This window comes from Curtobacterium sp. MCPF17_050 (assembly GCF_003224435.2).
In the GTDB taxonomy this organism is placed as follows: Bacteria; Actinomycetota; Actinomycetes; order Actinomycetales; family Microbacteriaceae; genus Curtobacterium.
In genome coordinates, this window is the sequence record NZ_CP126250.1 from 169,677 (window position 1) to 225,166 (window position 55,490).

The 55,490-nt window shown below is 71.3% G+C and carries 58 protein-coding genes and 1 tRNA gene (2 of these 59 cut by a window edge); 32 read left to right on the forward strand and 27 right to left on the reverse strand.

The features are described from left to right. Both radA and DEJ34_RS00825 read right to left on the reverse strand, forming a co-directional pair. Positions 1-515, reverse strand: partial view of a DNA repair protein RadA gene (gene radA / locus DEJ34_RS00820; protein ID WP_110910710.1) — the beginning only. 847 nt of this gene lie to the left of the window's left edge; the window shows 515 of its 1,362 coding nt (coding positions 1-515); the start codon lies at positions 513-515; its stop codon lies beyond the left edge, outside the window. 9 nt (positions 516-524) lie between these two features. Beyond that, a complete protein-coding gene (locus DEJ34_RS00825; RefSeq protein ID WP_181422184.1) occupies positions 525-1,541 on the reverse strand; it encodes an SGNH/GDSL hydrolase family protein in 1,017 nt (338 codons plus the stop codon). 141 nt (positions 1,542-1,682) lie between these two features. Here DEJ34_RS00825 and DEJ34_RS00830 point away from each other — a divergent pair. Further along, positions 1,683-1,772, forward strand: a tRNA-Ser gene (locus tag DEJ34_RS00830). Positions 1,773-2,189: 417 nt separating this feature from the next. Next, the gene (locus DEJ34_RS00835; RefSeq protein WP_146236873.1) at positions 2,190-4,004 is read left to right on the forward strand and encodes an AIPR family protein; all 1,815 of its coding nucleotides are present in this window, start codon (positions 2,190-2,192) and stop codon (positions 4,002-4,004) included. A 462-nt stretch (positions 4,005-4,466) separates the two neighbouring features. Here DEJ34_RS00835 and DEJ34_RS00840 read toward each other — a convergent pair whose 3' ends face one another. Both DEJ34_RS00840 and mtnN read right to left on the reverse strand, forming a co-directional pair. Then, entirely contained in the window at positions 4,467-4,700 is a 234-nt protein-coding gene (locus DEJ34_RS00840) for a hypothetical protein (protein WP_110910707.1), read from the reverse strand. 327 nt (positions 4,701-5,027) lie between these two features. Beyond that, entirely contained in the window at positions 5,028-5,762 is a 735-nt protein-coding gene (gene mtnN / locus DEJ34_RS00845) for a 5'-methylthioadenosine/S-adenosylhomocysteine nucleosidase (RefSeq protein WP_181422183.1), read from the reverse strand. Between the two features lie 116 nt (positions 5,763-5,878). On the opposite strand from mtnN, the gene DEJ34_RS00850 reads away from it, so the two are divergent. Further along, positions 5,879-6,385, forward strand: coding sequence for an ATP-binding protein (locus DEJ34_RS00850; RefSeq protein WP_110825643.1), 507 nt, complete (start codon positions 5,879-5,881; stop codon positions 6,383-6,385). Positions 6,386-6,489: 104 nt separating this feature from the next. Here DEJ34_RS00850 and msrA read toward each other — a convergent pair whose 3' ends face one another. Continuing rightward, positions 6,490-7,011 carry a peptide-methionine (S)-S-oxide reductase MsrA gene (msrA, locus tag DEJ34_RS00855; RefSeq protein WP_110825642.1) on the reverse strand — a complete coding sequence of 174 codons (522 nt, stop codon included), beginning with the start codon at positions 7,009-7,011 and terminating at the stop codon, positions 6,490-6,492. 158 nt (positions 7,012-7,169) lie between these two features. On the opposite strand from msrA, the gene DEJ34_RS00860 reads away from it, so the two are divergent. After that, positions 7,170-7,505, forward strand: coding sequence for a hypothetical protein (locus DEJ34_RS00860; RefSeq protein WP_110825641.1), 336 nt, complete (start codon positions 7,170-7,172; stop codon positions 7,503-7,505). A 22-nt stretch (positions 7,506-7,527) separates the two neighbouring features. On the opposite strand, the gene DEJ34_RS00865 is transcribed toward DEJ34_RS00860, so the two are convergent. Further along, positions 7,528-8,517 carry a helix-turn-helix transcriptional regulator gene (locus tag DEJ34_RS00865; protein ID WP_146236376.1) on the reverse strand — a complete coding sequence of 330 codons (990 nt, stop codon included), beginning with the start codon at positions 8,515-8,517 and terminating at the stop codon, positions 7,528-7,530. Positions 8,518-8,716: 199 nt separating this feature from the next. Between DEJ34_RS00865 and DEJ34_RS00870 the strand changes: the two genes are divergently transcribed. Further along, positions 8,717-10,444: an AMP-binding protein gene (locus DEJ34_RS00870; RefSeq protein WP_110910706.1), complete on the forward strand. Its 1,728-nt coding sequence runs from the start codon at positions 8,717-8,719 to the stop codon at positions 10,442-10,444. Positions 10,445-10,469: 25 nt separating this feature from the next. On the opposite strand, the gene DEJ34_RS00875 is transcribed toward DEJ34_RS00870, so the two are convergent. Then, positions 10,470-10,979, reverse strand: coding sequence for a MarR family winged helix-turn-helix transcriptional regulator (locus DEJ34_RS00875; RefSeq protein ID WP_110910705.1), 510 nt, complete (start codon positions 10,977-10,979; stop codon positions 10,470-10,472). An 85-nt stretch (positions 10,980-11,064) separates the two neighbouring features. Here DEJ34_RS00875 and DEJ34_RS00880 point away from each other — a divergent pair, with 85 nt between their 5' ends. From DEJ34_RS00880 to DEJ34_RS00900, 5 genes are all read left to right on the forward strand, one after another. Continuing rightward, positions 11,065-12,174, forward strand: coding sequence for an LLM class flavin-dependent oxidoreductase (locus DEJ34_RS00880; RefSeq protein WP_110910704.1), 1,110 nt, complete (start codon positions 11,065-11,067; stop codon positions 12,172-12,174). Then, positions 12,171-12,887 carry an NADPH-dependent F420 reductase gene (locus DEJ34_RS00885; RefSeq protein WP_110901663.1) on the forward strand — a complete coding sequence of 239 codons (717 nt, stop codon included), beginning with the start codon at positions 12,171-12,173 and terminating at the stop codon, positions 12,885-12,887. The genes DEJ34_RS00880 and DEJ34_RS00885 overlap by 4 nt, the downstream gene beginning before the upstream one ends. A 35-nt stretch (positions 12,888-12,922) precedes the next feature. Beyond that, on the forward strand, positions 12,923-13,090 hold the full coding sequence (locus DEJ34_RS00890) for a hypothetical protein (RefSeq protein WP_181420462.1): 168 nt from the start codon (positions 12,923-12,925) through the stop codon (positions 13,088-13,090). Between the two features lie 3 nt (positions 13,091-13,093). After that, on the forward strand, positions 13,094-13,825 hold the full coding sequence (locus DEJ34_RS00895; RefSeq protein WP_110825635.1) for an OBAP family protein: 732 nt from the start codon (positions 13,094-13,096) through the stop codon (positions 13,823-13,825). Between the two features lie 134 nt (positions 13,826-13,959). Next, complete coding sequence (locus tag DEJ34_RS00900; protein ID WP_110901662.1) at positions 13,960-14,418, forward strand: BLUF domain-containing protein; 459 nt, start codon at positions 13,960-13,962, stop codon at positions 14,416-14,418. Between the two features lie 74 nt (positions 14,419-14,492). On the opposite strand, the gene DEJ34_RS00905 is transcribed toward DEJ34_RS00900, so the two are convergent. Then, positions 14,493-14,792, reverse strand: a complete 300-nt coding sequence (locus DEJ34_RS00905; RefSeq protein ID WP_110901674.1) for a Dabb family protein — start codon at positions 14,790-14,792, stop codon at positions 14,493-14,495. Positions 14,793-14,949: 157 nt separating this feature from the next. Here DEJ34_RS00905 and DEJ34_RS00910 point away from each other — a divergent pair, with 157 nt between their 5' ends. Further along, positions 14,950-15,306, forward strand: coding sequence for a VOC family protein (locus DEJ34_RS00910; RefSeq protein ID WP_110891187.1), 357 nt, complete (start codon positions 14,950-14,952; stop codon positions 15,304-15,306). Positions 15,307-15,387: 81 nt separating this feature from the next. On the opposite strand, the gene DEJ34_RS00915 is transcribed toward DEJ34_RS00910, so the two are convergent. Then, a complete protein-coding gene (locus tag DEJ34_RS00915; RefSeq protein WP_110825632.1) occupies positions 15,388-15,852 on the reverse strand; it encodes a DUF4383 domain-containing protein in 465 nt (154 codons plus the stop codon). Positions 15,853-15,968: 116 nt separating this feature from the next. Beyond that, entirely contained in the window at positions 15,969-16,289 is a 321-nt protein-coding gene (locus tag DEJ34_RS00920; RefSeq protein ID WP_110901661.1) for a metal-sensitive transcriptional regulator, read from the reverse strand. Positions 16,290-16,377: 88 nt separating this feature from the next. Here DEJ34_RS00920 and DEJ34_RS00925 point away from each other — a divergent pair, with 88 nt between their 5' ends. From DEJ34_RS00925 to DEJ34_RS00935, 3 genes are read left to right on the forward strand one after another with little or no spacing between them, the layout of a single operon-like run. Next, positions 16,378-16,605, forward strand: a complete 228-nt coding sequence (locus DEJ34_RS00925) for a heavy-metal-associated domain-containing protein (protein WP_110901660.1) — start codon at positions 16,378-16,380, stop codon at positions 16,603-16,605. After that, complete coding sequence (locus DEJ34_RS00930; protein ID WP_110901659.1) at positions 16,605-18,824, forward strand: heavy metal translocating P-type ATPase; 2,220 nt, start codon at positions 16,605-16,607, stop codon at positions 18,822-18,824. The genes DEJ34_RS00925 and DEJ34_RS00930 overlap by 1 nt, the downstream gene beginning before the upstream one ends. Then, the gene (locus DEJ34_RS00935) at positions 18,821-19,276 is read left to right on the forward strand and encodes a DUF4396 domain-containing protein (RefSeq protein WP_110901658.1); all 456 of its coding nucleotides are present in this window, start codon (positions 18,821-18,823) and stop codon (positions 19,274-19,276) included. Before DEJ34_RS00930 ends, DEJ34_RS00935 begins: the two co-directional genes overlap by 4 nt. A 107-nt stretch (positions 19,277-19,383) precedes the next feature. Here the strand turns inward: DEJ34_RS00935 and DEJ34_RS00940 are convergent, their stop codons facing one another. Genes DEJ34_RS00940 through glgX form a run of 3 tightly spaced genes read right to left on the reverse strand, consistent with a single transcriptional unit; the run spans position 19,384 to position 22,537 of the window. Continuing rightward, on the reverse strand, positions 19,384-19,557 hold the full coding sequence (locus DEJ34_RS00940; protein WP_181419503.1) for a hypothetical protein: 174 nt from the start codon (positions 19,555-19,557) through the stop codon (positions 19,384-19,386). A gap of 39 nt (positions 19,558-19,596) precedes the next feature. Then, positions 19,597-20,484: an SDR family oxidoreductase gene (locus DEJ34_RS00945; RefSeq protein WP_110825628.1), complete on the reverse strand. Its 888-nt coding sequence runs from the start codon at positions 20,482-20,484 to the stop codon at positions 19,597-19,599. A gap of 34 nt (positions 20,485-20,518) precedes the next feature. After that, the gene (glgX, locus tag DEJ34_RS00950; protein ID WP_110901657.1) at positions 20,519-22,537 is read right to left on the reverse strand and encodes a glycogen debranching protein GlgX; all 2,019 of its coding nucleotides are present in this window, start codon (positions 22,535-22,537) and stop codon (positions 20,519-20,521) included. A 137-nt stretch (positions 22,538-22,674) separates the two neighbouring features. Between glgX and DEJ34_RS00955 the strand changes: the two genes are divergently transcribed. Further along, positions 22,675-23,688 (forward strand): helix-turn-helix transcriptional regulator, encoded by a 1,014-nt coding sequence (locus DEJ34_RS00955; protein ID WP_220032790.1) that lies wholly within the window; start codon positions 22,675-22,677, stop codon positions 23,686-23,688. Between the two features lie 83 nt (positions 23,689-23,771). Here the strand turns inward: DEJ34_RS00955 and DEJ34_RS00960 are convergent, their stop codons facing one another. Genes DEJ34_RS00960 through DEJ34_RS00970 form a run of 3 tightly spaced genes read right to left on the reverse strand, consistent with a single transcriptional unit; the run spans position 23,772 to position 27,257 of the window. Next, a complete protein-coding gene (locus DEJ34_RS00960; protein ID WP_258368187.1) occupies positions 23,772-24,545 on the reverse strand; it encodes a copper homeostasis protein CutC in 774 nt (257 codons plus the stop codon). Then, complete coding sequence (locus DEJ34_RS00965) at positions 24,542-26,080, reverse strand: M81 family metallopeptidase (RefSeq protein WP_110910703.1); 1,539 nt, start codon at positions 26,078-26,080, stop codon at positions 24,542-24,544. Before DEJ34_RS00965 ends, DEJ34_RS00960 begins: the two co-directional genes overlap by 4 nt. Beyond that, on the reverse strand, positions 26,073-27,257 hold the full coding sequence (locus tag DEJ34_RS00970) for an ROK family transcriptional regulator (RefSeq protein WP_110910702.1): 1,185 nt from the start codon (positions 27,255-27,257) through the stop codon (positions 26,073-26,075). The genes DEJ34_RS00965 and DEJ34_RS00970 overlap by 8 nt, the downstream gene beginning before the upstream one ends. Before the next feature lie 188 nt (positions 27,258-27,445). Here DEJ34_RS00970 and DEJ34_RS00975 point away from each other — a divergent pair, with 188 nt between their 5' ends. The 5 genes from DEJ34_RS00975 (at position 27,446) to DEJ34_RS00995 (ending at position 33,845) form a co-directional block, all read left to right on the forward strand. Further along, positions 27,446-29,242 (forward strand): peptide ABC transporter substrate-binding protein, encoded by a 1,797-nt coding sequence (locus DEJ34_RS00975; protein WP_110891196.1) that lies wholly within the window; start codon positions 27,446-27,448, stop codon positions 29,240-29,242. A gap of 94 nt (positions 29,243-29,336) precedes the next feature. Beyond that, the gene (locus tag DEJ34_RS00980; RefSeq protein ID WP_110910701.1) at positions 29,337-30,296 is read left to right on the forward strand and encodes an ABC transporter permease; all 960 of its coding nucleotides are present in this window, start codon (positions 29,337-29,339) and stop codon (positions 30,294-30,296) included. Continuing rightward, the gene (locus tag DEJ34_RS00985) at positions 30,293-31,189 is read left to right on the forward strand and encodes an ABC transporter permease (protein WP_110825621.1); all 897 of its coding nucleotides are present in this window, start codon (positions 30,293-30,295) and stop codon (positions 31,187-31,189) included. The genes DEJ34_RS00980 and DEJ34_RS00985 overlap by 4 nt, the downstream gene beginning before the upstream one ends. Then, positions 31,186-32,931, forward strand: coding sequence for a dipeptide ABC transporter ATP-binding protein (locus tag DEJ34_RS00990; protein WP_110910700.1), 1,746 nt, complete (start codon positions 31,186-31,188; stop codon positions 32,929-32,931). Before DEJ34_RS00985 ends, DEJ34_RS00990 begins: the two co-directional genes overlap by 4 nt. After that, the gene (locus DEJ34_RS00995; protein ID WP_110910699.1) at positions 32,928-33,845 is read left to right on the forward strand and encodes an ROK family protein; all 918 of its coding nucleotides are present in this window, start codon (positions 32,928-32,930) and stop codon (positions 33,843-33,845) included. The genes DEJ34_RS00990 and DEJ34_RS00995 overlap by 4 nt, the downstream gene beginning before the upstream one ends. A 15-nt stretch (positions 33,846-33,860) precedes the next feature. Here DEJ34_RS00995 and DEJ34_RS01000 read toward each other — a convergent pair whose 3' ends face one another. Further along, positions 33,861-35,063, reverse strand: a complete 1,203-nt coding sequence (locus DEJ34_RS01000) for an ATP-binding protein (RefSeq protein ID WP_110891200.1) — start codon at positions 35,061-35,063, stop codon at positions 33,861-33,863. A 146-nt stretch (positions 35,064-35,209) separates the two neighbouring features. Here DEJ34_RS01000 and DEJ34_RS01005 point away from each other — a divergent pair, with 146 nt between their 5' ends. Further along, entirely contained in the window at positions 35,210-35,935 is a 726-nt protein-coding gene (locus tag DEJ34_RS01005; RefSeq protein WP_110901649.1) for a phosphatase PAP2 family protein, read from the forward strand. Here the strand turns inward: DEJ34_RS01005 and DEJ34_RS01010 are convergent. Then, entirely contained in the window at positions 35,916-36,374 is a 459-nt protein-coding gene (locus DEJ34_RS01010; RefSeq protein WP_110910698.1) for an iron chaperone, read from the reverse strand. The two genes, DEJ34_RS01005 and DEJ34_RS01010, sit on opposite strands and share 20 nt — an antisense overlap. 54 nt (positions 36,375-36,428) lie before the next feature. On the opposite strand from DEJ34_RS01010, the gene mgrA reads away from it, so the two are divergent. From mgrA to DEJ34_RS01040, 6 genes are all read left to right on the forward strand, one after another. Beyond that, positions 36,429-37,472, forward strand: a complete 1,044-nt coding sequence (gene mgrA / locus DEJ34_RS01015) for an L-glyceraldehyde 3-phosphate reductase (protein ID WP_110825616.1) — start codon at positions 36,429-36,431, stop codon at positions 37,470-37,472. Between the two features lie 283 nt (positions 37,473-37,755). Further along, positions 37,756-38,979 carry an MFS transporter gene (locus DEJ34_RS01020; RefSeq protein WP_220032789.1) on the forward strand — a complete coding sequence of 408 codons (1,224 nt, stop codon included), beginning with the start codon at positions 37,756-37,758 and terminating at the stop codon, positions 38,977-38,979. A gap of 80 nt (positions 38,980-39,059) precedes the next feature. Next, positions 39,060-39,500 carry a hypothetical protein gene (locus tag DEJ34_RS01025; protein WP_110910696.1) on the forward strand — a complete coding sequence of 147 codons (441 nt, stop codon included), beginning with the start codon at positions 39,060-39,062 and terminating at the stop codon, positions 39,498-39,500. Positions 39,501-39,553: 53 nt separating this feature from the next. Next, positions 39,554-40,159, forward strand: coding sequence for a TetR/AcrR family transcriptional regulator (locus tag DEJ34_RS01030; RefSeq protein WP_181422182.1), 606 nt, complete (start codon positions 39,554-39,556; stop codon positions 40,157-40,159). Between the two features lie 38 nt (positions 40,160-40,197). Next, the gene (locus tag DEJ34_RS01035; RefSeq protein WP_110901646.1) at positions 40,198-41,754 is read left to right on the forward strand and encodes an FAD-dependent monooxygenase; all 1,557 of its coding nucleotides are present in this window, start codon (positions 40,198-40,200) and stop codon (positions 41,752-41,754) included. Positions 41,755-41,757: 3 nt separating this feature from the next. After that, positions 41,758-42,114 carry a hypothetical protein gene (locus DEJ34_RS01040; protein WP_110891208.1) on the forward strand — a complete coding sequence of 119 codons (357 nt, stop codon included), beginning with the start codon at positions 41,758-41,760 and terminating at the stop codon, positions 42,112-42,114. 22 nt (positions 42,115-42,136) lie between these two features. Here DEJ34_RS01040 and mnhG read toward each other — a convergent pair whose 3' ends face one another. The 6 genes from mnhG to DEJ34_RS01070 are packed head-to-tail and all read right to left on the reverse strand — an operon-like array spanning position 42,137 to position 48,572. After that, a complete protein-coding gene (gene mnhG, locus DEJ34_RS01045; protein ID WP_110901645.1) occupies positions 42,137-42,502 on the reverse strand; it encodes a monovalent cation/H(+) antiporter subunit G in 366 nt (121 codons plus the stop codon). Continuing rightward, positions 42,499-42,912, reverse strand: coding sequence for an MrpF/PhaF family protein (locus tag DEJ34_RS01050; protein ID WP_110901644.1), 414 nt, complete (start codon positions 42,910-42,912; stop codon positions 42,499-42,501). The genes mnhG and DEJ34_RS01050 overlap by 4 nt, the downstream gene beginning before the upstream one ends. Next, positions 42,909-43,490: a Na+/H+ antiporter subunit E gene (locus DEJ34_RS01055; RefSeq protein ID WP_110825608.1), complete on the reverse strand. Its 582-nt coding sequence runs from the start codon at positions 43,488-43,490 to the stop codon at positions 42,909-42,911. The genes DEJ34_RS01050 and DEJ34_RS01055 overlap by 4 nt, the downstream gene beginning before the upstream one ends. After that, on the reverse strand, positions 43,487-45,220 hold the full coding sequence (locus DEJ34_RS01060) for a Na+/H+ antiporter subunit D (protein WP_110910694.1): 1,734 nt from the start codon (positions 45,218-45,220) through the stop codon (positions 43,487-43,489). Before DEJ34_RS01060 ends, DEJ34_RS01055 begins: the two co-directional genes overlap by 4 nt. After that, entirely contained in the window at positions 45,217-45,702 is a 486-nt protein-coding gene (locus DEJ34_RS01065) for a Na(+)/H(+) antiporter subunit C (protein ID WP_110901642.1), read from the reverse strand. Before DEJ34_RS01065 ends, DEJ34_RS01060 begins: the two co-directional genes overlap by 4 nt. After that, positions 45,699-48,572: a Na+/H+ antiporter subunit A gene (locus DEJ34_RS01070; protein WP_110901641.1), complete on the reverse strand. Its 2,874-nt coding sequence runs from the start codon at positions 48,570-48,572 to the stop codon at positions 45,699-45,701. The genes DEJ34_RS01065 and DEJ34_RS01070 overlap by 4 nt, the downstream gene beginning before the upstream one ends. 215 nt (positions 48,573-48,787) lie before the next feature. Here DEJ34_RS01070 and DEJ34_RS01075 point away from each other — a divergent pair, with 215 nt between their 5' ends. From DEJ34_RS01075 to DEJ34_RS01090, 4 genes are all read left to right on the forward strand, one after another. Further along, positions 48,788-49,408, forward strand: coding sequence for a DedA family protein (locus DEJ34_RS01075; RefSeq protein ID WP_181420680.1), 621 nt, complete (start codon positions 48,788-48,790; stop codon positions 49,406-49,408). Between the two features lie 94 nt (positions 49,409-49,502). Next, complete coding sequence (locus DEJ34_RS01080) at positions 49,503-50,408, forward strand: SMP-30/gluconolactonase/LRE family protein (RefSeq protein WP_309146432.1); 906 nt, start codon at positions 49,503-49,505, stop codon at positions 50,406-50,408. Positions 50,409-50,425: 17 nt separating this feature from the next. Beyond that, positions 50,426-51,577, forward strand: a complete 1,152-nt coding sequence (gene rlmC / locus DEJ34_RS01085; RefSeq protein ID WP_110825603.1) for a 23S rRNA (uracil(747)-C(5))-methyltransferase RlmC — start codon at positions 50,426-50,428, stop codon at positions 51,575-51,577. Between the two features lie 338 nt (positions 51,578-51,915). Next, complete coding sequence (locus DEJ34_RS01090; protein WP_110910776.1) at positions 51,916-52,611, forward strand: LysM peptidoglycan-binding domain-containing protein; 696 nt, start codon at positions 51,916-51,918, stop codon at positions 52,609-52,611. Positions 52,612-52,707: 96 nt separating this feature from the next. Here the strand turns inward: DEJ34_RS01090 and DEJ34_RS01095 are convergent, their stop codons facing one another. Further along, a complete protein-coding gene (locus DEJ34_RS01095) occupies positions 52,708-53,736 on the reverse strand; it encodes an LCP family protein (protein ID WP_110910693.1) in 1,029 nt (342 codons plus the stop codon). An 81-nt stretch (positions 53,737-53,817) separates the two neighbouring features. After that, positions 53,818-54,231 (reverse strand): MarR family winged helix-turn-helix transcriptional regulator, encoded by a 414-nt coding sequence (locus tag DEJ34_RS01100; RefSeq protein ID WP_110891219.1) that lies wholly within the window; start codon positions 54,229-54,231, stop codon positions 53,818-53,820. A 92-nt stretch (positions 54,232-54,323) separates the two neighbouring features. Here DEJ34_RS01100 and DEJ34_RS01105 point away from each other — a divergent pair, with 92 nt between their 5' ends. After that, positions 54,324-54,974, forward strand: a complete 651-nt coding sequence (locus DEJ34_RS01105) for a GntR family transcriptional regulator (RefSeq protein WP_110910692.1) — start codon at positions 54,324-54,326, stop codon at positions 54,972-54,974. A gap of 12 nt (positions 54,975-54,986) precedes the next feature. Here the strand turns inward: DEJ34_RS01105 and DEJ34_RS01110 are convergent, their stop codons facing one another. Then, positions 54,987-55,490: the 3' portion of a YdcF family protein gene (locus DEJ34_RS01110; protein ID WP_181422181.1), read on the reverse strand. Its footprint extends 333 nt past the window's final position; the window shows 504 of its 837 coding nt (coding positions 334-837); its start codon lies beyond the right edge, outside the window; it ends in the stop codon at positions 54,987-54,989.

The window sequence follows — 55,490 nt, forward strand, 5'->3', positions numbered from 1 at the left end:
TCGGCGATGAGCAGGTCCGGCTGCACCTGTTCGATCTGGCCGAGGATGACGCCGAGGTCGACCTCGCTCGCGAGGAACAGTTCGTCGTGCATGGCGCCGGTGCGCTGGGCCCGGAGCCGCACCTGGTCGACGGACTCCTCGGCGCTGACGTAGAGGACGCGCTTGCCCATCGAGGCCGCACGGGACGCGACCTCGAGCAGGAGCGTCGACTTGCCGACCCCGGGTTCACCGCTCAGCAGGACCGCGGAGCCGGGGACGATCCCGCCGCCGAGCACGCGGTCGAACTCACCGATGCCGGTCTGCCACCGTTCCACGGTCCCGCCACGGGCCTCCGTGATCGGTCGGGCGACGCGGTTGCCGGTGACGGCGATCGACGCCGTGCCGCGGGTGCTGGCGGTCGCCGCCGAGGCGTCCTCGACCGTTCCCCACGACTGGCACTCGCCGCAGCGACCGACCCACTTGATGCTGGTCCACCCGCACTCCGTGCAGCGGAACGAGGACTGGGGGCGGGCCATGAGACGAGGTTAGGCGGCTCCGCCGACATCGGTCGGCTCGTCGGCACGGCCGTCGACGGACGTGTCGGTGCCGGTGTCGACGTGGTCACCGTTGCCGTGGCGGACTGGGAGCGGGACCGATCCGGTCACCCGCTGGCGCAGGCGGTCGAGCGAGTTCGGCCGGTTCGCGGTGTCGAGCGCCGCGGCGTCGTCGGTGTCCTGCTCGGCCCGTGCCTGTGCGACGTCGCCGGCCTGGCTCCCGAGCTCCTCGGCTTCCCGCGCGGAGAGGTACCGGCGGATGGCGGCCACCGTGTCCACCCGGGTGTCGATGGCCGGTTCGAAGGCGCTCGCCCAGATCTCGTACCCGCGGTCGTTCGGGTGGAACAGGTCGCCGTACGTGTTGAAGAACGTCCGTCGGACCCCGACACGCTTGGTGATCGCGTGCAGCGGTGCCACGGTCAAACCGAGCTCGCCCGCGACTCGGTGAATGATCTCGTTGGCGACCGCCACCTTGCGCTCCCGGTCCGGCACGAACATGCACGGGAGTTCGCCGACGATCGCGTGCGACGGCACCGCTCCGTAGATCGCCCGGATGTTGCGCTCGAACTTGTCCGGGTGGAAGTCCGCGATGTCGTTGGCGCCGATCGACACCGTGCAGACGTCCGGGCTGTACTGGTGCAGCTTCGGGAGCTGGTGCTGCTTCGCCCCCCACGTCGTCGCGCCCGACACGCTGAGGTTCACGACCCGCACGGTCATCCGGGAACGGTGTCGGATGCGACGAGCGAGCAGGCCGACGTACCCGCGACCCGGAGCCGTCGCGCCGACCCCCTGCGCCGCGGAGTCGCCGATCGCCACGTAGGTGAGCTGGCCGTCGTGGTGCAGGCGTTCGCGCCACCAGTCGGCGTGCACGGGGAGCATGTCGACCACCCGCTGGGAAGCCGCCCGCTGACCGCGGATGCCCGCTCGTGCACCGATGCCGGCGGCTCCGCTGACGACGGCTGCGCCGACGACGGAGGACAGCAGGGCGACGAGGGTGCGCGTTCTCATGGCGGAGACGGTACGCGCGGCGCCTCGGTCTGCGGTCACGGTCGTGGCGGCCTGGGGAGGAGGCGGCGGACCCAGCCGCGTGTGGATGGAAGGAGCGCGGGGTGTCGCCAGGGGCCTCCCGGATCGTGTAAACTCTCTCCCGGTACCGTGTCCGAGCGGCCTAAGGAGCATGTCTCGAAAACATGTGTGGGGGCGACTCCACCGTGGGTTCAAATCCCACCGGTACCGCCACAGAAAACCCCCGGTCTTCCGGGGGTTTTCTCTTTTCAAGGAGCTTCCTTGACGCAACTCCGGACCACTCTCCTGCGCGCACCGCTCCGCACTGCGGCTGCCTCCTCATCGCCAGCGTTGTCAGCTATGGCTCGTCGGACCCAATGTCTCAGGCACCCTCTCCTGTCCCTCGCGTGGGCGCAAGGAAGCGCAGGGCGCTACCTCAGTCTCCACTGGTGGGTCGGATCAGACCTCGCCACTGCTTCGTGCTGCTGAAGGTTCAATCCAGCGCATGGATGTGCGTGAGCCCCGAGGCGGCCGCTGGTTGGTACCACGGTGCTGGGTATGCCCCATTACAGCGTTACTCGATGTCCCGCGCGCCTCCAGAAATGCGCGGCTCGTCGATGAGGCATACTGGACTCGGCCAAGGAGGGCACAGTGAGTTCAACGAGCAGCGAGGCGAACAGCGAGCATGAGGATGGGGGGCGTCCGGGCTTCAATGCATTCAAGTCGCGCGATGACCTGATTCGGTACGGGTCAAACGCGCTACTGCTTTTTCTGGCTCAAATCCGACTTAACGTCGATGACATTGAGGCATTTGCGACAAACGCTCTGACGGATCACAGCAACGACAAAAAAGCGGATCTCGTTGCGGTTGTCCGCGACGGCGCGAAAGTGGTAATCGGCCAGGGCTACTTTAGAGAAAAGGAAGATAAGCCAGCTGCGCCTGAGGACAAAGCCGCTGATGCTAATACCGCGGTGAGCTGGCTTATTGCTGGCCCGCTGGATTCCGTCCCAGCAACGCTTCGTGGTGCTGCCCAGGAAGTACGTGCTGCGCTAGAAGCGGGCACAGTTACTGAGTTCGAGATCTGGTACTCGCACAACCTCCCTGAATCGAAGAATGTTCAGCGCGAACTCGATCAAGCTGCACTAACGGCCGACGCTCTAATTAAGCGGGAATTTCCGTCTGCAAACGTCGACGTTACTGCGACAGAGTTCGGCATTGCGACACTCGAAACAGAGTATGCACGCACCCAAGCTCCGATCTTCGTGTCCCAAGCCTTTGATTTCGACATTCCTGGCGGTTTCGAGCTGAAGGCTGACGGCTGGAGCGCGTTCTCGACTGCGATCAATGGCGGTGCTCTGCGTGCCCTTTGGTCGGCGCATACAACAGACCTCATGTCTCCGAATATCCGCGACTATCTTGGCATGGTGCGGTCCACTGGGAATATCAACTTCGGAATCAAGCAGACGGCTAAGACCCAGCCTGAAAACTTCGCTATTTTCAACAATGGCATCACCATTCTGGTGAATGATTACCAGCTGGGAAGCGACAATGCATCGCTTCGAGTTGATGGAGTGGGTATTGTCAACGGCGGCCAGACCACCGGTGCCATCGGCGAGTTGTCAGGTACTGAGGCTGCGCGTCTCGGCGAAGCTATGGTGATGGCGCGTTTCGTCAAGTGCACTGACCCAGGTGTCCTGCAAGACATCGTCCGGTATAACAACACGCAGAATAAGGTTGAGGCGACCGACTTCCGCAGTAAGGATGCTATCCAGGAGCGGCTGCGTGGGGAGTTTGAGAAAATTCCGGAGGCCGACTACCGAGGTGGCCGACGCGGAGGGACCAGTGATGCGATCGTTCGACGACGCGGCCTCCTTCCCGATTCGTCAGTCGCGCAGGCTCTCGCGGCATTCCATGGGCGCCCCAATCTCGCGTATAACGAGACTCGCGCTATCTGGGACAATGACGCAGTTTACGCAAGCGTGTTCCGCGATACGGTATCTGCGCGCCACATAGTCTTCGTGTTCGGGCTGCTCCGAGCAATCGATAACGCGAAGCAGAACATAACGGCGATTCCGGAAGCCGAGCGCACCGATGCTCAGAGAAAGCACGCCGAGTTCTTTCGAGGACGCGGTTCGAATTTGCTGATGCTGGCGGCTATCGGTTCCTGCTTCGAGACTGTCATTGGTCGTCCGATCGCAGATCGAACTGAGCTCAAATTCAAAAAAAATGTCTCGCCGGCCGGGGCGGCGGAAGCATGGCAACCGCTGGTTGACTCGCTTCTGTCGTTTTCCGCTCAGCTGATGCCCGCGACCAACCAAGGCCTCAAGTCTAGTGAACGGGTTGCTCGTGCAGTTGAGGGCTTTTCTGCGATGGTCGAGGCCACTCGTGCTGCCAATCCCGCGCCGTTCGAGAACTTGGCCGAGTCGACCTTGCCTGCCGCAAGCACACCGAAGGTTACGACATGATCGGTGGTCGCGAAACGCCGAAGTAAGGAAATGCTCTCGGCGCAACGATGACCGCCAGCACCTGACATTCGGGCCTTGCAGAAGGAGTCGTGCTTGCTGTCCGTGATACCAGCCCAGGGCGGATTCTCCTGGTCCCGCAGGACCGGCGAGGGCATACCAGGAGGGGCGATGTCCGACAGCAGCCACTGCCGTCAAATACGCCGCGGGCTGTCGTACGGCTGGTCGGCCAAAAGGCGAGGACGTCAGCGGTAGTGCCGGAGATGTCCTTCGAGCCTGCTGCGGTCACCGGCGGGTTGGAGGTCGGTGGCCAGGGGCGTCAGCTAGTTCTGCATAGTCGTGATGTCCGCGAGCTGCTGCTGGAGCCGGCTGAAGAGCACGGGTGCGTCCCGAAGGTGCGGCTTGGTCCGGACCGAGCGTGAGCCCTGCGTTGGCCAAGCCTTGAGCACCCGCGAGGAGTGATGCTTACGCGGCGCAGACCGCTTTCATCCCAGCGGTGAGGTCTGCCATGTTCTCGGCGCTCAGCCCGGCGCCGTCCGTCTTGGCTGCTCGGCCGTCGAAGGTGGCTTCTGTGTCATTGAGTGCCTTGCTGACCTCGGCGACGTCCGCGTCGAGCTTGCCGACTCCGGTCGTGCTCGCTTCGTAGCGGGCCGCCACGTTCGCCGCGTTGATGGTGTTGGCGGTGTATGTGGTCTGCAAATCGGACTGGGCACTTAGGTACGCGTTCTGCGCAGACGGTCCCGGACGGCTTGCTCGTGGAGCGACTCCATGCCGGGGTCGAGGTGACCAGATGCCTTCTCGTCGACGCGCACAGGGCTGGTCGCGGCAGCGGGCATCGTGCCAGCAGGGACTGTCATGCAACTCGGTGCGCCGTCGTCTGGCGGGGACGGCTCTGCCCGGTCGGGTCTGTCGGCAACTACCCCGAGACCGCAGCGATCGGACGTTTGATCGTGCCGGTGCTAACGCACGGCGAGGAGCTCAGGCCCCCGGCGCAGCGTCGGCGGTCTGCTCCCGGCGTCAACGGCCTCAGCCCCTCGGCAGCACCGCACCCCGCGCCAGCCCCACGACGACCCCGTGCGCAACCCGCGCCGCCCGCGCAGCCGCGTCGTCGAGGTGCTCCCGGAACTCGTCGCCGTCCGGGGCGCACAGGTCGCTGATGCCGCGGATCGACACGAACGGCACGGCGTGCACGGAGGCGAACTGCGCGATCGCAGCCGACTCCATGTCGACCGCTGCGACCGTCGGGAAGGTGCGGCGGAGGTCCCGGGCCCGGCCGTCGGTGACGAAGACCTCGCTCGAGCCGATCGACGCCGTGCGGACGACGTCGTCGGTCGGGACCTCGCGGGCGCGACGGATGAGATCGGCGTCGGCGCCGTACTCGGGAGGCATGCCCGGCACCTGACCGAGCACGTACCCGAAGGCGGTGGCATCGGCGTTGAGGTTGACGTACGAGTCCCCGACGACGACGTCGCCGAGCTGGACCTCGCGGGCGAGGCCGCCGGCGGTGCCCACGCTGATGACGGGGACGCCGGGGCCGAAGTCGTGGAAGGCGTGCGCGACGGCAGCGGTCGCGTTCGTGAAGCCGATGCCGCTCCGGCGGACGGCGACCGTGGCGCCGTCGACATCGAGGAGGTGGTGTTCGTCGTGGCCGCCGGTCGGGCCGCGGAGGACCGGGCCGCCGCCGAACAGGTCCGTGAACGCCGAGACCTCTTCGCTCATCGCGGCGATGACGACGGCCGCGGGGCGTCGAGTGGCGTCCACCCAGCGATCTTCCCACACGGACGGCACGGCCCCGGCGAGCGAGCGAGCTTGCGAGGAGAGGGGCAGGACGTTCGGGGTACTGCCGCAGACGCCCGTCGAGGTGTGAGGATGTGCGCATGGTGACTGACGGCACTGCTGACGGTTCGGCGATCTCCGGCCCGGCATGGGAGCGCACCGTGCTGCTCGTCGTGCCGCCGAACGACGTGGACGAGGTGCACGACTCGGTGGACGACCTCTGGCACCGCAACGCCGACCTCGGCCCGGGTGAGCGGATGCGGTTCGAGACCGCGCTGCTCGAACTCGCGGGGAACGTCATCGAGCATGCCGAGGGGAACGAACGGCTGGTGTGCCAGCTGACGCTGCGGCGGACGTCGACCACGCTCGAGGCGGTGCTCAGCGACAGCGGCGCCGAGGTGCAGGTGCCGTTCCGCACGGAGATGCCGGACCCCGAGGAGATGGCCGAGTCCGGCCGCGGGATCGCGATGATCGAGCTCCTGATGGACGACTTCTCCTACGAGCGGGACCCCGAGGGCAACCGGTGGCGCCTCGTGATGGGACTCCCGGAGTCGCTCCAGCGCGAACACGACGTCGCGGAGGACACCGGCGGCGACGCCCCGCGCTGACGCGCCTGGTCGCCGGGCCGACGGCGACGACCCGACGACGGACGGGAGGCCCGGTACCAGCTGGTACCGGGCCTCCCGTCCGTGGGCTGTGACGGCGCGACCGGTCAGGCCGTGGCGGCCGCCTCGCTGCGCTTCGGCAGGACCCAGCCCGGGCGCACGAAGTGGCACGTGTACCCGTTCGGGATCTTCTCGAGGTAGTCCTGGTGCTCCTCCTCGGCCTCCCAGAAGGGGCCGGCGGGGGTGACCTCGGTGACGACCTTGCCCGGCCACAGACCGGAGGCGTCGACGTCGGCGATGGTGTCGAGGGCGACGTCGCGCTGCTCGTCCGAGGTGAAGAAGACGGCGGAGCGGTAGCTCATGCCGACGTCGTTGCCCTGGCGGTTCTTCGTCGACGGGTCGTGGATCTGGAAGAAGAACTCGAGGAGCTCACGGTAGGAGATCACCGACGGGTCGAAGACGATCTCGACCGCCTCGGCGTGCGTGCCGTGGTTGCGGTAGGTGGCGTTCGGCACGTCGCCGCCCGAGTAGCCGACGCGGGTGCTGAGGACTCCCGGTCGGCGGCGGAGGAGCTGCTGCGCTCCCCAGAAACACCCGCCGGCGAGGATCGCGGTCTCGGTGGTGGTCATCGGTACCTCCGTGGTTCGTGACGCTGGCTGCGACAGTACCCGGTGCAACAGAGGGACGGCTCCGTCTGTTCCATCCGAGCGGATGCCGCGTCGGCCGGGCGGTTGCGTCTCGTGGAGGACCTGAGCCCCGCCGCACGCGTCGCGGGTTGACTGGGCGGATGAAGGACATCCAGTACGCAGGTCGGGCGATCCGGACGAGCGACGACGCAGCCGACGCCGTCATCCACTACGCGGCGGTGCTCGGGGCGAACCGGAAGACCGACACCCTGGACGTCCCGACGGTCGACGAGCAGGGACTGCCGGTCGTCGAGACCCTGCTGATCGGTCCGTCGAGCCAGATCACCCTGAGCCCGGCACCCGACGACGGACGGGGTGTCGACGTCGACGACTCCGCGTTCGTGGAGCACGTGCACCGGTTGGCGGACATCGCCGGGCCGGTGCGCCCGGTCCACGAGGACCCGGACGTCCGCCCGGAGGACTACGACTTCGACTGACCGCGCCCCGTCCGGACCGACGTCAGCGGCGCAGCGTGTTCCGCGGGTACTCGCCGTAGGCGTTCCGGTACGCGGCGGAGAAGCGACCGAGGTGCGCGAACCCCCACCGTCGGGCGATCGTCTGCACGGCCGCGGTGGTCGGGTCGGCCTGCAGCAGCTCGCGGCGGACCTGCTCGAGGCGCACCTGCAGCAGGTACTGCATGGGCGTCACCCCCAGGTGGCGCTGGAACGCCTCCTGGGTCGCCCGGACGCTGAGGCCGGCGGCACCGGCGACGTCCGAGACGCTCATCGGCTCGGCGACGTGCTCGTGGACGTACTCGACGGCGGCGCGGAGGCGTGCGCGTCGGGGCAGGAGCACGGCCGGCGGCAACGTGGTCACGGTCGGCGGGTACATCCGGAGGAACGCACCTGCGGTCCCGCGGACGAGGGTGTGCCAGAGGAGGGAGTCGACGCCGCCCGTCCGCAGCTCGCGGGAGAGCAGCGCCAGGCTGTTCTTCCACTGCGCCACGGCGGCCGGGTCGAGGGTGCGCAGGTGGTCGAGGCCGAGGTCCGCGACCTGCCCGGTGTGGAACTGCTCGTCAGCGACCTCGTGCACGACCCGTCGGGACAGGTGCACGACGCGCTGGTCGTAGTCCTGGTACTCGAACACGAAGTCCCGACAGGTCGGGAAGAGCATCGGCACGTCACCGGTCATCGGCACGCGGTCCTGCAGGACGTCGGGGACGCCCTGCCCCGCGGTGAGCCACTGGACGATGTACTCGTCGGACGCCGGAATGGCTCCGCGGAGGAACCCGGAGACCTGCGCCCGACGGAGCGTCAGGTCGGCGTCGCCGACCGCGGTGTAGCGGTAGCGGAAGGGCTGCTCGGTCGCTCGGGCGGACCACTGCCGCCCGGCGTAGAACCCGCTGAGGTCGAGGACCGCTGCGTCGGGTGCATGCCCCATGGCCTCGATGCGGACGGTGCTGCGAGGGGCGGTGCCCGTCAGGCCGGGCCGTTCGTCGATCAGTGTCATCGTCGGTCCGATCCTCTCGCTCATGGTGTCGTGCTGGCCCGGGCGGCCCCGCATCGGAAGCGAGCAGCACACGTTCGGTGCCTCCATGAGCACGTTACGGACCGGGAATCATCCCCGCGAGGGGTTGATCGCTTCTCCATGCTGTGGTACTTGGGCGTCGGCCGTGCGCGGACCCACCTCGATGGGGCAAGGTCGGTACATGCGCACCGAACCCGCCGCCGCCCTCCGCGCCGCCCGAGACGCCCTCATCGCCGCCCGCACCGACAGCGCTGCGGCGCGCGAGACGTTCCGGTGGCCGGACGTCGGTGCCACGTTCAACTGGGCGATCGACTGGTTCGACGTCATCGCGGCGGGCAACGACCGGGACGCCCTGGTCATCGTCGAGGAGGACGGGCGCGAGTCGCACACCACCTACGCGGAGATGTCCGCCCGTTCCGACCGGCTCGCGGCACGGTTCCACGACCTCGGCGTCGCGAAGGGCGACCACGTGCTGCTCATGCTCGACAACCAGCTCGAGCTCTGGGAGTCGATGCTCGCCGTCATGAAGGTCGGCGCCGTGATCCTCCCGACGTCGACGATGCTCGGCGCCGCGGACCTGCAGGACCGCATCGACCGCGGCCAGGTCGCGCACGTCGTCACCACGCTGCGCGAGACGCCGAAGTACGCGGACCTGACGGGGGACTTCACCCGCATCGTGGTCGGCGGCACCGTGGACGGCTGGACGACGTACCCGAGCGACCTCGGCGAACCCGCACCCGCGGGGGAGTGGAAGCCCGAGGTGGTGACCGCGGCCACGGACCCGTGCCTGGTGTACTTCACCTCCGGGACCACGGACAAGCCGAAGATGGTCGTGCACACGCAGACGTCCTACCCCGTGGGGCACCTGACGACCATGTACTGGATCGGGCTCGAGCCCGGCGACGTCCACCTGGCGATCAGTTCGCCAGGATGGGGCAAGCACGCGTGGAGCTGCTTCTTCGCGCCGTGGATCGCCGAGGCCACGGTGTTCGTGTACAACCAGGAGCGCTTCGACCCGGTGGGCCTGCTGCACCAGCTCGAGCGGTCCCGGGTCACGTCCTTCTGCGCCCCGCCGACCGTGTGGCGCCTGCTCATCCAGGCCGACCTCGGCAGTCGGCCGACCGCCCTCCGCGAGGTCGTCTCGGCCGGCGAGCCCCTCAACCCCGAGGTCATCCGGCTCGTCGAGGAGTCCTGGGGCCGCACGATCCGCGACGGCTACGGCCAGACCGAGACCACCGCGATCGTCGGCAACGCCCCGGGCGACACCGTGCGGCCCGGCGCGATGGGCCACGGGCTGCCGGGGGTCGCGATCACGCTCCTCGACCCGGTGACGGGTGAAGCGGGCGCCGCCGAGGGCGAGGTCTGCCTCGACCTGACGACGACACCGGTGAACCTCATGGCCGGGTACCTCGGAGCGCCCGAGCGGACCGACGACGCGCTCCGCGACGGCTTCTTCCACACCGGTGACGTCGCCACCCGGCACGAGGACGGTTCGCTGACCTTCGTCGGCCGTACCGACGACGTGTTCAAGTCCTCGGACTACAAGGTCTCGCCGTTCGAGGTGGAGAGCGCGCTGCTCCAGCACCCCGCGGTCGCCGAGTCCGCGGTCGTCCCGGCGCCGCACGAGGAACGCCTGACCGTGGTGAAGGCGTACGTCACGCTCGCGTCCGGGTGGGAGCCCACCGCCGAGACCGCGCGGGACATCCTGGCGCACGCCCGCTCCGCGATGCCCGCCTGGCAGCGCGTCCGACGCGTGGAGTTCGGTGCGCTGCCGAAGACCGTGTCGGGCAAGATCCGCCGCGTCGAACTGCGCGCCCGCGAACAGGAGGCGTTCGGCGGCCCGCAGCTCGAGGGGGAGTGGCGCGACGAGCAGTTCCCGGGCCTCCGCACCGGGCGTCGCGACGCCTGACCCGCGGCGAGTGTGACCGGACGGGTCAGGTCCGGTCGGCCCGGCCTCGGTCCGGGAGGCCCGCGGCCTGGTGGCGGCGGAGGGCCCCGGACACGACGCGGACCGCGGCGAGCTCCTCGGGCGTGAAGGCGTCGACGAAGACCTGTCGGACCGCGCGGAGGTGGGCGGCCGAGGAGCTCCGGTAGAGCCGGACGCCCTCGGCGCTCAAGGTCACGGCCGTGCCGCGGGCGTCCGGTCCGACCCGGTCGCGCGTGATGAGGCCACGTTCCTCCATCCGCCGGAGGTGGTGGGAGAGCCGGCTGCGTTCCCACCCGACCTCGTCGGCGAGCTCCGCGGAGCGGCGCGTGCGCTCCGGCGCCTCGCTCAGCGCGAGCATCACGCGGTAGTCGCCGTCGGAGATCCCGGACGCGGACTGGAGCGCCGCGGCGAGCGCACGGCGGACCGCTTCCGACGTCTCGACGTAGTCGCGCCAGGTCGCCAGTTCGTCGACGGTCGGCGATCGCCGGCCCCGCGTCTGCTGTCCGTCGTCACCCATGCGGCCTCCTCTTGACTCCCCGACGGTAGCGGCACATGATTGACGCGTCAATCACTTGGTTGAAGCGACAACGAAATGAGGCACCATGCCCGACATCACCTTCGGCCTCGACACGTTCGGCGACGTCCCCACGGACGACGACGGCGCGTTCGTCAGCCACGCCCGGTCGATCCGGCAGCTCGTCGACGAGGCCGTCATCGCCGACGAACTCGGCGTCGACGTCTTCACGGTCGGGGAGCACCACCGGCCCGAGTACTCCGTGTCCTCCCCCGAGACCGTGCTCGCCGGTCTCGCCACGGTGACGAAGCGCATCCGCCTCGGGTCGGGCGTCACGGTCCTGTCCTCCGACGACCCCGTCCGCGTGTTCCAACGCTTCGCGACGGTCGACGCGCTGTCCCGTGGTCGGGCCGAGGTGATCCTCGGCCGCGGGTCCTTCACCGAGTCCTTCCCGTTGTTCGGCCACGACCTGGCCGACTACGACGTCCTGTTCGAGGAGAAGATCGAGCTGTTCGCGCAGCTCCTGCGCGAGGAGCCCGTCACCTGGAGCGGGACGACCCGCGCGCCGCTCGTCGACGCCGACGTCTTCCCGAAGACCGAGCACGGCCTGCGCACCTGGGTCGGCGTCGGCGGGTCCCCGCAGTCGGTCGTCCGGACCGCGCAGTACGGGTTCCCGCTCATGCTCGCGATCATCGGCGGGCAGCCCGAGCGCTTCGCGCCGTACCTCGACCTGTACCGCCGGGCCGCCGAGCAGTTCGGCACGACGGCGCACCCGGTCGGTATGCACTCGCCCGGCTTCGTCGCCGACACGGACGAGGAGGCCACGGAGCTGTTCTGGCCGCACTACCGGGTCGTCCGCGACCGGATCGGCGCCCTGCGCGGATGGCCGCCGGTGACGCGCGCCGAGTTCGACCGCGAGGTCGCCACCGGCTCGATGTACATCGGCTCGCCGGAGACCGTCGCGCAGCGGATCGCGCGCGCCGTCGACACGATGGGTGTCGGCCGCTTCGACATGATCTACACCTCCGGCGGCCAGTCGATGCGGGCCCGCACCCGCGCCGTCGAGCTGTACGGCGGCGTCGTCGTCCCGCGGGTGCGCGAACTGCTCGCCGACCGCGGCGACACTGACCGCGGCGACACCGACCGCGGCGACACCGCCCGGACCGAGGACACCGATCGCCAGGAGGCCGCAGCATGACCGGCACGGACACCACCGGTACCTCCCCGTTCCGGACCGTCGCGGTCCTCGGCGCCGGGAAGCTCGGGACGGTCCTCGGCCGCCTGCTCGTCGGCACCGGCCACCGCGTCCTCGTCGCGGGTTCGGGCGACCCGGACCGCATCCGCCTGATCCTGTCCGTCGTGGCGCCCGGGACCGAGGCGGTGCGCGCCGCCGACGCCGTCGACCAGGCCGACGTCGTCGTGCTCGCCCTGCCGCTCGGACGCCTCGACACGATCGCCGCGGAGCGGCTCCGCGGCAAGGTCGTCATCGACGCGATGAACCACTGGTGGGAGGTCGACGGGCACCGCCCCGACCTCGAGGACGGCCGCGTGTCGACGAGTGCGCTCGTGCAGCAGCACCTGTCGGGAGCCACCGTCGTCAAGGCGTTCAACCACATGGGGTACCACGACCTCGACGCCGGCGCGCGTCCCGCGGGCGACCCCGAGCGGAAGGCGATCGCCGTCGCGGGCGACGACGAGGCGGCCGTGGCGGCCGTCGCGGCGCTCGTCGACGAGCTCGGCTTCGACGCCGTCGCCGCGGGCTCGCTCAGCGACAGCGTGGCGCTCGAACCGCACGCCGAGGCCTTCGGGGCGAACGTCCCGGCTCCGGAACTCGTGGCGCTCATCGAGCGCTTCCCGACCACGGACCGGGGGCGGGCCGTCGCGGCCGCGCGGGCGGGCCTCCCGGCCTGAGCCGGCGAGGACGGCCACCGCGTACGGTCGCGTCCATGAGCGACACGACGAACGGAACCGGCCCGGACGACATCTCCGACGCGGAGGCCCGGCACACCGAGGAGTTGCCCGACGGCTCCGCCTCGGGGAACGCCACGCAGGACCCGCAGCAGGACAGTGACGTGGACTCCGGCGGGGAGCCAGCCGAGCCCGAGGAGGGCTGACCCGTGCCGCGGAACCCCGCGGTCCCGGCCCGTGCCACCGGCGTCACCCCACCGGGCGCGGACCGGGGGTTCCGCCTGGCCCTGCTCGACCGTGGCGCCGACCTGCTGCAGCCGACGGACCCGCTCAAGGGGTTCGACGTCTACGTCGTCGGCTTCCACTGCGTCAAGGGCGAGCCCGACGTGCAGATGGAGGCCCACCACTACTGCAAGGTCGTGAACGCCGAGATGCTCCAGTGCGTGCTGTTCGACGGCAACACCGCGGACGCGAACCTGATCGGCGTCGAGTACATCGTCTCCGAGCGGCTGTTCGACGGGCTGCCCGAGGACGAGAAGCCGTCGTGGCACCCGCACAACCACGAGGTCTTCTCCGGCGAGCTCGTCGCCCCGGGGCTGCCGATCGCGGTCGAGACCGAGCTGATGGGGCACCTCGTCAACTCGTACGGCAAGACCTGGCACACCTGGCACAGCGCCCCGATGGGCGGGCACGAGGCGGACCCGCTGCCCGTCGGCGACCCGATGCTCATGTGGTCGTTCAACCGCGAGGGCGAGGTGCAGTCCGCGCTGCAGGACGACCGGAACACCGCGATGCACACCGACCCCGAGCCGCGGAAGGCCTCGCGGGCGAAGCACCTCGACCGGGCGCACCCGCAGCGCGGCGTCGGCACGATGCGCGACGACTTCACCGGCACGACCCCGACCCCGGGCGTCGTGGACGCGGAGGACGGCCGACCCTGACGCCGGCGCCGGCCCGACCGTCCCTGAGCGGACAGCGGGACGGTCCTCCCAGCCGTGCCGGAGTTCGCTGGCATCCGGTTCCTCGCCCGTCCACCACGGGTGTGCCGGGCCGGTCGACCGGAAGCGGTGCCCAGATGCTGTCGTTGATCTACTCGAGCGTCGCGACGGACACGTTTAATGACGATGCCCTCGCGGACCTGCTCACGCAGAGCCGGGACGCGAACGAGCGGAACGACGTCACCGGCATGCTGCTGTTCCGGAACGGCTACTTCCTGCAGCTGCTCGAGGGTCCCGACGCAGCCGTCCGCGGGAAGATGGCGACGATCAAGACCGACCCGCGGCACACGAAGGTCACCATGCTGGTCGAGGAGCTCATCGAGGAGCGACAGTTCCCCGGGTGGACGATGGCGTTCGCGCCGACGTCCGAGGCCGACCTCGACGACGTGCCCGGGTACCGTTCGACCTTCGAGGACGTCGAGGCCGTCTCGACCGAGTCGCCTGCGCCGGGCACCGTCCCGTCGGTGGCCTCGCCGGCGCTCCGCGAGCTCATCCGCTGGTTCGAGGCACGACCGGACCGCTTCCGAACCGCCTGACCGTTCCGAACCGCCTGACCGGGCGTGCGCCGGACGGGAGGCCCGTGGTGAGCGTGCCACGGGCCTCCCGTCCGTCAGGCAGCCACGTCGAACACGACCACTCGCGCGTTGTGCGCGCCGATGTGGTCGGCGACCGGCTGGTGCGCCGGGTGCGGCAGGTAGGCGTCCCGCGCAGCGGCGTCCCGGAACCTGACGACGAGCATCCAGTCGAAGCCGCCCTCGAGCCCCTCGGGGCTGACGCTCGGGCCGGTCTCGACGGACACCACGCCGTCGATGCCGGGCAGGTGCTCGTGTGCGAGCGCCGTCGCCCGTTCCGGCACGGCAGTGTCCTCCGTGTCCCACTCCACCAGCACGACGTGCACGATCTCGGTCATCGGCGACCCCTCCTCCACTGCACCACCGGCCGTCCGACGGTGTCCCGACCGAGCCTGCGCCGCGGGGCCTGGACGTACCCCGGAGCGCCGCCGGACTGGGTGTCCTCGGCACGGCGCGGCCTACCGTCCAGGGCACACCACGACGAGAGGAAACACCATGGCAAGTGGAGTCGCAGCAGTCTGGGTCCCGGTCAGCGACATGGCGCGCGCGGTCGCGTTCTACCGTGACACCCTCGGTCTCACCGTGCAGGACCAGTCGGAGGACTGGAGCGAGATCGATGCCGGTGGGCTCATGATCGGCCTCAACGGGCGCGAGTCGGCCGGCGGGTCGAGTTCCGGCGGCGCGGTCGTCTCGTTCCAGCCCGACGGCAGCATCGAGGACGAGGTCGCCGCGCTGCGGAGCCGCGGCGCGGACATCCAGGGCGAGATCAGCGAGCACCCGTGGGGCAAGATCATCCCGTTCAAGGACAGCGAGGGCAACGACCTGCAGCTGTACACGCCGCCGCAGGGCTGAGCGGCCGCGGACACGACAGAGCCCCCGGGGTGACCCGGGGGCTCTGTCGATGCTGCTGGTGGGGTGCGTCCGACGCTGGGGTCAGCGGGCGGTGCGGGCCCCGGAGCGCGGGAGGACGATGCCGAGGATGATCATCGCGACGGCGAGGATCAGGTGCAGCACGTTGTCGGCGCTGTTCAGCGGCACGAAGTTCGCGGCGCTGGACATGCCGGCGGTGAAGAGGCCGTAGATGAAGAGCACGGCGTAGATGATGCCGCCGACGAGCAGGTACTGGCGCGAGAAGCCGAACGAGCGCGCGGCGATCAGGCCGACGATGCCGAACAGCAGGTGGACGATGTTGTGCAGGACGGACACCTGGAACAGGCCCAGGAGCTGCGCGTTCGAGTCATTGCCGGCGGCCATCATGCTGCCCATGTCCATGGTCAGGCCGGGGATGAAGCCGGCGATGCCGACGATGAGGAAGACGACGCCGAAGACCAGCGCGCCCTTCTGCGTGAGCGTCCGGCCGTAGCCGTGGTCGGTGCGGGTCGATGCGTTGGTGGTCATGAAGGAACCTTTCGTCAGGAGTCGACGCGGTCGGTTGCCATGCGCCTCGCAGGACATTCGGAGTGGACCAGCAGTCGGTTTGGTGGGAGAACCCAGCAGTACACGGAAAGTGGTCGTCATGACCGGAGGAGGCGCTTGATGGCCAGGGTCGCCTCCTGGATCTTCTCCTCCGCAGCCGGTCCGCCATGGGCGACCGCGTCCGTGACGCAGTGGCGCAGGTGGTCCTCGAGCAGGCCCATCGACACCGCCTGCAGTGCCTTCGTCATCGCGGACACCTGCGTGAGGATGTCGATGCAGTACCCCTCGCCCTCGACCATCCGCTGGAGTCCGCGCGCCTGGCCCTCGATCCGCCGCAGCCGCGTGAGGTAGTCGTCCTTCGCGGAGATGTAGCCGTGGTGCTGGTGCTCGGTCGTGTCGGATGCGGTGGGTTCGGGCATCGGGAACAGATCCTCCTCGTCGGCGTTACGGTAGTGGTACCCCCCTAGGGTATCCGCCCGGTCCGGGGCGCACGACGAGGAGGACCGCATGACCGACCAGCAGACCGCCACCTACGGCATCGACGGCATGACCTGCGACCACTGCGTGATGAGCGTCGACGAGGCGTTCCGCGAGCTCCCAGGGGTCACCGACGTCCGGGTCGACCTGGTGGCCGGCGGCCGGTCCACCGCCACCGTGACGAGCACCGGACCCCTCGACCACGACGCCGTCGACGCCGCGATCGACGAGGCGGGCTACACCCTGGTCGCGCGCTGATGGCGGGCACGACCACGGGCACCCCGGTCGAGCTCGCGATCGAGGGCATGACCTGTGCCTCGTGTGCGAACCGCATCGAGCGGAAGCTCAACAGGATGCCGGGTGTCTCGGCCACCGTGAACTACGCCACCGAGACCGCCACGGTCTCGCTGCCGGACGGCACCGCGGTCGACGACGCCATCACGACGGTCGAGCAGGCCGGGTACGGCGCGCGGCTGCCGGAGCCCGAGCAGCCCGACGGCGACGCGCTCGCCCCGCTCCGGCGTCGCCTGGTCGTCTCCACCGTGCTCGCGGTCCCGGTCGTCGCGCTGTCGATGGTGCCCGCGCTGCAGTTCCCCTGGTGGCAGTGGGTCGCACTCGTGCTCGCCGCCCCGGTCGCGACCTGGGGCGCCTGGCCGTTCCACCGTGCGGCTGCGCTGAACGCCCGGCACGGTTCGGCGACGATGGACACGCTCGTCAGCCTCGGCGTCGTCGCCGCCGGGCTTTGGTCGGTCTGGGCGCTGGTGTTCGGCGGCGCCGGTGGACCCGACATGCACATGGCCTTCGCGTTCACGGCGCCCCGGGGTGCCGCCCCGGAGCCGTACCTCGAGGTCGCCGCCGCCGTGACGGTGTTCCTGCTCGCCGGCCGGTACGCCGAGGGCCGCGCGAAGACCCGGTCCAGCGCGGCGCTCCGTGCGCTCCTGGCACTCGGCGCGAGCACCGCACGGGTGCTCCGCGACGGCCGGGAGGTCGAGGTGCCGGTCGGGTCGCTCCGTGTCGGCGACCGGTTCGTCGTCCGCCCGGGGGAGCGCATCGCCACCGACGGCACCGTCGTCGCGGGCACGAGCGCCGTCGACACGAGCGTCATGACCGGGGAGAGCGTCCCCGTCGAGGTCGGACCCGGTGCCCCCGTCACCGGCGCGACCGTGAACGTCGGCGGCATGCTCACCGTGCAGACCGTCCGCGTCGGTGCCGACACCGAGCTCGCGCGGATCGGCAAGCTCGTGACCGAGGCGCAGACCGGCAAGGCCGACGTCCAACGGCTCGCCGACCGCGTCTCCGGCGTGTTCGTCCCCGTCGTGCTCGGGCTCGCCGCGCTCACCCTCGTCGGCTGGCTCCTGCTCACCGGCGACGTCGAGGCCGCCCTCACCGCCGCCGTCGCCACGCTCGTCATCGCCTGCCCGTGCGCGCTCGGCCTCGCGACCCCGACCGCGCTGCTCGTCGGCACCGGTCGCGGCTCGCAGCTCGGCATCCTCATCCGCGGGCCGCAGGTCCTCGAGGCCACGCGGCGGATCGACACCGTGCTGCTCGACAAGACCGGAACCGTCACCACCGGCACCATGCGGGTCACCGAGGTGTTGCCGGCCGACGGCGAGGACCCCGACGCGGTCCTCCGCGCCGGAGCCGCCGCCGAGTCCGGGTCCGAGCACCCCATCGCCCGGGCCCTGGTCGCCGCGGTCCCCGACGTGGGCAGGCCGGAGGCGTTCACGTCCACCGCGGGTCTGGGCGTGCAGGCCGTCGTCGACGGCGTCCTCGTGCTCGTCGGGCGGCCGACCTGGCTGCGTGACGCGTGGTCCGTCCCGATGCCCGGCGCGCTCGCCACCGCGGCCGCCGATGCCGAGCGGTCCGGTCGGACGTCGGTCGCCGTCGCCTGGGACGGTCGGGTCCGCGGCCTCGTCGTCGTCGCCGACACGGTCGCGCCCGGTGCCGCCGAAGCCGTCGGGCACCTGCACGACCTCGGTCTCGAGACCATGCTCCTCACCGGTGACGCCGACGGGGTCGCCCGGAGCGTCGCCGCACAGGTCGGCATCACCCGCGTCACCGCCGGCGTCCGACCGGAGGACAAGTACCGCATCGTCACCGAGCTGCAGGCCGCGGGCCGGACGGTCGCGATGGTCGGCGACGGGGTGAACGACGCGGCGGCGCTCGCCGCTGCCGACCTCGGCATCGCCATGGGCACCGGGACCGACGCCGCGGTCGAGGCCGCGGACATCACCCTCGTGCGCGCCGACCTCCGGGCAGCGGTCGACGCCGTCCGGCTCGCCCGCCGGACCCTCCGGACGATCCGCACGAACCTGTTCTGGGCCTTCGCCTACAACGTCGCCGCGATCCCGCTCGCGATGGCCGGCCTGATGAACCCCGTCATCGCGGGAGCCGCCATGGCACTGTCATCGGTCTTCGTGCTGACGAACAGCCTGCGCCTCCGCCGCTTCCGGTCCGTCGACGGGAGCGCACGGTGAGCGGGCACGCGCACGCCACGACCACGTGGTCCACGGCCGCCCAGGCGACGCTGCACTGCCTGACCGGGTGTGCGATCGGCGAGGTCCTCGGCATGGTGATGGGCAGCGCGACCGGTCTGCACAACGCCGGCACGGTGGTGCTGTCGATCGTGCTGGCCTTCGTCTTCGGGTACGCGCTCACCATGCGCGGTGTGCTCCGGTCCGGGCTGTCGCTCGGCGCGGCGCTCCGGGTGGCGCTCGCCGCGGACACGGTGTCCATCGCCGTCATGGAGGTCGTCGACAACACCGTGGTCGTCGCGATCCCGGGGGCGCTCGACGCGGGGCTCGACCAGTGGCTGTTCTGGGGCGCCCTGGCGCTGTCGCTCGCGATCGCCTTCGTGGTCACGACGCCGGTGAACCGGGCGCTGATGCGCCGCGGGCTGGGGCACGCGAAGGTGCACGCGCACCACTGAGCGGTGGACGTCGCCGACGCGACGGACCACGGAACGGACGGGAGGCCCGGTACCAGCTGGTACCGGGCCTCCCGTCCGTCGCATGGTCGGCGCGTGCGCCGCGTCGCTCAGGCCTCGGAGTCACCCTCGGCGGCGTCGTCCTCTTCGGGGTTGAAGTGCGACGCGTCGCCGACGAACCCGGCCGCGAGGCCCTCGGGCTCGTTGGGGACCGTGCCGTCGTCGCCCAGGCCGTCCGCCTTCGGCGTGCCCTCGGGGTCGTGCGCCGTGCTGTCGTTGCTCATCGTGTGCTCCTTCGCAGTGCTGGCCGGGTGCGACGACCGTCAGAAGGCGGGGGTGCCGCCGGCGATCGTGATCGTCGACCCGGACTGGTAGCTCGATTCTGGACTGACGAGGTGGACGTACGCCGCACCGAGCTCGGCCGGCTGACCCGGTCGGCCGAAGGGCGACTGCTGCCCGAAGGTCGAGACGGTCTCGGCGTCGTCGGAGCCCGGCTGCAGCGGGGTCCACACCGGACCGGGCGCGACCGAGTTGACCCGGATGCCCTTCGGTGCGAGTTGCTGGGCGACGGCCTCGGTGAAGAGCTTGATCGCGCCCTTCGACACCGCGTAGTCGATCTTGTCCGGCGACGGGGTCGATGCCTGGATCGAGCCCGTCGTGACGATCGTCGAGCCGGGCTCGAGGTGCGGCACGGCGGCCTTCGTCAGCCAGAACAGCGAGTAGATGTTCGTCTTGAAGGTCGAGTCGAACATCGACGTCTCGAGGGTGAGGATGTCGTCGTTGCTGTCCATCCGGCCCGCGACCATCACGAGCGTGTCGAGGCCGCCGAGCTCGTCGACGCCCTTCTGCACGAGGTCGATGCAGTACTGCTCGTCGGAGATGTCACCCGGGAACAGCACGGCCTTGCGGCCCTCGCCCTCGAGCAGGTCACGGACCTCCTCGGCGTCCTCCTGCTCGTCCGGCAGGTAGGACAGGACGAGGTCGGCGCCCTCGCGGGACAGCGCGATCGCGGCGGCGCGGCCGATGCCGGAGTCCGCCCCGGTCACGATGCCGCGGAAGCCCTCGAGCCGACCCTTGCCGACGTAGCTCTCCTCGCCGTGGTCCGGCTTCGGGTCCATCTTCCACGCGGCCCCCGGCAGCGACTGTTCCTGCTTCGGGAACGGCGGCACCGGGTAGAGGGTGGTCGGGTCCTTCTTCTCGTACTGGCTCATGGGGCCACTGTCCTCTCGGTCGGCTGACGGGGCTCTAGTGCAGTGCGGTGAACGAGGCGTCGCGGACGAGCAGGGTCGTCGCGTCGCCGTTCACGGCCTGGTCGGGGTCGCTCGACAGCCCGAGGGTCCAGGTGCCGCCGCCCGGACGTTCCGGCAGCGTGAACTCGACGGTCGTCTCCGAGGCGTTCAGCAGCACCGCGACCGAGTCGTCGCCCTCGCTGAGGACGAGGATCACGGCACGGTTGCCGCCGTCGGTCCAGTCGCCCTCCTCGAAGTCGTTCGCGTCGGCGCGGAGCACCTGCACGGTCGAGGGGGAGATGCCGGGCGCGGTGCGGTACCACTGCGGGCGCAGTGCGACGTGCTCCTTGCGGAACGCGATCGCGGCGGTGGTGAAGGCGAGCAGGTCCTGGTCCGCGGCCGCCCAGTCGAACCACGAGATCTCGTCGTCCTGGCAGTACGCGTTGTTGTTGCCGCCCTGCGAGCGGGCGATCTCGTCACCGCCCAGGATCATCGGCACGCCGGCCGAGAGCAGCAGGGTGCCGAGGAAGTTCCGGCGCTGGCGGTTGCGGTAGTCGTTCACGCTCTCGTCGTCGGTGGGGCCTTCGATGCCGCCGTTGAAGGAGGTGTTGTTGCTCTCGCCGTCGTTGTTGTCCTCGCCGTTCGCCTCGTTGTGCTTCTCGGCGTACATCGTGAGGTCGGCGAGCGTGAAGCCGTCGTGTGCGGTGACGAAGTCCACCGAGCAGAGCGGCGAGCGGCGCGACCCCTCGTACACGTCCGGGCTGCCGAGGACGCGCTGCACGGCGTCGCCGAGCGTGCCCTCGTCGCCGCGCCAGTAGCCGCGCAGGTCGTCGCGGTACTTCCCGTTCCACTCGGACCAGTCGGCCGGGAACCCGCCGACCTGGTAGCCCGCCGTGTCCCACGGCTCGGCGATCATCTTCACCTCGCGCAGGACCGGGTCCTGGTGGATGATGTCGAGGAACGCGGAGTGCTTCTCGGCCGCGCCGTCCTGGCGGGTGAGCGTCGTCGCGAGGTCGAACCGGAAGCCGTCGACGTGCATCTCCTCGACCCAGTACCGGAGCGAGTCGGTGATGAGCTGCAGCGCGGACGGGTGCGACACGTTGAGGCTGTTGCCCGTGCCGGTGGTGTCGAAGTAATTCGCCTCGTCGCCCTCGACCAGGCGGTAGTACGACTGGTTGTCGATGCCCTTGAAGGACAGCGTCGGGCCCATGTGGTTGCCCTCGGCGGTGTGGTTGTAGACGACGTCGAGGATGACCTCGAGGCCCGCGGCGTGCAGGGCCTTCACCATCTCCTTGAACTCCGCGACCTGCTGGCCGGCGGTGCCGGAGGCGGCGTACTCGTTGTGCGGGGCGAAGAAGCCGATGCTGTTGTAGCCCCAGTAGTTCCGGAGGCCCTTGTCCTGCAGGGTGGAGTCCTGCACGAACTGGTGGATCGGCAGCAGTTCGACGGCGGTGACGCCGAGGTCGGTCAGGTGCTTGATCGCGGCCGGGTGCGCGAGGCCCGCGTACGTGCCGCGGATCTCCTCGGGCACGTCGGGGTGCTGCTTCGTGAAGCCCTTGACGTGCACCTCGTAGACGATCGTGTCCGCGAACGGGGTGTCGAGGCGGGTGTCGCCCTCCCAGTCGAACGAGCGGTCGGCCACGACGGAGCGGGGCATGGCGGCGGCGGAGTCGGACTCGTCGATCTGGTCCGGCTCGTTCATGTCGTGGCCGAACAGCTCCTGGCCCCAGGCGTAGTCGCCGTCGATCGCCGTGGCGTACGGATCGAGGAGGAGCTTGGCCGGGTTGTGGCGCAGGCCGTTCGCCGGGTCCCAGGGGCCGTGCACGCGGAAGCCGTACTTCGTCCCGACGGTCACGTCCGGCACGACGTCGTGGAAGGTGTAGCCGGTGCGGTTCGTCAGCTCGGTCCGGTGCTCGGTGCCGTCGTCGTCGAAGCGGCAGAACTCGACGCGTTCGGCGGTGCTGGAGAAGACGGCGACGTTGGCGCCGCCCTCGACGAGGGTGACGCCGAGCGGGTTCCGTGTGGAAGAGGTCATGATCCGTTCTACCGGTCGCCGACTGAGCCCGCCGCCGATCCGCGTACCCCGGGCCCGGGCGTACCGCCCCGTGGCGACGGGCCTGGTCCGGCTCGGGGCCGCTCGCGATCGGTGCACGGGCATGGGAAGATCAGATCGTGACCCATCTCCACCCGGTACCGGGGAGCCCTGACGGGTTCCGTGCCGTGCGCCTCGAGGGCACCAGTGCGACCCGCCCCGCGGTCCTCGACGAGGCCTACGGCACCGGTGCCGGCATCGGGGACGAGCGGTCCGCGTTCCGGTACACCGGTGCGGGCGACGCCGACCTCACGCTGAGCGGCTCCGCGGTCGAGGGCCGGCGCTCCGGCACGATGGAGCCGCGACCGACGCACATCCTGTTCTGGATCGGCGACGGCACCGCGACGATCACGGACGAGGACGGCACCCGTGACGTGGTCCGGCCCGGCCGACCGTTCCTCCTCGCCGCCACCGTCCGCTACCGGTTCGAGGCCGCGACGAGCCGCGTCTCGATGATGCACCTGTCCGACCGGCTGCTCCGGGCGGCGCTCACCGCGGAGGGCACGCAGGTCGTCGGGCCGCTGCGGTTCCGCCGGACCACCGCGGACGCCGACCTGGCGGAGCTCCGGACCGTGCTGCAGTCCCTCGGGCGGACGATCACCGACCCGGACGTGGCCGGCAGGCAGCGGGCGGAGTTGAACGCCCGGGTCGCCCGGGTCGTCGTCGGCACCTTCCCGGTCGACGTGCCGGCGACCACGAGCAGCGAACGTCTGCGGGACGCCCTGACGTACATCCAGGAGCACGCGCACACCGTGGTCACGCTGGCGGACATCGCCGCCGCCGCGGGGATGAGCGCACGCGGACTCCAGCAGTCCTTCAACCGGTCGGTGGGCGTCTCCCCGCTCTCGCACCTGCGGAACGTCCGGCTCGACGCCGTGCACGACGAACTCGTGCGCTCGGAGCCGCTCACGGCGTCGGTCGCCGAGGTCGCACGGCGGTGGGGGTTCGCGCACCTGGGCCGGTTCTCCGGCGCGTACCGCGACCGCTTCGGCGAGCTGCCGAGTGCGTCCCTCCGTGCCGACCGCGGCGGCAGCGCGGACACCGACGGGGTGGTCGGTACCGGCACCGGCACCGGCACCGGCGCCGGCTCCTGAACCGGCTCCTGGCTGCACCGGAGGCCGGGCGCGGTTCGTGTCGACCGGTCCCGGTCAGGGCACGCCGCCCGTCGCCAGCCCGGTCAGGTCCGGTACGCGTCCACCGCCGCCCGCGCTGCCCGGACGACCTCGGCGTCGGTCTCGAAGTGCCCGGTCCCGGTGTCCCCGGCGCCCATCGGGACGCCGCCGTGCGCGGTGTCGGCGAGGCGCTTGGCGGACAGGTGCACGGCCGCCGCCCCCGTGCCGAGCAGGACCGGGACGTCAGCGGGTGTGACCCCGGCGCCCGCCATCACCTGCACGTCCCCCGCCACGGCGACCATCCGCGTGATGGTGTCCGCGCCGACGAGTGCGGTCGCGGCGCCGCCCGAGGTGAGGACACGCGCGAAGCCGAGGTCGCCGAGGCACGCAGCCGCGGCCACGGGGTCGGCCGCGTGGTCGATCGCCCGGTGCAGGGTGACCTCCGCACCGGGCACTTCCGACCGGGCGACGTCGATGAACCGGGCGAGCGTGTCCGTGTCGAGCGTCCGGTCCCGACGGAGCGCGCCGACGACGACCCCGGCGGCACCGGAGCGGAGGACGGCGACGAGCTCCCGCGCCATGAGGTCGACCTCGTCGGGGTCGTGCACGAACCCGCCCGGGCGGCAGCGCACCAGGACGTGCGCCGGCGGTCCGACGGCGACGGCGGCCTCGACGAGCCCCTGCGAGGGCGTCAAGCCGCCGAGCTCGAGCGCACTGCACAGCTCGACCCGGTCGGCTCCGGCAGCGCGCGCGATCGTGGCGCCGGTCGGTGAGGTGACGGCGATCTCGAGTGTCCGCGGCCTGGTGGGCACCTGGGCCCGGCGGTCGTCGGTGCTCACGCGTGCACGAGCGGTCGGTCCGACGCGGGGATGATCCGGGCGTGCAGGTCCGGCGGCTCCGGGAACGTCCGGTCGAAGGGGAACACCGGCCGTTCGATCCGGTGGTGGCCCAGGCGTTCCAGGTCCTGGTCGACGCCACCGGGCGTGAGCGCGAGCATCCAGTCCGCGGCCATGTCGTACAGCTCGGGTTCGAGGTAGCCGATCTTCACGACGACCAGGTCGGCGCTCCGCGGGTCGAGGTCCAGGTCGGTGAAGTCGTGCTCGTGGTGGTACGGCTTCCGCAGCTCGGTGAGGACGGCGAAGACGCTGCCGACCTGCAGCACGACCTCGGTCCGGGCGTCCCGGTCGCCGTGCTTGACCGCGTGCACGCGTCCGGTCATCGTGAGCGGCCCGGCGTGCAGGTCGTCGACCTCGGCGCCGGCGGTCACGGTGACGGTCGCCCCGACGCCGGCCTCGACGCAGGCGGCGACCGCGGCGGGGCCGGGGACGCTGGCGTAGAGGACGACCGGGCCGTCGGCGCTCCGGAACTCCTCGCGGGCGAGCAGCTGCGTCAGCCCCCACGTCATGTCGCCCGAGCCGCCGGCGGTCGGGTTGTCGCCGGAGTCGGACACGAAGTACGGACGTGCGGCACCGGGGGCGAGGGCGGCGGCCAGGCACTCGTCGAACGTCCCGGTCGGGGCGACGAACGCGAAGTCATCGCGGGCGTCCCAGAACGCCCGGGCCAGGCGTTCGGCACCGGCGGTGACGGCGGCCTCGTCCCACCCGGTGACGACGGTGACGGCACGGTTCCGCGGCTGGTCCGCCCAGGCGTACCCGACCCAGATCGCTGCGTCGAGCACGCCGTCGGTCGCCTCGACGTCGGCCACCTGTGCGTAGACGGACGCCGCGGGCTCGATGCGGGTGGAGGTCTTCTCGCCCGGCAGCAGGACCGGGACCGGGATCCACGCCTTCACCGGGCGCCGTGCTCCGGCCGGGCGGGTGGTGAGCACGTCGACCAGGTTGCGGACCGCGCGCTCCTTCGTCTCGAGGGCGTCCTCGTGCGGGGCCATCCGGTAGCAGGTGACGAGGTCGCACTGGTGGGCGAGCTCCCGCGAGACGTTGCCGTGCAGGTCCATCGACGCGGAGACGACGACGTCCGGTCCGACGACGGCGCGGATGCGCTCGAGCAGTGTCGCCTCGGCGTCGTCGAGCCCCTCGACCACCATGGCGCCGTGGATGTCGAACCACAGGCCGTCGATCGCGGTCTCGGCGATGATCGCGGACAGCCGGTCGGTGATCTCGGTGCTGAGCTCCTCGAAGGACTCGCGGAGGACCACGCCACCGGGCAGCGCGTGCCCGATCAGTGCACCACGGAAGTCGGCCCGCTCGGACAGTGGCGCGAGGAAGTCGTAGCGCGCGACCACCTCGTCGCCGCGGTCCGGGTGGAAGGCGGCCGCCGGTGTGCGGGTGGGGGTGAACGTCGACGTCTCGATGGCCAGGCCGGCGATCGCGATGACCGGACGAAGGGCGCCGGGGGTGGTTCCGGTGTCAGACACGGGTGCTCCTGTTCCTGGTGGTGCGCAGCGGGACGGGGGTGGACAGTTCCTCGAGCGACGCCGCCAGGCCGCGCTGCAGGGCGAACTGGCCGGCGCCGACGAGCCCGGCGTCGGCCCCGAGCGAGGCGCGCTCGATGACGAGGTGCTGTGTGACGAGCGGGTGGCAGCTCTCGTACAGCTGGCTCCGCACGGCGGCGACGAAGGGGTCGAGAGTGGAGAGGATGCCGCCGAGGGAGACGGCGTCCGGGTTGAAGAAGTTCACGTTCGCGGCGAGGACCTCGCCGAGGTACCGGCCCGCGAGACGGACGGCACGGGTCGTCTCCGGGTGTGCCTCGGACGCCAGGCGGACGACGTCCTGGGTGGTCGTGACGTCGACCCCGGCCTCGCGGAGGATCCGCACGAGCGCGGCCCCGGATGCGACCGTCTCGAGGCACCCGGTGTTGCCGCACGAGCACGGGGTGTCACCGGCGGCGTCGATCCGCACGTGGGTGATGTCCCCGGCGGCACCGGTCGAGCCGCGGTACAGGTGCCCGTCGATGATGATCCCGGCACCGATCGCCGACCCGGCCTTCACCGTGATCGCCTGGCGACGGGTGGCCGGCTGCACGGTCTGCTCGCCCGCGGCCATGCAGTTCGCGTCGTTGTCGATCGCGGCGGGTACCCCGAAGTGCTCGGTGAGCCACGCGGCGACGGGGAACCCGTTCCACCCCGGCATCCGGCTCGGCAGGTCGACGACCCCCGCCTCGACGTCGACGGGACCCGGGAGGCTCAACCCGACCCCGCGCAGGCCGTCGCGTCCGCGCGCCGCCACCAGGTCGTCGAGGAGCGCCGCGAGCGCTGCCAGGCCGGCGGACGGACCGTCGGCGAGGGCGAACGGGACGGTCGAGACGGACTCGAGCGCGCCTCCCGGCAGGACGATGCCGATCCGGACGTGCCCGCCACCGACGTCCGCGGCGACCGCGTACTCGTCCGTCCCGCCGATCCGGAGGACCTTGCGCGGGCGGCCGCCCGTGGAGACGTCGGTGCCCTCCTCGGCGAGGATGCCGTGCCCGAGGAGCTGACCGACCACGTGGGACACGGTCGACGGGGCGGCGCCGAGGAGTTGCGCGATCTCGGTGCGACTCGACGCCTGGCCGCTGGCGATGAGTTCGAGGACGCGGGAGCTGAGGTCCGGCACGACTTTCTCCAATCCGCGGCGACGGACGCGCTGACCGCCCGACCCGCCCGAGCCTACGGGGCGGACGGGTCGATCGACGCTTTCCGTCGATCCGCAGAAACACACTATTTACACGGGAACGTTTGTTTTTCCAACGACTTCGGCCATTGACTGTGCGGACCACGCCGACCCTCGCTCAAGGAGTCCACATGACCAAGCCCCGTCGCTGGGCCCTCTTCACCGGAGCCGCGCTCGCGGTGAGCGCACTGCTCGCCGGGTGTTCTGGAGGCGGTTCCGCCACCACCGGCACGAAGTCCGACGAGATCAACTACGCGTTGCCGGCGAACTTCACGCCGAACTGGATCCTGCCGATCGGCACCGCGGCGCACCTCAACACGAACAACGGCTCGATCGCGCAGTCGCTGTACGAGCGCTTGATCGCCTACGACGGGTCCACGGGCAAGATCGCGTGGAACAAGGCCGGGTCCGTCGCGACCGATGCCGACTTCGCCGACGACGGCAAGAGCGTCACGATCACGCTGGGGGACCGGCACTGGTCCGACGGCGAGGCGATCACGAGCCGCGACGTCGAGTTCTGGTTCAACCTCATCAAGGCGAACGCGCAGGACTGGGGCTCCTACTCCGAGGGCAAGGCCCCGGACAACTGGAGCTCGTTCACGACGGTCGACGACACGCACTTCACCATCGCGTTCGACCAGGCGTACAACCAGGACTGGATGCTCGCAAACCAGCTGAGCTACATCATCCCGCTGCCGCAGCACGCCTGGGACAAGACGAGCGCCTCGGCCGAGGTGACCGACGCCGACCGCACCCCGGCCGGCGCCAAGCAGGTGTGGAAGTACCTCAACACCGCCGCCGGCAAGATCGCCGACTACGACTCCGACCCACTGTGGAAGACGATCTCCGGCCCGTACGGCTTGTCGTCCTTCACGACCGCGGGGAAAGTACAGCTCACCGCGAACGGCAAGTACGACGGTGGCGAGAAGGCGTCCATCACGACGGTCAACCTGCTGCCGTTCACCACCGCCGACGCCGAGACGAACGCGCTGCGCTCCGGAGCGGTCGACTACGGCTACATCAACGCCACCGACCTCGACCAGGAGGACTCCTTCACGGCGAAGGGCTACGAGGTCGACCCGTGGACCGGTTGGGCGATCACGTACATGCCGTACAACTTCAACAACCCGGACATGGGCGCCGTCTTCAAGCAGCTGTACGCCCGCCAGGCCGTGCAGATGTCGATCGACCAGGAAGCGCTGTCGAAGGTCGTCTTCAACGGCACCGCCACCTCGACGTACGGTCCGATCCCGCAGGCACAGGAGTCGGACTACGTCTCCGACGTGCAGGAGGACAACCCGTACCCGTTCAGCACGAAGAAGGCCAAGGCCTTGCTCACCAGCCACGGGTGGACCGCGAAGGGCGGCACCATGGTGTGCACCGACGCCGGCAGCGGCGCGGACCAGTGCGGCGAGGGCGTGGCCGAGGGCACGGAATTCACGATGCAGGTGCTGTCGCAGTCCGGCTCCACCGTCACCGACAACATGATGAGCGCCGTCCAGTCGTCGCTCGCGAAGACCGGCATCGGCTTCACGATCAAGACCGCGCCGGTGTCGAGCGTCCTCTCGCAGACCCCGACCTGCACGTCGGACGAGGACAGCTGCGACTGGGACCTGTCGTTCTTCGGCACCGCGGGCAGCTGGTACTTCCCGGCGTACCCGACCGGTGAGTCGCTCTTCTCGACCGGTGGTTCGGCGAACTTCGGCAGCTACTCGAACGAGGAGGTCGACGCGCTCATCGACGCGACCACCACCTCGACCGACACGAGCGCCGTGCAGGACTACAGCGCCGCGGTCGCGAAGGACCTGCCGGTGATCTGGCTGCCGAGCCCGGACTACCAGATCTCCGTCAAGAAGAGCGGCCTGACCGGGTTCGACCAGGACTCGCTCGCGAACTTCCACCCCGCCCAGTGGAAGTGGAGCAAGTGAGCCGCTGACGCGGCCACCCCGGGAGGCTCGGTGCGCGCCCGTCGCGCACCGAGCCTCCCGGGTCCTCACCATCCACCCCGACGACGGAAGCAGCATGACCACTGCCCTCTACCTCACCCGCCGCGTCCTCCAAGCGCTCGCGGTGGTCCTCATCGTCACGATCGTCGTGTTCTGCCTGCTGCACGCGCTGCCCGGCGGACCCGCCCGCGGCGTGCTCGGCGTCGCGGCCACCCCCGCGCAGATCGCCGCGTTCAACCAGGCGCAGGGACTCGACCAGGCGCTCCCCGTGCAGTACGTCCGCTTCCTCGGGCGGCTGCTCACCGGCGACCTCGGTACCTCGTACACGCTCAACGAACCGGTGGCGCAGCTCATCCAGGAGCGCATCCCGAAGACCCTCGTACTGACCGGCCTGTCGGCGGTGCTCGGGCTCGTCGTCGCCATCCCGGTCGGCATGTGGCAGGCAGCCCGACGCAACGGTGCGATCGACTACGCCGCCACCGCCCTCGCCTTCGTGTTCTACTCGACGCCCGCGTTCTTCCTCGGGCTCGTGCTCATCGTCGTGTTCAGCCAGCAGCTGCCGTGGCTGCCGTCCCAGGCGCCGAGCGGCACGACCCTCGCCGAGGTGTTCCAGCAGCCGGCCGGACTCGTCCTGCCCGTGCTCACCGGCGCCCTCGCGATGATCGCCGTCTTCAGCCGGTACATGCGAGCCGCGACGCTGGAGAACCTGCAGGAGGACTACGTCCGCACCGCGCGCGCCGGAGGCTCGTCGACGGCGACGATCCTGCGGCGGCACGTGTTCCGGAACTCGCTGACCCCCGTGGTCGCGATGCTCGGCTACTACCTGCCAGTGCTGTTCGGCGGCGCGCTCGTCACCGAACAGCTGTTCAACTACCCCGGCATGGGGCTGCTGTTCTGGAACGCCGCCCAGACCTCGGACTACCCGACCCTGCTCGGCTGCGTCCTCGTGATCTCCGTCGCGACCGTCATCGGCACGCTGCTCGCGGACGTCGCCCAGTCCCTCATCGACCCCCGTGTGAAGGCAGGCCGCGCATGACCACCGTCCAGCTCGCCCCCGAGACCCCCGGCGCCCCCGTCACGGCCGCCGCCACCGGCTTCCGGCTCGCCGCGCGCCGGTTCCGCCACAACACCCTCGCCGTGATCGGCCTGGTCGTGCTCGTCCTCATCGTGCTGTTCTGCTTCGTCGGGCCGTTCCTGTACCCGACCGACCAGACCCACACGATGCTCGAACAGGCGAACCAGCGCCCGGGCGGCGGCCACCTGCTGGGCACCGACGCCGTCGGGCACGACGTGCTCGGCCGGCTGATGTACGGGGGCAAGGTGTCGCTGCTCGTCGGCATCGCCGCGGGTCTCCTGGCGACGGTCGTCGGCACGCTCTGGGGCTCGGTCGCCGGGTACGTCGGCGGCTGGGTCGACGCGACGATGATGCGCGTGGTCGACGCCGGCATCGCGATCCCGGCCCTGTTCATCCTCCTCGTCATCTCGGCGATCACGACTCCCGGCGTGTGGGGGCTCGTCGTGATCCTCGGGTTCGTGTCCTGGCTCGTGCCCTCCCGGCTCATCCGTGCCGAGACGCTGACGCTGAAGAACCGCGACTTCGTGCTCACCCTTCGCGCGATCGGCGGCTCGCACGCCCGCGCGATCGGTCGGCACCTGCTGCCGAACTCGGTCTCGACGATCGTCGTGGCCGCGACCTTCCAGGTGGCGGACGCGATCCTCCTGGTCGCCTACGTCTCCTACCTGGGGCTCGGCGTGCAGCCGCCGGCCACGGACTGGGGCGGCATGCTCTCGGCGGGCCTCACCGCCGCCTACTCCGGTCGCTGGTGGCTCATCGTGCCGCCGGGACTCGCCGTGATCCTCGTCGTCTGCGCCCTGAACGCGGTCGGCGACGGACTCCGGGACGCATTCGACGTGAAGGGCCGCGGATGACCGCCACCGAACCGATCCTGGCCGTCGAGGACCTCGGCGTGCACTTCCGCACCGAGTCCGGTGACGTGCACGCCGTGCAGGGCGTGTCCCTGACCGTGGCACCCGGCGAGACCCTCGCGCTGGTCGGTGAGTCCGGCTCCGGCAAGTCCACCGTGGCGCTCGCCGCGATGGGGCTGCTCTCCGGCAACGCGACCGTCACCGGCAGCGCCGTCGTCGACGGGCACCAGGTCGTCGGCGCCGCCGAGACGGCCCTCCGCGGGCTGCGGGGGAAGACCGTCTCGATGGTGTTCCAGGAGCCCGCGACCGCACTCGACCCGCTCACCCGGGTGGGCGCGCAGATCGCCGAGGTCATCCGGAACCACCGGCAGGTCTCCGCGGGGGACGCCGCCCGCCAGGCCGTCGACCTGCTCCGCCGCGTCGGCATCCCGTCGCCGGAGGAACGCGCGAAGGCCTTCCCGTTCCAGCTCTCCGGCGGGCAGCGGCAGCGCGTCGTCATCGCGATGGCGATCGCGAACGAGCCGGCGCTCCTCATCGCCGACGAGCCGACCACCGCGCTCGACGTCACGGTGCAGGCCGAGATCCTGGAACTCCTCCGGGCGCTCGCCGCCGACACCGGCACCGGCGTGCTCCTCGTCACCCACAACATGGGCGTTGTCGCCGACTTCGCCGACCGGGTCGCGGTGATGCTGCGCGGGCGGATCGTCGAGACCGGCGGCGTCGAGGACGTGCTCCTCCGCCCGCAGCACGAGTACACCGAGCGGCTGCTCGCCGCGGTGCCGCGGCTCGAGACGGCGGCGTCGGCGCAGGATGCCGCCGGGTCGTCCACACGCCGCCGAGAACCGCGGCGTGCCGAGGTCACCGAGGCGTCTCGCGTGCCCGACGCTGCCCCGCTAACGGACGGGAGGCCCGACCGCACCCCGGTGGTCGACCTGCGCGACGTGTCGGTCACCTTCGGTCGCGGCGCCCGCGCCGTGCACGCCCTCCGCGGCATCGACGTCGAGGTCCACGCGGGGGAGACCGTCGGTCTGGTCGGCGAGTCCGGCTCCGGCAAGTCGACCGCGGCCCGCGTCGCCCTCGGCCTCGTCCGACCCACCGCCGGCAGCGTCCGGCTGTTCGGGTCCGACCTCCGCCGCACCCGGGGCCGCGACCGCCGCGCGCTCCGGTCCGGCATCGGGGTCGTCCTGCAGGACCCGGTCGCCTCGCTCGACCCGCGCATGTCCGTCGCCGATTGCATCGCCGAACCGCTCGCCGTCCACCGCCGCGGGACGTCCTCGGCCGGCCGACGCCGCCGGGTGGACGAGGTGCTCGACGCCGTCCGGCTGCCGCGCTCCCTCGCGACACGGGCCCCGCGGGAGCTCTCCGGCGGGCAGCGTCAGCGGGTCAGCCTCGCCCGGGCGCTCGTGCTCGACCCACGGCTGCTCGTCGCCGACGAACCGACCAGTGCGCTCGACGTCAGCGTGCAGGAGGCCGTGCTCGAGGTCCTCACCGAGCTGCAGGGCGACCTCGGCTTCGCGTGCCTGTTCGTCTCGCACGACCTCGCCGTCGTGCAGCAGTTCGCCGAGCGCGTCGTCGTGATGCGGGCCGGTGCCGTGGAGGAACAGGGGCCCACCACGTCGACGCTCCTGCACCCGACCACCGACTACACGCGACGGTTGCTCGCCGCGGTGCCCGTCCCCGACCCGGTGATGCAACGGCAGCGCCGGGCCGAGCGCCTGGCCTCCCTCGCCGCGGTGGCACCGTGACGGGCGCGGTCCTCGCCGGCGTCGACGTCGGCGGGACGAACACGAAGGTGCTCCTCGCCACCCCCGACCTCGAGGTCCTCGACCGCATCGACCTGCCGACCCCCGCGCACGACGGTGGGGACGCGATCCTCGACGCGGCCGAGGCGGCGGTGCGGTCCCTGCTCGACCGGCACCGGGCCTCCTTGGCGGGGGTCGGGGTGGGCGCCGCCGGTGTCGTCGACCCGACCACGGGCACCGTGCTCGTGACCGCGAACTCGTTCACGGGATGGGCCGGCTACGGCGTCACCGACGCAGTCGCCGCACGGCTCGGGGTCCCGGCGACCCTCGACAACGACGTGAACGCGTTCCTGCTCGGTGAGGTCGCCGCGGGGGCGGTCGCCGGGGAGCCCGACGTCCTCGGCATGACGCTCGGCACCGGGGTGGGCGGTGCGCTCGTCCTGGGCGGGACGCTGTTCGGCGGGCCGCACGGTGCCGCGGGGGAGATCGGCCACGTCCCCGGCTTCGGTGACACGGTCTGCACCTGCGGGGCGCGCGGGCACCTCGAGACCGTCGCCGGTGCCCGGGGCATCGCCGACCGGTACGCCGAGCGCACCGGTCGCCGGATCGGGACGCACGAGGTCGCCACGGCGGCCCGCGCGGGCGACCGGGACGCGCAGGACGTGTTCGCGACCGCGGGGTGGGGCATCGCCCGGGCCGTGCTGCTCACCGCCGGCATCCTCGACGTGACGACCGTCGTCATCGGCGGCGGGGTCGCCCGGTCGTGGGACCTCCTCGAACCGGCCGTCACGGCGGCGCTCGCGGCCGAGCCCCCGGTCAGCGGGGCGGCGATCCGCGTGGAGCAGTCGGTGCTCGGCGCCGACGCCGTGGCGCTCGGGGCGGCGGCGCAGGTGCGGCGGGTCGTGCTCGGGGGCTGACGCCTCAGCGCGGTTTCACGCCCGGACGGTGCGGTGGATGAAGTCGGCCATGCCGGGCACGGTGAAGGCGAGGTATCCCCGGTCCGGAGCGTAGACGTGCCCGTTCTTGATGAGCTCGTTCCGTGAGACCGAGAGGTCGCTCGTTCGTGTCTTCCCGGTACGCGTCACGAGGTCCTGGATCGCTGACGGCCGTCCGTCATCGACTGCCATGGCCTGCATGAGTTCGCGCTGCTTGGGCGTGGCCCGGTCCCAACGCGACTGGTAAAGCCCCTGATCGACTTCGTCCCGTGCTCGGAGCACTCCGGCCGCCGCCGATTCTGCATCGATGCGGTCCTCGACCGACCGTGCGTCCCACACGTGCTTGCCGCACGCCTGCGCGAAGTAGGGGTATCCCTGGATGGACTCGACCGCGAGGTCGAGCGCGTCGTCTGCCCACTCGACGCCTGCTCGCTCCGATGGGTCGGTCAAGGCGAACCGAGTCTCTGCGTCGGTGAGGAGGTCGAGCCGCCGGTAGTCGTACAGGCGTTCCGCGTAGCTCGTTGCGTCGGCGAGTACCGACGGCAGCGACGGTAGTCCGGTGCCGATGAAGAACACGGGCACCGGCCACGACTCCTGGCCGAGAGCGTGCAGTGCCAGGTTCACGGCGTTGAGGTCGTCCTTGGGCGCTTCCTGGAGTTCGTCGATCGCGATGAGGAGTCCCTGTCCGATCTCCCGGAACGCGAGGCCGACCTCTCGCAGGAGATCCTCGAGGTCACGCTCGAGGTCACCGCTGTCAGCGACACCAGCAGTCGGGGCGACGTCGAACCCGAAGTTGTAGGTGCCACTCGGATCGACGCTGATCTGGAAGGAGCGGAACGCACCCAGAGCACGTCGGAACTTCTCCGCCACGGCGGTTCCGAGAGACACCGTGCCGCGGAGCGTCGAGTGGAGCTGTCGGACGACACCTTGCTGGAGACTGCGTTGCCGAGACGCTTCGAGTTTGACGACCGACCAACGCCCGGTCTCGATCGCCCGACGGGCGACCTCGTTCAGCAGGACTGTCTTGCCGACTCCTCGAAGTCCGGAGACCACCACTGGCCGGGCGCCTTCGGCCGTCTCGAGCGTCTCTGCGAGGGTCCGCTCGATGCCGGCGAGCAGCGCATCGCGGCCGGCCAGTACCGGCGGGACGCGACCCGCGCCCGGCTTGAAGGGGTTGATGACGTGTGCACTGCCACTCACTCGGTAAGCCTATCTCAGTGCGTATAAGCAATCTCCTTATACGAGCTCAGAAGACCTTACCGGTTCCCCCCAGGGCTGAGCGCTCTCTGATCTCCGCCCGCTGGTCTCCCGGCTCGGCCCGGTCGGTCGACTGGGAGCATGGCCGGATGACCGATGCGCCGCTCGTGACGCCTGCCCGCCGGAAGCCCGCGCAGCGCGGCATCCTCGTCCCGACGCCCCATCCGCTCAGCACCATCGCGATCGCGGTCGGCGCGGTGGTCCTCATCACGATCGTCGGCTTCGTGCTCGGGGACGTCGACCTCGGGCTCGCGCGGGCGCTCAACGCGCTGCACGTCGGCGCGCTCGGGGCGTTCACGACCGCGGTCTACCACGTCATCAGCCCGGTGCCGGCGATCGGCATCACGATCGTGGTCACGGGCGTCGTCTGGCTCGTCCGTCGGGACGTGCGGCCGGCGGCGGCGTTCGCGGGGACGGTGGCGATCACCTGGGTGCCGTCCGACCTCGTGAAGGAGTTCGTGCAGCGGCCCCGTCCTGACACGTCCGCGCTCCCGCACCCCTTCGCGACGCAGCCGGACCCCTCGTACCCGAGCGGGCACACCGTCTTCGTCGTCGCGTTCGTGATCGCCCTGGCGTGGGTGCTCCGGGACACGCGGTGGCACCGACTCGCGGTGGTGCTCGGCTCGGTCGTCGTCATCGTGGTCGTGCTCGCGCTCACGATCGACGCGGTGCACTTCCCGACGGACACGGTCGCCTCGGTGCTGTGGGCGCTCGCCGTCGCGCCGGCCGCACGGCTCGTCTGGGTGGACCTGGCGATGCCGCGGCTCCCGGTGCTGCGCCGCGCCGAGTACGGGCTCAGCCGACCGCGCGCCTGATGAGCTCGGCGACGGTCCGCTCGTCGTCGAGCGAGAACTCCGGCGTCACCGAGAACGACGTCGGCCAGAACGACCCGTCGTCGAGCGCCGCCGCGTCCTGGAACCCGAGGGTGGAGTACCGCGCCTTGAACTTCGCAGCGTCCTGGAAGAAGAACACCACCGAGCCGTCCTTCGCGTACGCCGGCATCCCGTACCAGAGCTTCGGCGCGAGGTCGGGAGCGACCTCGAGCGCGATCCGGTGAATCCGCTCCGCCAGGCCGCGGTCCGGCTCGGGCATCGCGGCGATCTTGTCGACGACGGACTGCGCGTCGAGGGCGGCCTTCTCGGCCTTCGAGGTCCCGCGCTTGCGACTGGCCTTCACCTCGGCCGCGTGCTCGCGCATCGCGGCGCGCTCCTCCTCGGTGAAGGTGCTGTCCGAGGTCTCGTCGCGTGCTGCCATGGCGGGTCCCTTCGTCGGTGGGCATCACGGTAGCGCCGTGGCAGGCTCGGGTCCATGACCTACATCGCTGCCGACGACCGCTACGACTCGATGACGTACCGCCGCACCGGCCACTCCGGCCTCGACCTGCCGCTGCTGAGCCTCGGCTACTGGCACAACTTCGGCGACGACGTGCCCTTCGAGACGCAGCGCGCCGTCAGCCGCCGGGCGTTCGACCTCGGCATCACCCACCACGACCTCGCGAACAACTACGGCCCGCCCTACGGTGCCGCGGAGGTCAACTTCGGCCGGCTCATGCGCGAGGACTTCGCCCCGTACCGCGACGAGATGGTGATCTCGACCAAGGCCGGTTGGGACATGTGGCCCGGCCCGTACGGCCAGGGTGGCGGTTCCCGCAAGTACGTGCTCGCCTCGCTCGACCAGTCGCTGCGCCGGACCGGCCTCGACTACGTCGACGTCTTCTACTCGCACCGGCTCGACGCGTCCACGCCGCTCGAGGAGACGATGGGCGCCCTGCACACCGCCGTCCAGCAGGGCAAGGCGCTCTACGTCGGCATCTCCTCGTACGACGCCGACCGCACCCGCCAGGCTGCCGCGATCCTCCGGGACCTCGGCACGCCGCTGCTCATCCACCAGCCCTCGTACTCGATGCTCAACCGCTGGATCGAGACCGAGGGACTGCTCGACGCCGCCGGGGAACTCGGCTTCGGCGTGATCGGGTTCACCGCCCTCGCGCAGGGGCTCCTCACCGGCAAGTACCTGAACGGCGTGCCCGACGGCAGCCGGGCCGCAGCGGGGAAGTCGCTCGACCCGTCGACGATCACCCCGGAGGTCGTCGAGCACCTGAACGCGTTGAACGCCGTCGCGGAGGCGCGTGGGCAGAGCATGGCGCAACTCGCGCTCGCCTGGGCGCTCCGCGACGAGCGCGTGACCTCGCTCGTCATCGGGGCGTCGCGCGTCGAGCAGCTCGAGGACAACGTCGCGGCGCTCGCGAACACGACGTTCTCCGACGAGGAGCTCCGCACCATCGACGAGCACACCGTCGGCATCGCCGACGTCGACCTGTGGGCGGGCGCCCGCGCCGGCGAGGTCTCCTGATCCGACGCGGGCCGTCCCGCGCCGTTCCGAAGTGTCACCGACGCACCTGCATTTCGACACCTAGGACGCCGGGTGTCGACGACCGGTCGGAACGGATCGACCGCGGGAATCGCCGGACGGGAGGCTGGGCACCAGCCCGGAACGCGCCTCCCGTCCGGCGGGTACCCTGGACAGGCAATCCAGCAACAACCGTGTATCTACCGGACGCCGGCACCCCGGCGGACAGCGGCGGCACCCGATGGGTCCGCCCGACAGGGGCGGGCCGAGAAGGCACACCCCCACCATGCTCCAACCGCGTTCCACCAGCGCGTCCCTGATCACCCTCGCCGGGCGGTCCTACTTCCCCATCGCCTTCATCGCGCGGCTCCCGTTCGCGATGATGGTCGTCGGCGTCCTGACCCTCGTGGTCGCCGCTCGCGACTCGGTCGCCCTCGGTGGCGTCAACTCCGCGTCCGTCGGCATCGGCTCGGCGCTGTTCGGTCCGCTCGTCGGCGCCGCCGCGGACAAGTACGGCCAGCGGGCGGTGCTCGTCCCCGTCGGGCTCGCCAACGCGGTGCTGCTCGGGGCGCTCCCGTTCGTCGTGCAGAGCGCCGCGCCGGACCTCGCCGTCCTCGCGATGTCCTTCCTCATCGGTGCGAGCGCACCGCAGGTCGCGCCGATGTCGCGTACCCGGCTGGTCGCGATCATCCGCAACCGCATGGACCCGAAGCGGCACGAACGGGTCCTCAGCGGCACGATGGCCTACGAGTCCGCGGCCGACGAGACCGTCTTCATCGTCGGGCCGTTCCTGGTCGGTGTCCTCGCGAGCGCGATCGCGCCGTGGGTCGCCGTGGCCGGGGCCTCCGTGCTGACCTTCGTCTTCGTGACGGCGTTCGCGCTGCACCCCACCGGTCGGCTCACGATCGCGCACGCGTCCGACCCCCGTCCCGCGCCGGCCCGGGAGCTCCTCCGGCCCCGTCTGGTGGTCGTGGTCGTCGGCATCCTCGGCATCGGGTTCTTCTTCGGGTCGACCCTGACCTCGCTGACCGCGTTCATGGCCGACCACGGCGGGTCGTCGCGCGCCGGCCTGCTCTACGGGCTGATGGGCATCGGCTCGGCCGGGCTCGCGCTCGGGTCGGCGGCGTTCCCGCGGGCCTTCCGGCTCGGCTGGCGGTGGCTGGTGTTCGGCGCCGTGCTCCTGGGCTCGGCGATCGTCTTCGCCACCGCGGACTCCGTGCTCGCGGTCGGGGTCGTCCTCGCGGTGATGGGCATCGGCATCGGTCCGACCCTCGTCACGCAGTACAGCCTCGGGTCCGACCGCTCGCCGGTGGGCCGCTCGGCGACGACCATGACGGTCCTCGGGTCGGCGGTCATCGTCGGGCAGTCGATCGCCTCGGCCGTGGTCGGTGAGGTCGCGGAGCGTGCGGGTACGCCTGCTGCGATGGCGTTCCCGGCGATCTCGGCGGCCGTGGTCGTGCTGGCCGCGCTGGCGAACCTGGTGCTGTCCCGTCGGGTCAGCGTGCGCTGACCCGAGGGCGCTCGGGTACCTGCGCCGGTTCTCAGCCGACGGGCCTCCTCCCGCAGAGCGGTCGTCGGGATGATGAGCCCGTGCGTCGCATCACCGTCGTGGGTCTCGGGTCCGTCCTCGCCGTCCTGGTCGCCGCGGGCGTCGTCGTGTGCGTCCCTGGCAGATCGGGGCCGTCCGCGCCGCTCCCACCGGCCGGCGCCTCGGCGAGCACGGTGGGCCGGGCCTTCCTGGACGCCGCCGTCCGCCGCGACTGCGACGGGATGCGGGCGCTGTCGAGCCCCGACGACACGAGCTGGTGCCCTGCGAGCCTGTGGGCCCGGTGGACCGGCGAGGGCGACCCGACCATGCACTCCTGGGGAGGACTCCGGGACGTCTCGGCTCCTGCCGACGCCGATCGGTGCTTCGAGTACTCCCTCCGGGAGTCCGGGCTCGTCGGGATGGCGACGGGGGAGGGCACCTGGGGGTTCTGCGAGCGGCACACCCGGCACGGATGGCGGCTCGTGTCCGAGGGCCAGGCGTAGTTTGCCCATCGGGTAGATTTGCCCAATGGGCAAATTCGGTCTACGTTGGCCGCATGGCAGACGAGGTCTCGTTCCGTGAGCAGAAGAAGGCAGCGATCCGTGACGCGTTGAGCGTGACGACAGTGCTGCTCGCCCGGGAGCACGGGCTCGACAACATCCGTGTCGAGGACATCGTCGGCAAGGTCGGGGTGTCGAGGCGGACGTTCGGGAACTACTTCTCGAGCAAGGAAGACGCCATAGCAGACCGCCACGTGCAACGCGTCCGCGCGGCGGCCGTCGAGCTGCTGCATCGGCCGCGCGAGGAGCCGCTGTGGACTGCTGTCACGGAGGCGCTGCTCGCTCCGTACGAGGCGGAAGAGACGACGGTCCCCTCGCAGGAGGAGCAGAGCGGGCTGCTCGCAGTGCTGTCGACGCCAGGCATGCAGTCCGCCGTCGACCGAGGTGCCCGCGCAGCGAACGCCGTCTTCACGACCGCCATCGCGGCGCGCTCTGACGCAGCACCGGATGACCCCGTGCCTGGTCTGGTGTCCGCCGCGGCGCTGTCGACCCTGTTGACGACGCTGGAGTCCTGGGCGGCGCGCGCAGAGCCGCAACCCCTGCAGCCGTTCCTCCGAGCTGCGTTCCGACTCCTCGGCGACGGTTTCGACCACCTCCGCTGACCACTGTTCCCACGGATTCCGGCAGAAGGAAGATCACCATGTACGACGTCGTCATCGTCGGAGGCGGACCTGTGGGCGTCTTCGCCGCCTGCGAGCTGAAGCTCGCGGGTGCGAACCCCCTCGTCCTCGAACGCCTCCCCGAGATCAACCAGTGGGACAAGGCGCACGGCTTGACCGGACAGGTCATCCGACTCCTGGACCACCGCGGCTTGTTCGAGCAGTGCGCTGGGACGGCCGTCCCGGCGCCTGCGCCGAGCTTCTTCTTCGGAGCACTGCCCCTTCCCCTCCACGTGCTCGGCGACCACAACCCGATGTACCTGCTCCACATCAACCAGCGTGACCTCGAGCGCGTCCTGAACGACCGTGCGGCAGAACTCGGTGTCGAGATCCGTCGCGGCGTCGAGATGCGCTCCTTCGCGCAACACGACGACACCGTCACCGTCGACGTGGTCGACGCCGCGACCGGTGCGGAGCGGACCCTTTCGGCGCAGTACCTGGTGGGGAGTGACGGGGCGCGGAGCACTGTCCGGAAACGCTCCGGTATCGGCTTCCCCGGCAACACCGACGAGCACATCGTCGACCGCACAGCGCTCATCGCCCCGACTCCGCAGCTGACACCCGCCGGCCCCGGGAAGGTGCACGTCGCCGGTCTGGGGGAGATCGCCGAGAGCTTCCACCGCACCGAGACCGGCGTCGTCACCATCGCCCTCCGCGACCCGGAGCACCCGCTGGTCTACACCGCCGAATGGGAGGACCACCCCGACCGCAGCTTCCCCGGCGACGGAGCAGCCATGACGCTGGCCGAGATGGAGGACAGCCTGGAGCGCGTCCTCGGTGTCCGCGTCGACCTCCAGGCGCCGGCCGCCGGCGAGCCGACGTTGCTGCGCCGTCTGACCGGTCGGAACACCCGCGTCGCCGACCGCTACCGCGACCGGCGGGTGTTCCTGCTCGGTGACGCCGCACACGTGCACTCCGCCGCCGGCGGACCCGGCCTGAACCTCGCACTGCAGGACGCGGCGAACCTCGCCTGGAAACTCGCCGCCGTCCTCCACGGCTGGGCCCCCGCGGGTCTGCTCGACACCTACGAAACCGAGCGCCGCCCGCTCGGGCAACGCGTCTTCATGCAGACCCAAGCACAGACCGCGCTTATGGCGCCCGGCTCGGACGTCACCGCCCTCCGCGACCTGTTCGCCGAGATGCTCACCGACACGACCACCGTGCAGCGCATCGCAGACCTCCTCGCCGGGTCGGACGTCCGCTACGACATGGGTTCGATGGACCCCGACGGCCCCACCGGACGGTTCGCGCCGTCGACGACGGTCGAGCTCGTCGACGGGACCACCCGCAGGATCCCGGAACTGCTCCGCGACGCCCGCCCCGTCCTGCTCGACGCGACGGGCGGACACCGCGACACCATCGCCCCGTGGCACGACCGCGTCGACCACGTGCCACTGGCCACGACGCACGGACAGACCTCGATGCTGGTTCGACCCGACGGCTTCATCGCCTGGTCCGACACCGACCCTGCCTCCCTCACCGAGGCGCTCTCCGCCTGGTTCGGAACACCCGAGCACAACTCCACCGGAACGGTGTGAAGCGTGGACCTCGACGTCATCGGAGCCGCGATCGTCTCGATCAGCGGTGCGCTCTTCGCGACCGCTTCGATCTGGTGCCTGGTCGGCCTCTTCCTCAGGACCCGCGGGGAGTCCGTCCTCCCGGCAGCTTCCAGAGCCCACCTGTCCACGTCGGCATCGACGGTCGTCGCCGGGCTCGTGGTCCACGTCATCGGCTTCTTCCCCGAAGCCTTCGTGCTCGTCTACGCGGGTGCGACGTCGACGCTCGTCGCCGTCGCCGTCGCACGGACGGCGGAACGCACCACTCCCGCCCGGGTCGCGGGACCGGCACTCCTCACGGCGAGCGGGATCGTCACGCTCACGATCGGGCTGCTCATCTGACCGCTGCCGTCCGGGACGGCGGTCAGGCCTCGGTGTCGTCGACCAACAGGTCGTCGTGGCGGTAGTCGCCCGAACGCAGCCCGGCCCGGGCGATCATGTGCGTCGACACCGGCACGAGTGCGAGCTGGAACACCATCGCCGGCAGGACCACCCAGAGCGCCGTCCACGTCCACACGGCGACGACGACCGCCGCCAGACAGCAGGCGAGGCCGAGCACCTGCGGCTTCGACATCGCGTGCAGCCGGACCAGCGGGTCCGGGAAGCGCACGATGCCGATCGCCGCGGCCAGGGACAGCGATGCCCCGACGAGCAGCAGCGCGAGGGCGATCCAGGCGCGGATCCCGGCGGCGTCGAGGAACGCCTGGAGCATGTCCGTCATCTCGGTCATCGCTGGCCTCCTGCGGTGTGGCCGTGGTCGTCCTCGGCCGCTGCGTCGTCGGCCTGGCCGGCGACCGCCGCTTCGTCCGCTGCCTGGACGGCATGCTCCGGCGTGGTGGCGTTCATGCCCTCGTCCTCGGGGTCGGTGGAGGGCGTGACGGCCCGCGCGACGGCGACGGTCGCGAAGACACTGGTCGCGGCGATGACGACGAGCACGGGGACCGCGCTGAGGTCCTGCCGGATGACGATCGCCGCGGCGATGACGAGCAGCACGGTGGTGAGCACCATGTCCGACCCGATCATCCGGTCGAGGATCGTCGGTCCGCGCACGATCCGGCCGACCGCGAGCGCGAGGGTCGCGCCGAGGAGCAGCAGCACGAGGGCGACCCCGACGGCCATGACGACGACGGCGGCGCTCACCGGGTCACCTCCGGCAGCGGCTCGGACAGCTCGGACACGTCCTGCTGCGACCCGATCGCCCTGATGACGAGCGCCTCGATGGTCATCGCTTCCCGACGGGCGTGGTCCACCTGTCCGATGCGCTCGGTGTCGAGCACGTGCAGCAGCAGGCGTCGGCGCCGCAGGTCCTCGTCGATGACGTAGGAACCGGGGACGAGCGAGATCGCGATCGTCGACAGCGTGAACGTCATCTCCGAGGTGGTGTGCAGCTGCACGAGGACGATCGAGCTCTTCCGCACCCCTCGCGGCCGGACGGCGACCCAGGCGACCCGGAACGACGCCGCGACGACGTACCCGGCCCACACGACGAGGAACCGGAGCACGTGCAGGACGGAGAACCGTGCGGACAGCGGGACCGGTGGCAGCGGCAGCAGCTGCGTGACGAGCAGCGCGACGACGATCCCGCAGAGCAGGGTCAGCGGCGTCCAGTTGCCCCAGAGCAGCGCCCACAGCACGGTCAGGCCGGCGACCAGGGGCACGTCGTACCGCCAGGCCAGGGCCATCCGGCGCGCGTTCGTGTAGCGGCGGGCGTCGCTCATCGCTCGTCACCTCCGAGCACGGCCTGCACGTAGCGGTCGGGCGACTCGAGGGACTCGGCGGCGCGGGTCGCGTACCCGTAGAGCGGACCGGCGACGACCGTCAGGGCGACCGAGCCGAGGACGGCGACCGTCGTCACCGCGACCATCATCCGCGGGAGCGAGGACCGGGCGTGCTCGGAGGACGGGGCGTCGCCCGTGCTGTGGGCGTCGGACCGCGTCGGGTCGTCGAGGGTACCGATCGAACCGTCCCCGGCCGGGGCGCGGACGACCGCGCCGGGCACGCCGGCGGGGGCCGTGCCTCCCGTCCGCTCGTCCGTCGCGTCCTCGGGCACGGTGACCGGGGCGGGCTCGGGTGCCCGGAGGTGCTCGTGCGGCTCGGCGACGCTGGCGTGCGGTGCGGCCGCCTCGGCGGCGGGCTTCGGCCGCCAGAAGGCGGCGTCCCAGACGCGCATCAGCGCGTACAGGGTCAGGAGGCTCGTCACGACCCCGGCGCCGATGGTCACGTAGGCGAGTGGCGAGCCGTCCTCGGCTGCCGCGCGGAACAGGCCGAGCTTGCCGATGAAGCCGGAGAACGGCGGGATCCCGCCCAGGTTGAACGCGGGGACGAGGTAGAGCGCCGCGAGCAGCGGGGCCGCCGTGAGGAGACCGCCGAGTGACCGCGTCGACGTCGTGCCGCCGACCCGCTCCATGAGCCCGGAGACGAGGAACAGTGTCGTCTGCACGACGATGTGGTGCACCGTGTAGAAGACCGCCGCCGCGGTGCCGACCACCGACCCGAGCCCGATGCCCATCACCATGAAGCCGATGTGGCTGATCAGGGTGAACGACAGCAACCGTTTCACGTCCGTCTGCGACACCGCGCCGAGCACGCCGACGATCATCGTCAGCGTGGCGACCACGAGCAGGACCGTGTTCAGCTGGGGCCGGGGGAAGATGATCGTCTCCAGCCGGATGATCGCGTAGATGCCGACCTTCGTCAGCAGGCCCGCGAACACCGCCGTCACCGGCGCCGGGGCGGTCGGGTACGAGTCCGGCAGCCAGAACGCGAGCGGGAAGACCGCTGCCTTGATGCCGAACCCGATGAGCAGCATGGTGTGCAGCAGGAGCTGGACGTGGTCGGGCAGGTCGGCCACGCGCTCGCTGATCTGGGCGATGTTCACCGTGCCGGTCGCGCCGTAGACCAGGCCGATGGCGGCGAGGAAGATCGACGACGAGATGAGGCTCGTGATGATGTAGGTCGTGCCGGCGCGGACCCGCTGCACGCTGCCGCCGACGGTGATGAGCACGTAGCTCGCGACCAGGAGCATCTCGAACGCCACGTACAGGTTGAACAGGTCACCGGCGATGAACGAGTCGAGGACGCCCGCCGCGAGCACGAGGTACGTCGGGTAGAAGATCGTGACCGGTGCGTCCTCGTCGTCGTCCGCCAGACCCTGGCCGATCGAGAAGAGCAGGACGACGAGCAGCACCGACGCCGACACGGTCAGGAGCAGGGCGCTCAGGCGGTCGACCACGAGCGAGATCCCGTACGGCGCCTGCCACCCGCCGACCTGCACGACGATCGTGCCGTGGCGGTCGACGAGCACCATGAGCGTGACGGCGACCGCGACGGCGATGACGAGCACCGCGACCGTGATGGCGCGCTGCAGCTGCTGGTGCCGGAGCAGCCCGAGGGCGACGGCGGCCCCGAGGAGCGGGACGAGGACGAGGAGCGGGACGAGGGCGGTCACGGGCGGGCCTGCTCTCGGTCGGTGTCGTGGGGAGCGCTGACGTGCGGGTCGTCCTCGTCCTCGGGGGCCTTCGGGTCGCGCGGTGCGGCGTCGTCCTCCTCGGCGAGCTCCGGGTCGTCGTCGGCGGGGTCCTGGCGGTCCTGCCGGATCGCGACGTCGGCCTCGTCGACCTCGACCTCGTCGGCGCGGGACAGCCGCCAGGAGCGGTGGATGAGCGCGAGCAGGAACGCGCTCACCGCGAAGGTGATGACGATCGCGGTCAGGGCGAAGGCCTGGGGGAGCGGGTCGGCGATGCCGTCCGCCGACTTCCCGATCGGCGGGTCGCCCGCGGCACCCGACATCGTCAGGAGCAGCAGGTTCAGCGCGTTGCCGAGCAGCAGGAACCCGAGCAGCATCCGGGTCAGGGAGCGTTCGAGGAGCAGGTAGACGCCGCACGAGAACAGCACGGCCATCGCGATGACGAGGACGAGGGTGACGGTCATGCGTTGGTTCCCTCCATGGTGTCGGCGGCGGGTGTGCGGCGGTCCTCGATGCGCTGGCGGTCGACCTCGGCGCCGAGCGAGCGGAGGACGTCGAGCACGAGTCCGACGACGACGAGGTACACGCCGATGTCGAAGAACGTGGCGGTGACGAACTCGACGTGCCCGAGCACGGGGACGGTCGCCTCGAAGAACTCGGAGTACAGCGCCTCCTTGCCGGCGACCATCGGGACGATCGCCGTGACCGCCGCCGTGGCGACGCCGAGCCCGAGGAGTCGTCCGGCCCGGATCGGGGCCGCCGCGCCGAGTTCGGCCGGTCCGCCGGCGAGGTACCGGGCGGCCAGGGCGATGCCGGCCACCAGTCCGCCCGCGAACCCGCCACCGGCCGAGTTGTGCCCGGCGAAGAGCAGGTAGAGCGACAGCACGACGAGCCCGTGGAACAGCAGCCGGACGACGATGTCGAGCAGGGCGGAGCGGCCGGTGGGGATCGCTGCGCTCGTCGGCAGCCAGGCGCGCGGTTCCCCGTCGGCACGGTCGTCGCCGTTCGCCACCCCGGCCGGCATGTCCCGCAGGCGGGGCAGGGTGTCTTCGCGTGACTTCACGAAGATGAGGCTCGCGACCCCGGTCGCGGCGGCCACGACGACGGTGAGCTCGCCGAGTGTGTCCCATCCGCGGAGGTCGACCAGTGCGACGTTGACGACGTTGAGCCCGTGGCCGAACGAACTGGTCAGCGCGGGCAGGTCCGGCCACAGCGGTCGGGCGGTACGGGCCGAGGCGGCGACGATGACCACGGTCGCCAGGGTGACGCCGGCGAGGGCCGCGAACAGCGCCCGGAGGACCCGGAAGCGCGAGGGGTTGGCGGTGCCGATCTTCGGGGGCAGGCGTCGGAGCACGAGCACGAAGGCGATGAGGGTGACGGTCTCCACGACGAGCTGCGTCAACGCGAGGTCGACGGCGCCGTGCAGCAGGAACAGGATCGACGTCCCGTACCCGGTGACCCCGACCAGCACGGCGGCGGCGAACCGGGTCTTCGCGGCGAGCACGGACACCGCGGCGGCCGACATCACGACGACCACCGGGAGTTGCCCCCACGTGTCGGCGAAGCGGACGTGGAACTCCCACGGGCCGCCGACGACGAGGTTCAGCAGCGCGCCGGCGACGAAGACCGACAGGATCACCGTCAGGTAGTACGGCAGCGAGCCGCGCTGCAGGCTCGCGGTGAGCCAGGTCGCGAACCGGTCGAGTGCCCGCATCAGGCGGCGGTAGGTGCCCGACGCCGAGGGGGACCCGGCCAAGCGGTGCTGCACGGCCTCGACCCGGGCGCGGACGAGGAACAGCGCGATCCCGGCGACGAGCGTCAGCGCGGAGAGGCCGAGCGCGGGCTCGAGCCCGTGCCAGAGGGCCAGGTGCGGGACCTCGCCGGAGCCGTGCCGCGCGGTCTCGGCGGCGGACTCGAAGCCGTGCGCGACGAACGGGGTCGCGAGGCCGAGCACGAGTCCGGTGACGCCGAGCAGCGACGGGACGACCCCCATCCCGTGCAGGGCGTGCGGCTCGGTCTGCGGGACCCCGGCCTTGCGGGCGAAGGTGCCCCAGAAGAACCGGCAGGAGTACGCGACGGTCAGGGCCGAGCCGACGGTGATGCCCACGAGCGCGGTCCAGGCCCACACCGCGTCCGTGCCGTGCAGCTCCTCGACGAAGCCGGTGAGCACGGCCTCCTTCGCGACGAACCCGACGAGCGGCGGGATCCCGGACATCGACGCGAGCGCGAGCACGGCGACCGCGGCCAGCCAGGGGAGGCGTCGGCCCAGACCGCTGAGCTTCCCGAGGTCGCGGGTGCCGGCGACGTGGTCGACCGTCCCGACGACCAGGAACAGCGTCGACTTGAAGGTGGCGTGCGCCACGAGCAGCACGACGCCGCCGAGGGCGATCTCCGGCGCTCCCCACCCGGCGGCGAGCAGCAGGAAGCCGAGCTGGGCCACGGTGCCGTAGGCGAGCAGGAGCTTGAGGTCGGTCTGCCGGAGCGCCCGGTACCCGCCGACGAGCATCCCGAGCACACCGAGGATGGTGACCGTCTCACGCCAGCCGTCGAGCAGCGCGAACGCCGGGGCGAGGCGCGCGACGAGGTAGATCCCCGCCTTCACCATCGCCGCCGCGTGCAGGTACGCGCTCACCGGGGTCGGCGCGGCCATCGCCGCCGGCAGCCAGAAGTGGAACGGCACGATCGCGGACTTCGTCAGCGCGCCGACGAGCACGAGCACGACGGACACCGACACCGCGGTGCCGGTCGGGGGAGCGGCGATGATGCCGGACAGTGAGGTCGTCCCGGCGGCGACCGAGATCACCACGAGGCCCGCCAGCATCGCGAGCCCGCCCGCGGTGGTCACGACGAGCGCCTGCATGGCCGCTGCGCGACTGGCCCGCTTCACGGCGTCGTGGCCGATGAGCAGGTACGAGAAGACCGTCGTGGCCTCCCACAGGACGAACAGCACGATGACGTCGTCGGCGATCACCAGGCCGTACATCGACCCGGCGAACGCGGTCAGCACGCCCGCGAACCGACCGAGCCCGGGCTCGTCGGCGTCGAAGTACGAGGCGCAGTAGACGAGCACGAGTGCGCCGACCGCGGTGACGACCAGTGCGAGCACCCACGACAGGGCGTCCACCCGGAACGCGAGGTCGAGTGCGAGTTGCGGGATCCACCGCACCCGCTCCGTGACACCGCCGCCGAGTGCGGCAGGGGTCTGCGTCACCGTCAGGACGGCGGCGGCCGCGGGTGCGAGGGCGGCGACGAAGAAGACGCGGCGCCCGAGCAGGGGGGTGAGTGCGGGGACGACGAGTGCGATGACGCCGAACGCGATGAGGACGGTGGACAAGCGGACACCTCCTCGGGGGTCGGGCTGCAGTCCGGCTCTCTTGGTTCCTCACAGCCTACGGAGAGGCGGATGAGCAGAGCCTGTACGGGCGGACAGGATGGGCCGAGCCGGAGCAAACTGATCCCTTCCGCGCATCCGTCCGGTGCAGCCCGGCCTGCCGATCTGGGATGATCGGACGGACGGTGCCGATCTCGCGCGCCGCGGAGGGTGACCCGGTGGACGCAGCAGAACAGGTGGTGCTCCAACTCGTCGGCACCCCGTGGGCGTTCCTCGCCGTCGGTGTCGTGCTCGCCGTCGGCAGCGTCGCGGTGTTCCTGCCGAGCCAGGCGATGGTGGTGGCGATCGGCACGCTCCTGGTCGGTGGCGACGGCGGGCTCCTGCCGGTGCTCCTCCTCGTCGTCGCGGCGACGACCGGCATGGTGCTCGGTGACCTCGGGCTCTACCACCTGGCGCGCTCGGCGGACCTCGGATCGAAGTCCTGGTTCACGCGGCCGAAGGTCAGGAAGGCGCGGGAGGCCATCGACGAGCGCTACCGGTCGGCACCCGGGCGCATCGCGGTCCTCGGCCGGTTCATCCCGATGGGCCGGCTCACCACGAACCTCGTGGGTGCCGACAGCGGGCTCGACGCCCGGCGGTTCCTGCTCGCCTGCCTGCTCGCCGACGTCGTGTGGGCCGCGTACTGCGTCGCGATCGCGGCGGCGACCGGGAGCTGGAGCCGCGACCAGCCGTTCCTCGTGACGGTGGTGGCGGTCGTGGCGTCGATCCTCCTCGGACTCGGCATCTCCGCGGTCGAGAAGGCCCTGCGCCGGCGGAGCGAAGCGGTCGCCGCGCGCTGAGCGCGAGCGGCGGCCGACCAGCCGCGACGGACTGGATGCCGCACGGACGCGCGCCCGTAGCGTGGTGGGACCGTCCGCGTCCGGAGGAGGACCCGTGCCCGATCTGCGCACCGCCGAGCTCGTCCCCGACCCCACCGCGCTCGAGACCCTCGACACCGGCAGCACCTGGGCCGAGGGTCCGTGCTGGATCCCCGCGACCCGGACGCTCCGCTGGTCGGACATCCCCGGCGACCGGATCATGCAGTGGTCCGCGGCGGAGGGCACGGTGTCGGTGTACGCCGACGGCGTGGAGTACACGAACGGCCGGACCCTCGACCGGGACGGATCGGTGGTGCAGTGCTCGCACGGGCTGCGCCGGGTCGAGCGTGACCGGGACGGCACCGTGACCCCGATCACGTCGTCCTGGGGAGGGGTCCGCTACAACTCCCCGAACGACGTCGTCGTCACCCGGGACGGCAGCGTCTGGTTCACCGACCCCGCGTACGGCATCACCCAGCCCCGCGAGGGACACCCGGGCGTGCGGGAGTACGGCGACCACTGGGTGTTCCGCTGCGGACCCGCCGGCGAGGACCTCCGCCCGGTCGTCCTCGACGTCGACGAGCCGAACGGCCTGGCGTTCTCGCCCGACGAGCGCGTGCTGTACGTCGCGAGTTCGGACCGTACCCGCCCGGTGATCCGCGCGTACGACGTCGTGGTGGACGCCGACGCGGCCGGAGCCCCGGCCGTGCGGGTGAAGAACGGCCGCGACCTCGTGCGCTTCGCTCCGGACGAGGGCGTGCCGGACGGCATCCGCGTCGACGAAGCCGGACGGATCTGGTCGTCCTCCGCCCTCGGGGTGGTCATCAGCTCCGCCGACGGGGTCCGGATCGGGACGGTCCCGGTCCCCGAGGTCGTGTCGAACCTCTGCTTCGGCGGCGACGACGGCCGCACCCTCTTCATCACGGCGACGACCTCGGTGCACCGCATCCGGACCACGACCCGGGACGCCGCCCGCCGCTGACGTATCCTGACCCGGCCATGCAGTGCGACTACTTCGACCGCGGGGTGTGCCGGTCGTGCACCCTCATGGGTCAGCCATACGGCGACCAGGTGCTCGACAAGGAACTCCGGACGCGGGAGCTCCTCCACGACGCGGTCGAGGCCGCCGGCGGCCCGGGAGCGGTCGAGTGGCTCCCCGCGGTCACGAGTCCGGAGTCGGGGTACCGCAACAAGGCGAAGATGGTGGTCGGCGGCTCCGTGCAGCACCCCACCGTCGGGATCCTCGACGACCGCCAGCGTGGCGTCGACCTGCGGCACTGCGGGATCTGCACGCCGGGCATCCAGCGGGCGCTCCCGGTGCTCGCCGACTTCGTCTCGACCGCGGGGCTCATCCCGTACGACGTCCGCCAGCGCCGTGGTGAGCTGAAGTACGTGCTCGTCACCGAGTCGCCCGACGCCGAGCTCATGGTGCGCTTCGTCCTCCGCTCGGAGGGACAGCTCCCGCGCCTCCGCGACCATCTCGACGTGCTCCGACGGGTGCTGCCGCAGGCGGTCGTCGTGACCGCGAACCTCCTGCCGGAGCACAAGGCCGTCACGGAGGGGGACCGGGAGGTCGTGCTCACCGAGCAGCAGACCCTCCCGATGCGCCTCGGTCCCGTGACGATGCACCTGCGCCCGCAGAGCTTCTTCCAGACGAACACGGCCGTCGCGACGCAGCTGTACGCGCAGGCGTCCGCGTGGATCGACGAGGTCGACCCGGCGTCGATGTGGGACCTGTACTGCGGGGTCGGCGGGTTCGCCCTGCACGCGGCCCGGCCGGGTCGCGCGGTGACCGGCATCGAGACGAGCCGGGAGGCGATCGTGTCCGCCAAGCAGTCCGCCCGTGAGGCGGGTCTGGCCGACGTCCGGTTCGCCGCGGACGACGCCACGGCGCACGCCCTCCGCGCTCGTCCCGGCGCCACCCCGGAACTCGTGGTCGTGAACCCGCCCCGGCGCGGCATCGGTGCCGAGCTCGCGGGGTGGTTCGAGGCGTCGGACGTCCGGCACGTCGTGTACTCGAGTTGCAATCCGGTCACGCTCGCGCGTGACCTCGCGGCGATGCCGTCGTACCGGTTGCGGCGGGCGCGCGTGCTCGACATGTTCCCGCAGACGGGGCACCTCGAGGCCGTGACGCTGCTCTCGCGGGCCTGACGGCCGGGAGGCGCGGTGCGCGTCCGTCCCGGGCCTCCGGTCCGCCTCGCACATCGTCGGGCCGGGATTGCCAGGGAACTCGGAAGGTCGTGTACCCGGGTACGTCCCGATCGCCGCAGGCGCGGCGATCGGGAGACTCAGGTTCTACCGAGGGGTACATACCACTGATGGGCAGAACCATTTGTCTCGGTTTGATAACGAGCCAGAGTTTCCTATGGTGGCCGACCGTGACACCGGCGCGGAGGCTGCCCCCGGTGACGCCATCAGACTGACCGCGATCGGTCGGGGTGGGCAGCCGGCGTCGGGAACGACGAGTGCGGCCCCGGTGGAGCAACGACATGAAGAACCACACCCGAACCCGCGCCCTCGTCGGCGGACTCGCCTTCGCCGGCCTCGCCGCGACGGGCGTCGGTCTCGCGGCTGCACCGGCGAGTGCGGCCAGCGGCTCGACCTGGGACGCCCTGGCAGCATGCGAGGCCAGCGGCAACTGGGCCGCGAACACCGGCAACGGCTACTACGGCGGACTGCAGTTCACGCAGAGCACCTGGGCCGCCAACGGCGGCACCGGCAGCCCGGCCGCCGCGAGCCGCGAGACGCAGATCGCGGTGGCCGAGAACGTCCTCGCCTCCCAGGGCTGGGGCGCATGGCCGGCCTGCTCCGCGAAGCTGGGCCTGAGCGGCACCACCGGCGCCGCTCCGGCACCGGTGCCGCAGCCGGCCGCGCCGGCACCGGCCCCCGCCGCCCCGGCGGCCCCCGCGCAGCAGGCGGCCCCGGCCCAGCCGGCGGCTCCCGCACCGGCCCCGGCTCCGGAGGCCGCCCCGAGCACGCCGGCTCCGTCGGCGACCTCGAGCAAGCCGGCCGCGGTGCCCACGAGCGGCAAGACCGTCAAGGTGGTGTCCGGCGACACGCTCGACACCATCGCGACGAAGCTCGGCATCGACGGTGGTTGGAAGCAGCTGTGGGCGGCGAACACGTCGACCATCGACGACGCCAACCTCATCTACGCGGGGCAGACCCTGCAGCTCCCGGCCTGACGTCCAGCGTCACGCAGCCGATCGGAAGCGCCCCACGACCTCGGTCGTGGGGCGCTTCGTCGTCCCCGGCCCGGAGTCCCCGACGGCCGTGTCGCCTCAGCCGGTGGCCGCGGTCCGCCCTGCCGCGTGCCCCGCGAGCCACCCCTCGACGTCGTCGGACCGCAGGGCGATGGTGAGGCTGGTCAGTTCGGCACGGTCGACCTCGACGTAGCTCTGGCCGTCCGGGCTGGTGCCACCCCCGGCGGTCGGGAGCGTGAACGTCTCGAGGTCGTGCGGCCGGATCCGGCGGAGGGACCAGCCGAGGTCGACCAGGGTGGGGAAGGTGAGACCGGGGTCGACGGAGAGGTACGCGCTCGTCGAGCTCACGAACCGCTGCACGGCCCCGGGATCGGTCAGGGTGTCCGCCGACAGGACCCGCTCGAGGAGCGCGCGCATGAACGCCTGCTGGTTGCGGACCCGGGTGTGGTCGGCGTCCGGGAAGGCGTAGCGCTCCCGCACGAACGTGAGCGCCGCGGCGCCGTCGAGCTCGTTCGGTCCCCGGACGAAGTGGTGTCCGCGGGCGTCGAAGGTCGCGGGGGACTGCACCGTCACGCCGCCGAGGGCGTCGGTCATCCCGACGAACCCGGCGAAGTCGATCTCGGCGACGTGGTCGATCCGGACCCCGAGGAGCTGTTCGACGGTCTGCACGGTCAGTGGGACACCGCCCCACGAGTAGGCGGCGTTGATCTTCGCCCTGCCGTGTCCGGGCACCTCGACCCAGGAGTCGCGGAGGATCGACATCAGGGAGACGTGTCTGCGGTCGGCCGAGACGTGCGCGAGCATCAGGGTGTCGGAACGGCCACCGCCCACGCCGTCGTGCTGCGGGTCGAGCCGCTCCCGTGCGTCCGACCCGATGAGCAGGACGTCCAGTGCGTCCCCGTCGTCGTGCGGCCGTCCTCCGCTCGGGAAGGGGTCGTCGAGCACGGTGCGTCCCGCGTCGTACCGCTCGGCCAGGCCGCCGATGAACACGCTGGCGACGATGGCGAGCACCGTGGCGACCGCCGTGAGGGACCCGACGGTCGCCAGCAGTGCGACGAGCAGCGGGCGGCGCCGGATGGAGCGCGCTGCGGCGCGGCGTCCGGTCACGAGACCCCCTGGGGACAGGTCGGCCCTGGTGCCGACCCGTCCAGGGTGTCATATTCCAGACGTCAGACACAAGTACCAGCGTCAGGGTGGGGTCGGCCGCGTCCCTGCGAGGATCGCGCCGAGACGACGGCGCAGCTCCGGGTCGTCCGGCAGGACCTCGCGCTCGATGTGCCGTGCGGTCTCCCACATCTCCCGCCCGCGCTCGGTGACCGTCACCACCCGGCGACGCCCGTCCTCGGGATGGGGTCCGCGGACGACGAGGCCGTCCCGTTCGAGCCGCTCGAGGGTGCGGGACATGGTCTGCGGCTGCACGCGCGCCGTCCTCGCGATGACGTCCGCGCCGGTCGGGCCGTTCCGGAGGGCGATGTCGAGTGCGATGAGTGCCGCGTGGGGCAGGCCGATCGCCCGGAGTCGTTCGTCCCACTCCCGTTCGACGGCCCGTGCGGCGGCCGCCAGCAGTCGCCCGATCGGCCACCGGGAGGGCTCGTCGTCCATGCCGCGAGTCTACGGTCGGGCGGTCCGCTTCCTCCGGCGCGCTGCCGTCGCGCCTCTCGCGCCGACCGCGTGACATGTGACACGCTGAACGCATGCCAGTGCCCTCGACCCAGCCCGCTGCCGAGCGCAAGCTCCTCCGGGACACCGTGCAGGACAAGATCCGGGACGCGATCATGGACGGCACGCTCGAGCCGGGCGAGCGGCTGAACGACGACGACCTCATCGCCTGGCTCGGCGTCTCCCGCACTCCCATCCGAGAGGCTCTGGCCGAACTCGCCCGCGCCGGTCTCGTCGAGATGGCCCCCAACCGCTACACCAAGGTCGCCGCACCCAGCGCGGCCGAGCTGCTCGACGCCTACCAGACGCTCGGCGTGATCTACGGCGGCGTCGTCCGGCTCGCGGTCCCGCGCTTCACCGACGCCGAGCGCCGCCGGGTGGTCCGGACGCTCGACGACGTGCTCGAGCGCCTCGGCGAGGGCCAGCAGGCCGAGGTCGCCCACGACGGCGCGGACCTCTACGCGATGTGGGCGGAGGCCTGCGGGAACGCGTCCCTCGCCCAGCTGTGCCGTGCCACCACCGACGGACTCGCCTTCCGGTTGCGGGTGCCCGAGCTCGCCGAGGTCGTGCCGTCCGAGGCGGTCACGCCCCGCGTGCGGGAACTCCGCGACGCCGTCGGGGCGAACGACCCGATCGCCGCGGAACTCGCCATGGAGGCCGCCCACCTGCTGCCCAGCAGGACCTGAACCAGCCGGCACTCAGCGGGGCAGGACCCCCGTGGCGAGCCCGAGCGACCAGAGTGCGACGATCGCCACCACCGCCGCGAGGTGCCACCAGCGGTGCATGACGAGCACGGCGGCGAACTCCCGCAGGAACGCGCTCGGGACCGCCTGCCGTGCCGTCGGGGCGCCGAGCACGCGGGCGTCGAGACCGGTGCGCCGGGCCGTGATCGCGGTGCGCATCACGTGGTAGTCGTTCGTGACGACGAGCGTCCGCCCGTCCACCCCGGCGTCCTGGAGGACCGCGGAGGAGAACCGGAGGTTCTCGCGGGTGTTCCGGGAGCGCGGCTCGCGGAGGACGAGGTCGGCGGGGACACCGTGCCCGACCAGGTACTCGGCCATGGCGTCGGCCTCGGTCCGGTCCTCGTCCGCGCCCTGCCCGCCGGACGCCACCACGACCGGGGTGCGGCCGGCGGCGTCCGACCGCCGGAACACCTCGACCGCGCGGTCGAGCCGGGACCGCAGCATCGGCGACACCTGCCC

Coding starts and splice junctions, on each gene's coding strand:
- DEJ34_RS00825 (WP_181422184.1), bottom strand. CDS start 1,541: ATGAGAACGCGCACCCTCGTCGCCCTGCTGTCCTCCGTCGTCGGCGCA.
- DEJ34_RS00850 (WP_110825643.1), top strand. CDS start 5,879: ATGGTGACTGACGGCACTGCTGACGGTTCGGCGATCTCCGGCCCGGCA.
- msrA (WP_110825642.1), bottom strand. CDS start 7,011: ATGACCACCACCGAGACCGCGATCCTCGCCGGCGGGTGTTTCTGGGGA.
- DEJ34_RS00860 (WP_110825641.1), top strand. CDS start 7,170: ATGAAGGACATCCAGTACGCAGGTCGGGCGATCCGGACGAGCGACGAC.
- DEJ34_RS00865 (WP_146236376.1), bottom strand. CDS start 8,517: ATGACACTGATCGACGAACGGCCCGGCCTGACGGGCACCGCCCCTCGC.
- DEJ34_RS00870 (WP_110910706.1), top strand. CDS start 8,717: ATGCGCACCGAACCCGCCGCCGCCCTCCGCGCCGCCCGAGACGCCCTC.
- DEJ34_RS00875 (WP_110910705.1), bottom strand. CDS start 10,979: ATGGGTGACGACGGACAGCAGACGCGGGGCCGGCGATCGCCGACCGTC.
- DEJ34_RS00880 (WP_110910704.1), top strand. CDS start 11,065: ATGCCCGACATCACCTTCGGCCTCGACACGTTCGGCGACGTCCCCACG.
- DEJ34_RS00885 (WP_110901663.1), top strand. CDS start 12,171: ATGACCGGCACGGACACCACCGGTACCTCCCCGTTCCGGACCGTCGCG.
- DEJ34_RS00890 (WP_181420462.1), top strand. CDS start 12,923: ATGAGCGACACGACGAACGGAACCGGCCCGGACGACATCTCCGACGCG.
- DEJ34_RS00900 (WP_110901662.1), top strand. CDS start 13,960: ATGCTGTCGTTGATCTACTCGAGCGTCGCGACGGACACGTTTAATGAC.
- DEJ34_RS00905 (WP_110901674.1), bottom strand. CDS start 14,792: ATGACCGAGATCGTGCACGTCGTGCTGGTGGAGTGGGACACGGAGGAC.
- DEJ34_RS00910 (WP_110891187.1), top strand. CDS start 14,950: ATGGCAAGTGGAGTCGCAGCAGTCTGGGTCCCGGTCAGCGACATGGCG.
- DEJ34_RS00915 (WP_110825632.1), bottom strand. CDS start 15,852: ATGACCACCAACGCATCGACCCGCACCGACCACGGCTACGGCCGGACG.
- DEJ34_RS00920 (WP_110901661.1), bottom strand. CDS start 16,289: ATGCCCGAACCCACCGCATCCGACACGACCGAGCACCAGCACCACGGC.
- DEJ34_RS00925 (WP_110901660.1), top strand. CDS start 16,378: ATGACCGACCAGCAGACCGCCACCTACGGCATCGACGGCATGACCTGC.
- DEJ34_RS00930 (WP_110901659.1), top strand. CDS start 16,605: ATGGCGGGCACGACCACGGGCACCCCGGTCGAGCTCGCGATCGAGGGC.
- DEJ34_RS00940 (WP_181419503.1), bottom strand. CDS start 19,557: ATGAGCAACGACAGCACGGCGCACGACCCCGAGGGCACGCCGAAGGCG.
- DEJ34_RS00945 (WP_110825628.1), bottom strand. CDS start 20,484: ATGAGCCAGTACGAGAAGAAGGACCCGACCACCCTCTACCCGGTGCCG.
- glgX (WP_110901657.1), bottom strand. CDS start 22,537: ATGACCTCTTCCACACGGAACCCGCTCGGCGTCACCCTCGTCGAGGGC.
- DEJ34_RS00975 (WP_110891196.1), top strand. CDS start 27,446: ATGACCAAGCCCCGTCGCTGGGCCCTCTTCACCGGAGCCGCGCTCGCG.
- DEJ34_RS00980 (WP_110910701.1), top strand. CDS start 29,337: ATGACCACTGCCCTCTACCTCACCCGCCGCGTCCTCCAAGCGCTCGCG.
- DEJ34_RS00985 (WP_110825621.1), top strand. CDS start 30,293: ATGACCACCGTCCAGCTCGCCCCCGAGACCCCCGGCGCCCCCGTCACG.
- DEJ34_RS00990 (WP_110910700.1), top strand. CDS start 31,186: ATGACCGCCACCGAACCGATCCTGGCCGTCGAGGACCTCGGCGTGCAC.
- DEJ34_RS01005 (WP_110901649.1), top strand. CDS start 35,210: ATGACCGATGCGCCGCTCGTGACGCCTGCCCGCCGGAAGCCCGCGCAG.
- DEJ34_RS01010 (WP_110910698.1), bottom strand. CDS start 36,374: ATGGCAGCACGCGACGAGACCTCGGACAGCACCTTCACCGAGGAGGAG.
- mgrA (WP_110825616.1), top strand. CDS start 36,429: ATGACCTACATCGCTGCCGACGACCGCTACGACTCGATGACGTACCGC.
- DEJ34_RS01020 (WP_220032789.1), top strand. CDS start 37,756: ATGCTCCAACCGCGTTCCACCAGCGCGTCCCTGATCACCCTCGCCGGG.
- DEJ34_RS01030 (WP_181422182.1), top strand. CDS start 39,554: ATGGCAGACGAGGTCTCGTTCCGTGAGCAGAAGAAGGCAGCGATCCGT.
- DEJ34_RS01035 (WP_110901646.1), top strand. CDS start 40,198: ATGTACGACGTCGTCATCGTCGGAGGCGGACCTGTGGGCGTCTTCGCC.
- mnhG (WP_110901645.1), bottom strand. CDS start 42,502: ATGACCGAGATGACGGACATGCTCCAGGCGTTCCTCGACGCCGCCGGG.
- DEJ34_RS01055 (WP_110825608.1), bottom strand. CDS start 43,490: ATGAGCGACGCCCGCCGCTACACGAACGCGCGCCGGATGGCCCTGGCC.
- DEJ34_RS01065 (WP_110901642.1), bottom strand. CDS start 45,702: ATGACCGTCACCCTCGTCCTCGTCATCGCGATGGCCGTGCTGTTCTCG.
- rlmC (WP_110825603.1), top strand. CDS start 50,426: ATGCAGTGCGACTACTTCGACCGCGGGGTGTGCCGGTCGTGCACCCTC.
- DEJ34_RS01090 (WP_110910776.1), top strand. CDS start 51,916: ATGAAGAACCACACCCGAACCCGCGCCCTCGTCGGCGGACTCGCCTTC.
- DEJ34_RS01100 (WP_110891219.1), bottom strand. CDS start 54,231: ATGGACGACGAGCCCTCCCGGTGGCCGATCGGGCGACTGCTGGCGGCC.
- DEJ34_RS01105 (WP_110910692.1), top strand. CDS start 54,324: ATGCCAGTGCCCTCGACCCAGCCCGCTGCCGAGCGCAAGCTCCTCCGG.